The sequence below is a fragment of the Methylobacterium sp. NPDC097929 genome (assembly GCF_049543375.1).
Classification (GTDB): domain Bacteria; phylum Pseudomonadota; class Alphaproteobacteria; order Rhizobiales; family Beijerinckiaceae; genus Methylobacterium.
Genome location: NZ_JBMVEP010000016.1, coordinates 1 through 54,053 on the forward strand (window position 1 = coordinate 1; position 54,053 = coordinate 54,053).

55 protein-coding genes (1 of these 55 running past the window's edge) are annotated in these 54,053 nt (G+C 68.8%); 21 read left to right on the plus strand and 34 right to left on the minus strand.

Features of this window, described 5'->3' with window-relative positions; translation table 11 throughout:
* Positions 1-249 precede the first annotated feature (249 nt).
* Entirely contained in the window at positions 250-1,527 is a 1,278-nt protein-coding gene (locus ACPCJR_RS23440) for an aminotransferase class I/II-fold pyridoxal phosphate-dependent enzyme (protein ID WP_391515413.1), read from the plus strand.
* Positions 1,528-1,541: 14 nt separating this feature from the next.
* On the opposite strand, the gene ACPCJR_RS23445 is transcribed toward ACPCJR_RS23440, so the two are convergent.
* The 9 genes from ACPCJR_RS23445 to ACPCJR_RS23485 form a co-directional block, all read right to left on the minus strand.
* Positions 1,542-2,645, minus strand: a complete 1,104-nt coding sequence (locus tag ACPCJR_RS23445; protein WP_391515411.1) for a Fic family protein — start codon at positions 2,643-2,645, stop codon at positions 1,542-1,544.
* A 183-nt stretch (positions 2,646-2,828) separates the two neighbouring features.
* Positions 2,829-3,926, minus strand: coding sequence for an ATP-dependent DNA helicase (locus ACPCJR_RS23450; RefSeq protein ID WP_391515410.1), 1,098 nt, complete (start codon positions 3,924-3,926; stop codon positions 2,829-2,831).
* Positions 3,927-3,955: 29 nt separating this feature from the next.
* Positions 3,956-4,774 carry a trypsin-like peptidase domain-containing protein gene (locus ACPCJR_RS23455; protein WP_391515408.1) on the minus strand — a complete coding sequence of 273 codons (819 nt, stop codon included), beginning with the start codon at positions 4,772-4,774 and terminating at the stop codon, positions 3,956-3,958.
* Between the two features lie 40 nt (positions 4,775-4,814).
* A complete protein-coding gene (gene hemF, locus ACPCJR_RS23460) occupies positions 4,815-5,762 on the minus strand; it encodes an oxygen-dependent coproporphyrinogen oxidase (protein ID WP_391515406.1) in 948 nt (315 codons plus the stop codon).
* Between the two features lie 62 nt (positions 5,763-5,824).
* A complete protein-coding gene (locus ACPCJR_RS23465) occupies positions 5,825-7,549 on the minus strand; it encodes a flotillin family protein (protein WP_391515404.1) in 1,725 nt (574 codons plus the stop codon).
* A 36-nt stretch (positions 7,550-7,585) separates the two neighbouring features.
* Positions 7,586-8,239, minus strand: coding sequence for an OB-fold-containig protein (locus ACPCJR_RS23470; protein WP_391515402.1), 654 nt, complete (start codon positions 8,237-8,239; stop codon positions 7,586-7,588).
* Positions 8,236-9,375, minus strand: coding sequence for a PspA/IM30 family protein (locus ACPCJR_RS23475; protein WP_391515400.1), 1,140 nt, complete (start codon positions 9,373-9,375; stop codon positions 8,236-8,238). The genes ACPCJR_RS23470 and ACPCJR_RS23475 overlap by 4 nt, the downstream gene beginning before the upstream one ends.
* A gap of 207 nt (positions 9,376-9,582) precedes the next feature.
* Complete coding sequence (locus ACPCJR_RS23480; protein WP_391515398.1) at positions 9,583-11,280, minus strand: methyl-accepting chemotaxis protein; 1,698 nt, start codon at positions 11,278-11,280, stop codon at positions 9,583-9,585.
* 118 nt (positions 11,281-11,398) lie between these two features.
* Positions 11,399-11,848, minus strand: a complete 450-nt coding sequence (locus ACPCJR_RS23485; RefSeq protein WP_391515396.1) for a tRNA (cytidine(34)-2'-O)-methyltransferase — start codon at positions 11,846-11,848, stop codon at positions 11,399-11,401.
* A 118-nt stretch (positions 11,849-11,966) separates the two neighbouring features.
* Here ACPCJR_RS23485 and ACPCJR_RS23490 point away from each other — a divergent pair, with 118 nt between their 5' ends.
* The 3 genes from ACPCJR_RS23490 to ACPCJR_RS23500 are packed head-to-tail and all read left to right on the plus strand — an operon-like array spanning position 11,967 to position 15,670.
* Complete coding sequence (locus ACPCJR_RS23490) at positions 11,967-13,823, plus strand: ABC transporter ATP-binding protein (RefSeq protein WP_391515394.1); 1,857 nt, start codon at positions 11,967-11,969, stop codon at positions 13,821-13,823.
* A 21-nt stretch (positions 13,824-13,844) separates the two neighbouring features.
* Positions 13,845-15,263 (plus strand): MATE family efflux transporter, encoded by a 1,419-nt coding sequence (locus ACPCJR_RS23495; RefSeq protein ID WP_391515392.1) that lies wholly within the window; start codon positions 13,845-13,847, stop codon positions 15,261-15,263.
* Positions 15,264-15,322: 59 nt separating this feature from the next.
* Positions 15,323-15,670 (plus strand): DUF3140 domain-containing protein, encoded by a 348-nt coding sequence (locus tag ACPCJR_RS23500; RefSeq protein WP_391515390.1) that lies wholly within the window; start codon positions 15,323-15,325, stop codon positions 15,668-15,670.
* 34 nt (positions 15,671-15,704) lie between these two features.
* On the opposite strand, the gene mtnA is transcribed toward ACPCJR_RS23500, so the two are convergent.
* Positions 15,705-16,802 (minus strand): S-methyl-5-thioribose-1-phosphate isomerase, encoded by a 1,098-nt coding sequence (gene mtnA / locus ACPCJR_RS23505; RefSeq protein WP_391515389.1) that lies wholly within the window; start codon positions 16,800-16,802, stop codon positions 15,705-15,707.
* A gap of 328 nt (positions 16,803-17,130) precedes the next feature.
* Here mtnA and ACPCJR_RS23510 point away from each other — a divergent pair, with 328 nt between their 5' ends.
* Positions 17,131-18,207 (plus strand): TadE/TadG family type IV pilus assembly protein, encoded by a 1,077-nt coding sequence (locus ACPCJR_RS23510; RefSeq protein WP_391515388.1) that lies wholly within the window; start codon positions 17,131-17,133, stop codon positions 18,205-18,207.
* Between the two features lie 60 nt (positions 18,208-18,267).
* Here the strand turns inward: ACPCJR_RS23510 and ACPCJR_RS23515 are convergent, their stop codons facing one another.
* The 5 genes from ACPCJR_RS23515 to ACPCJR_RS23535 form a co-directional block, all read right to left on the minus strand.
* On the minus strand, positions 18,268-18,471 hold the full coding sequence (locus ACPCJR_RS23515; RefSeq protein ID WP_331288485.1) for a DUF1902 domain-containing protein: 204 nt from the start codon (positions 18,469-18,471) through the stop codon (positions 18,268-18,270).
* Between the two features lie 85 nt (positions 18,472-18,556).
* The gene (gene serA, locus ACPCJR_RS23520; RefSeq protein WP_391515386.1) at positions 18,557-20,164 is read right to left on the minus strand and encodes a phosphoglycerate dehydrogenase; all 1,608 of its coding nucleotides are present in this window, start codon (positions 20,162-20,164) and stop codon (positions 18,557-18,559) included.
* Between the two features lie 163 nt (positions 20,165-20,327).
* Positions 20,328-21,503, minus strand: a complete 1,176-nt coding sequence (locus ACPCJR_RS23525; RefSeq protein ID WP_391515384.1) for a phosphoserine transaminase — start codon at positions 21,501-21,503, stop codon at positions 20,328-20,330.
* Positions 21,504-21,675: 172 nt separating this feature from the next.
* Positions 21,676-22,383, minus strand: coding sequence for a tRNA (guanosine(37)-N1)-methyltransferase TrmD (trmD, locus tag ACPCJR_RS23530; RefSeq protein ID WP_391515383.1), 708 nt, complete (start codon positions 22,381-22,383; stop codon positions 21,676-21,678).
* A gap of 72 nt (positions 22,384-22,455) precedes the next feature.
* Positions 22,456-22,734, minus strand: coding sequence for a hypothetical protein (locus ACPCJR_RS23535; RefSeq protein ID WP_391515382.1), 279 nt, complete (start codon positions 22,732-22,734; stop codon positions 22,456-22,458).
* Between the two features lie 156 nt (positions 22,735-22,890).
* Between ACPCJR_RS23535 and ACPCJR_RS23540 the strand changes: the two genes are divergently transcribed.
* Positions 22,891-23,670 (plus strand): class I SAM-dependent methyltransferase, encoded by a 780-nt coding sequence (locus tag ACPCJR_RS23540; RefSeq protein ID WP_391515381.1) that lies wholly within the window; start codon positions 22,891-22,893, stop codon positions 23,668-23,670.
* Positions 23,671-23,737: 67 nt separating this feature from the next.
* Entirely contained in the window at positions 23,738-24,532 is a 795-nt protein-coding gene (locus tag ACPCJR_RS23545) for a hypothetical protein (protein ID WP_391515380.1), read from the plus strand.
* A gap of 12 nt (positions 24,533-24,544) precedes the next feature.
* Here the strand turns inward: ACPCJR_RS23545 and rimM are convergent, their stop codons facing one another.
* The 4 genes from rimM to ACPCJR_RS23565 form a co-directional block, all read right to left on the minus strand.
* On the minus strand, positions 24,545-25,216 hold the full coding sequence (rimM, locus tag ACPCJR_RS23550; RefSeq protein ID WP_391515378.1) for a ribosome maturation factor RimM: 672 nt from the start codon (positions 25,214-25,216) through the stop codon (positions 24,545-24,547).
* A 150-nt stretch (positions 25,217-25,366) separates the two neighbouring features.
* The gene (gene rpsP / locus ACPCJR_RS23555; protein ID WP_110350710.1) at positions 25,367-25,729 is read right to left on the minus strand and encodes a 30S ribosomal protein S16; all 363 of its coding nucleotides are present in this window, start codon (positions 25,727-25,729) and stop codon (positions 25,367-25,369) included.
* Between the two features lie 105 nt (positions 25,730-25,834).
* Positions 25,835-27,406, minus strand: a complete 1,572-nt coding sequence (gene ffh / locus ACPCJR_RS23560) for a signal recognition particle protein (protein ID WP_391515376.1) — start codon at positions 27,404-27,406, stop codon at positions 25,835-25,837.
* A gap of 18 nt (positions 27,407-27,424) precedes the next feature.
* The gene (locus tag ACPCJR_RS23565) at positions 27,425-27,646 is read right to left on the minus strand and encodes a glutathione S-transferase (RefSeq protein WP_331288491.1); all 222 of its coding nucleotides are present in this window, start codon (positions 27,644-27,646) and stop codon (positions 27,425-27,427) included.
* Between the two features lie 302 nt (positions 27,647-27,948).
* Here ACPCJR_RS23565 and ACPCJR_RS23570 point away from each other — a divergent pair, with 302 nt between their 5' ends.
* The 5 genes from ACPCJR_RS23570 (at position 27,949) to ACPCJR_RS23590 (ending at position 32,171) form a co-directional block, all read left to right on the plus strand.
* The gene (locus tag ACPCJR_RS23570; RefSeq protein WP_391515374.1) at positions 27,949-28,413 is read left to right on the plus strand and encodes a hypothetical protein; all 465 of its coding nucleotides are present in this window, start codon (positions 27,949-27,951) and stop codon (positions 28,411-28,413) included.
* A gap of 352 nt (positions 28,414-28,765) precedes the next feature.
* The gene (locus tag ACPCJR_RS23575) at positions 28,766-29,854 is read left to right on the plus strand and encodes a Rieske 2Fe-2S domain-containing protein (RefSeq protein ID WP_391515373.1); all 1,089 of its coding nucleotides are present in this window, start codon (positions 28,766-28,768) and stop codon (positions 29,852-29,854) included.
* 76 nt (positions 29,855-29,930) lie between these two features.
* On the plus strand, positions 29,931-30,992 hold the full coding sequence (locus ACPCJR_RS23580) for an MBL fold metallo-hydrolase (protein ID WP_391515371.1): 1,062 nt from the start codon (positions 29,931-29,933) through the stop codon (positions 30,990-30,992).
* A gap of 85 nt (positions 30,993-31,077) precedes the next feature.
* Positions 31,078-31,512 carry a RusA family crossover junction endodeoxyribonuclease gene (locus tag ACPCJR_RS23585; RefSeq protein WP_391515369.1) on the plus strand — a complete coding sequence of 145 codons (435 nt, stop codon included), beginning with the start codon at positions 31,078-31,080 and terminating at the stop codon, positions 31,510-31,512.
* A complete protein-coding gene (locus ACPCJR_RS23590) occupies positions 31,509-32,171 on the plus strand; it encodes a hypothetical protein (protein ID WP_391515368.1) in 663 nt (220 codons plus the stop codon). The genes ACPCJR_RS23585 and ACPCJR_RS23590 overlap by 4 nt, the downstream gene beginning before the upstream one ends.
* A 6-nt stretch (positions 32,172-32,177) precedes the next feature.
* Here ACPCJR_RS23590 and ACPCJR_RS23595 read toward each other — a convergent pair whose 3' ends face one another.
* The 3 genes from ACPCJR_RS23595 to hslV all read right to left on the minus strand — a co-directional run bounded on the left by ACPCJR_RS23595 (position 32,178) and on the right by hslV (position 35,039).
* Positions 32,178-32,990, minus strand: coding sequence for an EamA family transporter (locus ACPCJR_RS23595; protein ID WP_391515366.1), 813 nt, complete (start codon positions 32,988-32,990; stop codon positions 32,178-32,180).
* 62 nt (positions 32,991-33,052) lie between these two features.
* On the minus strand, positions 33,053-34,366 hold the full coding sequence (hslU, locus tag ACPCJR_RS23600) for an ATP-dependent protease ATPase subunit HslU (RefSeq protein ID WP_391515364.1): 1,314 nt from the start codon (positions 34,364-34,366) through the stop codon (positions 33,053-33,055).
* A 112-nt stretch (positions 34,367-34,478) separates the two neighbouring features.
* Complete coding sequence (hslV, locus tag ACPCJR_RS23605; protein ID WP_391515362.1) at positions 34,479-35,039, minus strand: ATP-dependent protease subunit HslV; 561 nt, start codon at positions 35,037-35,039, stop codon at positions 34,479-34,481.
* A 305-nt stretch (positions 35,040-35,344) separates the two neighbouring features.
* Here hslV and motA point away from each other — a divergent pair, with 305 nt between their 5' ends.
* The 3 genes from motA to ACPCJR_RS23620 are packed head-to-tail and all read left to right on the plus strand — an operon-like array spanning position 35,345 to position 37,512.
* Positions 35,345-36,220, plus strand: a complete 876-nt coding sequence (motA, locus tag ACPCJR_RS23610) for a flagellar motor stator protein MotA (protein ID WP_391515361.1) — start codon at positions 35,345-35,347, stop codon at positions 36,218-36,220.
* A gap of 13 nt (positions 36,221-36,233) precedes the next feature.
* Positions 36,234-37,232, plus strand: a complete 999-nt coding sequence (locus tag ACPCJR_RS23615; RefSeq protein ID WP_391515359.1) for a flagellar motor switch protein FliM — start codon at positions 36,234-36,236, stop codon at positions 37,230-37,232.
* Complete coding sequence (locus ACPCJR_RS23620; RefSeq protein ID WP_391515358.1) at positions 37,216-37,512, plus strand: hypothetical protein; 297 nt, start codon at positions 37,216-37,218, stop codon at positions 37,510-37,512. Before ACPCJR_RS23615 ends, ACPCJR_RS23620 begins: the two co-directional genes overlap by 17 nt.
* A 114-nt stretch (positions 37,513-37,626) precedes the next feature.
* Here ACPCJR_RS23620 and ACPCJR_RS23625 read toward each other — a convergent pair whose 3' ends face one another.
* On the minus strand, positions 37,627-38,391 hold the full coding sequence (locus tag ACPCJR_RS23625; RefSeq protein WP_391515356.1) for a hypothetical protein: 765 nt from the start codon (positions 38,389-38,391) through the stop codon (positions 37,627-37,629).
* Between the two features lie 430 nt (positions 38,392-38,821).
* Here ACPCJR_RS23625 and fliN point away from each other — a divergent pair, with 430 nt between their 5' ends.
* The 5 genes from fliN (at position 38,822) to ACPCJR_RS23650 (ending at position 42,692) form a co-directional block, all read left to right on the plus strand.
* Positions 38,822-39,148 (plus strand): flagellar motor switch protein FliN, encoded by a 327-nt coding sequence (fliN, locus tag ACPCJR_RS23630; protein WP_391515354.1) that lies wholly within the window; start codon positions 38,822-38,824, stop codon positions 39,146-39,148.
* Positions 39,149-39,170: 22 nt separating this feature from the next.
* A complete protein-coding gene (locus ACPCJR_RS23635; protein ID WP_391515352.1) occupies positions 39,171-40,232 on the plus strand; it encodes a flagellar motor switch protein FliG in 1,062 nt (353 codons plus the stop codon).
* 37 nt (positions 40,233-40,269) lie between these two features.
* Positions 40,270-41,334: a flagellar biosynthesis protein FlhB gene (gene flhB / locus ACPCJR_RS23640; protein ID WP_391515350.1), complete on the plus strand. Its 1,065-nt coding sequence runs from the start codon at positions 40,270-40,272 to the stop codon at positions 41,332-41,334.
* Positions 41,331-41,777, plus strand: coding sequence for a hypothetical protein (locus ACPCJR_RS23645; protein WP_391515349.1), 447 nt, complete (start codon positions 41,331-41,333; stop codon positions 41,775-41,777). The genes flhB and ACPCJR_RS23645 overlap by 4 nt, the downstream gene beginning before the upstream one ends.
* A gap of 198 nt (positions 41,778-41,975) precedes the next feature.
* Complete coding sequence (locus tag ACPCJR_RS23650; protein ID WP_391515347.1) at positions 41,976-42,692, plus strand: response regulator transcription factor; 717 nt, start codon at positions 41,976-41,978, stop codon at positions 42,690-42,692.
* A 6-nt stretch (positions 42,693-42,698) separates the two neighbouring features.
* Here the strand turns inward: ACPCJR_RS23650 and ACPCJR_RS23655 are convergent, their stop codons facing one another.
* Genes ACPCJR_RS23655 through fliF form a run of 6 tightly spaced genes read right to left on the minus strand, consistent with a single transcriptional unit; the run spans position 42,699 to position 50,443 of the window.
* Positions 42,699-43,355 carry a transglycosylase SLT domain-containing protein gene (locus ACPCJR_RS23655; protein WP_391515345.1) on the minus strand — a complete coding sequence of 219 codons (657 nt, stop codon included), beginning with the start codon at positions 43,353-43,355 and terminating at the stop codon, positions 42,699-42,701.
* Positions 43,309-45,156: a flagellar hook-length control protein FliK gene (locus tag ACPCJR_RS23660; RefSeq protein ID WP_391515343.1), complete on the minus strand. Its 1,848-nt coding sequence runs from the start codon at positions 45,154-45,156 to the stop codon at positions 43,309-43,311. The genes ACPCJR_RS23655 and ACPCJR_RS23660 overlap by 47 nt, the downstream gene beginning before the upstream one ends.
* A 38-nt stretch (positions 45,157-45,194) precedes the next feature.
* Complete coding sequence (locus ACPCJR_RS23665) at positions 45,195-46,634, minus strand: chemotaxis protein (RefSeq protein WP_391515342.1); 1,440 nt, start codon at positions 46,632-46,634, stop codon at positions 45,195-45,197.
* Positions 46,631-48,019, minus strand: a complete 1,389-nt coding sequence (locus ACPCJR_RS23670; RefSeq protein ID WP_391515340.1) for a MotB family protein — start codon at positions 48,017-48,019, stop codon at positions 46,631-46,633. Before ACPCJR_RS23670 ends, ACPCJR_RS23665 begins: the two co-directional genes overlap by 4 nt.
* A 1-nt stretch (position 48,020) precedes the next feature.
* Complete coding sequence (locus tag ACPCJR_RS23675) at positions 48,021-48,743, minus strand: hypothetical protein (protein WP_391515338.1); 723 nt, start codon at positions 48,741-48,743, stop codon at positions 48,021-48,023.
* Positions 48,743-50,443 carry a flagellar basal-body MS-ring/collar protein FliF gene (gene fliF / locus ACPCJR_RS23680; RefSeq protein WP_391515336.1) on the minus strand — a complete coding sequence of 567 codons (1,701 nt, stop codon included), beginning with the start codon at positions 50,441-50,443 and terminating at the stop codon, positions 48,743-48,745. Before fliF ends, ACPCJR_RS23675 begins: the two co-directional genes overlap by 1 nt.
* 120 nt (positions 50,444-50,563) lie before the next feature.
* Here fliF and ACPCJR_RS23685 point away from each other — a divergent pair, with 120 nt between their 5' ends.
* Positions 50,564-51,199, plus strand: a complete 636-nt coding sequence (locus tag ACPCJR_RS23685; RefSeq protein ID WP_391515334.1) for a hypothetical protein — start codon at positions 50,564-50,566, stop codon at positions 51,197-51,199.
* Between the two features lie 81 nt (positions 51,200-51,280).
* Here the strand turns inward: ACPCJR_RS23685 and fliP are convergent, their stop codons facing one another.
* The 5 genes in view from fliP to flgI are tightly spaced (at most 11 nt apart) and all read right to left on the minus strand, a layout consistent with a single transcriptional unit that may run on beyond the window.
* Entirely contained in the window at positions 51,281-52,048 is a 768-nt protein-coding gene (gene fliP, locus ACPCJR_RS23690) for a flagellar type III secretion system pore protein FliP (RefSeq protein ID WP_391515332.1), read from the minus strand.
* An 8-nt stretch (positions 52,049-52,056) separates the two neighbouring features.
* Complete coding sequence (locus ACPCJR_RS23695; protein WP_391515330.1) at positions 52,057-52,539, minus strand: flagellar basal body-associated FliL family protein; 483 nt, start codon at positions 52,537-52,539, stop codon at positions 52,057-52,059.
* Positions 52,540-52,550: 11 nt separating this feature from the next.
* Positions 52,551-53,261 carry a flagellar basal body L-ring protein FlgH gene (gene flgH / locus ACPCJR_RS23700; RefSeq protein ID WP_391515329.1) on the minus strand — a complete coding sequence of 237 codons (711 nt, stop codon included), beginning with the start codon at positions 53,259-53,261 and terminating at the stop codon, positions 52,551-52,553.
* Positions 53,261-53,845, minus strand: a complete 585-nt coding sequence (locus tag ACPCJR_RS23705) for a MotE family protein (protein WP_391515327.1) — start codon at positions 53,843-53,845, stop codon at positions 53,261-53,263. Before ACPCJR_RS23705 ends, flgH begins: the two co-directional genes overlap by 1 nt.
* A protein-coding gene (gene flgI, locus ACPCJR_RS23710; RefSeq protein ID WP_110350682.1) for a flagellar basal body P-ring protein FlgI crosses the window boundary here: on the minus strand, positions 53,845-54,053 show its final stretch. It continues 919 nt past the right edge of the window; 209 of the gene's 1,128 nt are visible here — the last part of the coding sequence; its start codon lies off the right edge, out of view; the stop codon is at positions 53,845-53,847. Before flgI ends, ACPCJR_RS23705 begins: the two co-directional genes overlap by 1 nt.

A 54,053-nucleotide genomic window follows, 5' to 3' on the forward strand; every position in this document is an offset into this window, starting at 1 on the left:
GATGTCGCGACCGGCCGTCTTGCCTGCGTCGCCTGCCTCATGGCCGCCAACGCCCTCAACAATCCAGCCTGAGGTTTCGTCCTCAAACAGGCTCTTAGGAACTGGTCTCTTCGCACCTGCACACGTGACGAAAGCGCCACACTGTGACCGGACCGTCCCGGTGCGGCCCACCTGTTTCCGCCGGGATGGTCTTGACCAAGCCCGCGCCGCGGGCTCGAACGCAGGCTCGGCACCGCCACGAGGAATCCCATGCCGTCGCTGACCACCCTGTCGTCCGAAGCTCTCGCGGAGCTGCGCTCCGGCCTGCGCGGCGAGTACGAGGCCCTGAAAGCGCAGGGGCTCAAGCTCGACATGACCCGCGGCAAGCCCGCTTCCGATCAGCTCGATCTCGCCGCCGAGATGCTGGCGCTGCCGGGCAACCGCGACACCACGGCCGAGGACGGCACGGATGCGCGCAATTACGGCAACCTCCAGGGCCTGCCCGAAACCCGCGCGCTGTTCTCGCCCGTGCTCGGTGCCAGCCCCGATCAGATCGTGATCGCCAACAATTCGAGCCTCGCGCTGATGCACGACGTGCTCGTCTACGCCCTTCTGAAGGGTGTCCCGGGCGGCACCGCGCCCTGGTCGAAGCAGGAGCCGATCACGATCCTCTGCCCCGTCCCGGGCTACGACCGCCACTTCTTCCTCTGCGAGGGCTTCGGCATCCGCATGATCCCGATCCCGATGACGGGGGAGGGGCCGGACATGGACGCCGTCGAGCGCGAGGTCGCCGATTCGTCGGTGAAGGGCATCTGGTGCGTGCCGCAATACTCGAATCCGAGCGGCGAGACCTATTCCGACGAGACCGTCCGGCGGTTGGCCTCGCTCAAGGCCGCCGCAACCGATTTCCGCATCCTGTGGGACAACGCCTACGCGGTGCATCACCTCACCGAGGCGCGGCCCTCGCTTCCCAACATCCTGGAGGCCTGCGCCGAGGCCGGAAATCCGGATCGTCCGATCGTGTTCGCCTCGACCTCGAAGGTGACGCTGGCCGGTGCCGGTCTGGCCATGCTGGCCGCCTCGCCCGCCAACGTGAAGTGGTATCTCGCCCAGGCCGGGCGCCGCAGCATCGGGCCGGACAAGCTCAACCAGCTCCGCCACGTCCGCTTCCTGCGCGACGCCGCCGGCATCGCCGCGCATATGGAGCGCCACCGCGCCCTGATTGCCCCGAAATTCGCGGCGGTGGACGAGGCGTTCGCCGCCCGTCTCGACGGCTGGGAGGTCGCACGCTGGAGCCGGCCGCTCGGCGGCTACTTCGTCACGCTCGATGTCGCCGACGGCACCGCCTCGCAGGTGGTGCGGCTTGCGGGCGAGGCCGGCATCGCGCTGACGCCCGCCGGCGCGACGCATCCCTACGGCAAGGACCCGCACGACCGGACCCTGCGGATTGCGCCGACCTTTCCGGGTCTCGATGCCGTGCGCAAGGCGGCCGAGGCGGTGGCGCTCTGCACGCTGCTCGCGGCGGTGGAGGCGCGGGCGGCGGCGTGAGGCGTTGCGTCGGTCTATAGGGCGAGTGCGTAGCTCGTGCTGCGCCCGCCGCCGGGCTCCTTCACGAAAACACCCGCCGTGATCAGCCCTTCAATGTCACGAAGGGCTGTGTCCTGCGAACATTTCGCGATCTGAGCCCATTTCGAGGTCGTCAGCTTGCCTTGAAAGCCATTGAGGACGCGGCTGATCATCAGGCGCTGGCGGTCGTTGAGCGCCTTCGTCGCCAGGATCTCCCACACCTTTGCCTTGCGGATCACGTCTGCGAGCGCCGTTTCGGCATCGTGCAGCGCTTGGTCGAGCACGTCGAGGAACCATGCCAAGCGAATGGTGATGTCGAGCTCGCCCTTCTGGATCGCCTCGAGTGTCGCGTAGTAGCTGCTTCGTTCGACCCGCAGCCGCGACGACATGCTGTAGAAGCGCTGGCCCGTTCCCTCGGAGCGGGCCAGTGCAAGATCGGCGATGGCACGGGCAATCCGACCATTGCCGTCATCGAACGGATGGATCGTCACGAACCAGATGTGGGCCACAGCCGCCTTCAGCACCGGATCGATCCTTATGCCGGGCTCCTCGAACCAAGTCAGGAAGGCATCCATCTCCGCCGTGATCCGTTCGGCGGGCGGTGCGCGGAAATGGACGCGCTCGCGGCCGACCGGGCCGGAGACGACCTGCATCGATCCGAGCTCGTCCGTCCGCCAGCCGCCGACCGTGAAAGCCTTGCGCCCCTGGCCCCCGTCCGGGAACAGGCCCGCATGCCAGCGGAACAGCCGTTCCACCGTCAGAGGCGCAGCATGTCCCTGCGTCGCGTCAAGCAGCATCGCGACCAGTCCCTCGACCGGGCGTTCCACCGGCATCATGCCGGCCCGGTCGAGGCCGAGCCGCCGTGCCACCGACGAGCGGACCTGTTCGCGGTCGAGACTCTCTCCTTCGATCTCGCTTGTTTTCAGAGCATCCTGAACGAGGGTCTGAAAGACCGCCTCGGTCTCGAGTTCGAAGCCCAGTGCTTCCATGCGGCCGAGCAACCGTCCCTGATGATGGCGGACTTCGGCCAAACGCGTCGCAAGCGCCGCCTCGTCCCATCGGAAGTGCGGCCATTCGGGGCGATCGTAGATGTAACTCATATTCTCCGCGTATCATGCGGAGAATATGAATCCTAATCTCCGCATGGCACGTGGGGGTGATCGTTCAACGAGGTCTGTCCGTCGAACAAGCCACCCATCGTCATCGCGATGTGATCCAGGGCGCCGACCTAGCCTGGGACGTCGCGCCGCCACCGCCCGCGATGACAGGCCGTGAAACGATTCTCACACCACGACGGTGATCGCCTGCGCGGCCCGGGTCAGACCCGTGTAGAGCCAGCGTGCGCGGTGCTCGCGGAAGGCGTAGGATTCGTCGAACAGCACCACCTTGTCCCACTGCGACCCTTGCGCCTTGTGGACGGTGAGGGCGTAGCCGTAGGTGAACTCGTCGGTCTCGCGGCGCAGGAAGAGCGGGATCTCCTCCTCCGAACCCTCGATCACCTGCCGCAGCACCTTGATGTCCACGGCCCGGCGGCGCACGGCCGGATCGTCCTCGGGCACCACGTCGAGCCGGACCGTGTCCGGGCGGGGTGGCGCGCGCAGGGCCTGCACCGTCCAGGTCGAGCCGTTGAGCAGGCCCTTGGTGCGGTCGTTCCGGAGACAGACCAGCTTCTCGCCGACCGACGGCATCGGGTCGGTGTGGCCGGCCAACTCCCGCAGGCGGTTGTTGTAGAGGCGGCGGGTGCGGTTGAGGCCGACCAGGACCTGATCGCAGTCGAGCACCTGGGCCGGGTCGATGTCGCGGCGGCGCACCACCCGGCTCTGTCCGTACTCGCCGACCTCCAGCCGTCCGCCCTCGCGGATCGTCATCGCCATGCGCACGATCGGGTCGTCGGCCGCCTGCCGGTGCACGTCGGTCAGCATCACGTCGGGCTCGGCCTCGGTGAAGAAGCCGCCCCCGCGCACGGGCGGCAACTGGGCAGGATCGCCCAGCACCAGAACCGGCTTGTCGAAGGACAGGAGATCGTGGCCGAGATCGGAATCGACCATCGAGCACTCGTCGATGACGATGAGGTCGGCCTTGGCCGCCGGGCCGGAGCGGTTGAGGCTGAAGGTCGGGCCGCCCTCGTCGCCCTCCTTGGTGCGGTAGATCAGCGAGTGGATCGTCGCCGCGTCGTGACAGCCCTTCTGGCGCATGACCGAGGCCGCCTTGCCGGTGAAGGCGCCGTAGACGACGGGGCCGTCGATATCGTCGGCGATGCGGCGGGCGAGCGTGGTCTTGCCGGTGCCGGCATAGCCGAACAGCCGGAAGACTTGATCGCCGCCGTCGCGTCGCCACTCGGCAATGGCCTTGAGCGCTGCATCTTGTTGTGGAGAAAACATCTTCTGTGTCACAGGGCTAAGAATACTTATTAATCTCTCGTCCCTTGGGCTGGGTTTTGCATTATATCAAGCATCAGATTCCGTGACCATCCGATGCCGATAGTCAGTTGCTCTCCCATATCCGACAGATGACCAGAGTATATGCCGATGAAATCTGTTGTCATTACGCTCTTGAGATTAGTGGTAAGTGTATTATCGGACTCAACAATTGTTGCGGGTCCAAAGACCCTACGAAAAATGGGCGATCCTGACATTCCTGATCTTGAAGCTGCGTCAATAAGAAATGCAGGCTTCCCGTGCCACTCAAGGAGTGGTTCAGAAGCCAACGCTCCCCTTTTCCAGATTGGCGGCATATCATTTTCGTAATCTTTGTTAGGATAACCAACAATGAATACATCTGTACCGACGTGGTTGAACAGATGCTCATATCCAAACTCATTCAGGCAAACGGCGCCAACGACTACGCTCTCGTCGAGTTTTATTGCCGAAATATCGATTTTTAGCTCATTAAAGTTTTTGTGTTGAAACCAGAAAGGATCACAATAATTTTCGTACAATTGAATGTCGACTGTTGACCGTTTTCTACAAATGTTAGTGCTTCCGGGAACTCGTTTAGCTAAGTGAATGCGTATGGTATCTGGAACCGCCCCGCCGACGCTCAGAAAATCGCCAGTAAGTGGGTTTTTTCCAGTTAAATTATGCCAATTCGTAATAAAAAAGGGTTTTGAGTTGTACCGCCATACAAATCCTGTTCCATGGGCAATGATTTGATTTCTAAACAACATTTCTACTGGACAAGACGCAAACGATATTAGATCGATGTTTTTAACATCAATAGTATTAGACATTATTCCTCCCTTGTCGATTCAAAAAAGAGACTTGCAACATTCAAGGCCAGCGCACGGTCGGCGGCAGCGAGGACAGGATCGAGGCGACGTTGCCGCCGGTCTTCAGGCCGAAGATGGTGCCGCGATCGTAGAGCAGGTTGAACTCCACGTAGCGCCCGCGCCGGACCTGTTGCTCCTCTCGGTCGGCCTCGGTCCAGCCCTGAGCGAGGTTGCGCCAGACGATCTCGGGATACGCCTTCAGGAAGGCCTCGCCGACATCGCGGGTATAGGCCAGATCCGCCTGTGGATTTCCGGTCCAGTGATAGTCGTAGAAGATGCCGCCGATGCCGCGGGGTTCGTTGCGGTGCTTGAGGTGGAAATACTCGTCGCACCACGCCTTGTACTTCTCGTAGTTCGCGGCCGGTGCGTGCCGTTCGCAGGCCTCGCGCAGGCAGGCGTGGAAGAACTGCGTGTCGGGATCATCCTGGGTGCGCCGCCGGTCGAGAACGGGGGTGAGATCGGCCCCACCGCCGAACCACGCCTTCGTCGTGACGACGAAGCGGGTGTTCATGTGCACCGTCGGAACGTTCGGGTTCCAGGGGTGGACGATGAGCGAGATGCCGGTGGCGAAGAAGCGCGGGTCCTCGGCCGCGCCGGGCATCTGCGCGCGGAATTCCGGCGCGAACTCGCCGTGGACGGTGGAGACGTGGACGCCCGCCTTCTCGAACACGCGGCCCTTCAGCATCGCCATGACGCCGCCCCCGCCCGGTGCGCCGCTATGGTCGGTGCGCTGCCAGGGCGTCTTCTCGAACGTGCCGGCCTCCTCGGGCGCGTCCGGGTGGAACGGGCCGGCGGCCTGATCCTCCAGGGTCTCGAGCGCCGTCACGATCCGGTCGCGCAGGGTCGCGAACCACGCCTGCGCCTCGCTCTTCAGCGCGGCGAGGTCGTCGGGTGAGGGCAGGGGTGCCGGTTCGGGGGCGGGGGTCGGGGCAGCCGTCGCGTCGCTCATGACCTCAGGCTTTCCCACCCGCGCCCCGATCCGTCAATTCGGGGCACGGTCGCGAGGGCCCCTCATGCCGCGCCCCCGGCGTGCCCCTCGGTGTGCCCCTCGGCATGTCCGTCGACGGTCGGCTCGATCGCCGTGCCGTTCCGCAGCCCGCCGACTAGCGCATCAAGGCTGCCCTTGCCCTCGGCGAAGCCCGCCTCGTTCAGGATCGCCCCGAGGATGGGGCTGTTGTACTGGTAGCGCAGCAGGTGACCCGACAGGCTGTCGCCGAAGCTCGCGGAGGCGCCGTTCCCGCCGCCGCCCATCATGCCGCCCGCGTCGAAGATGCGGATCGAGTCGATCTTTTCCACCGCCCGCATGCTCTCGCGCAGGGCATCCGGGATGATGCCGAGGCGCTTCAGCCCGGTCTCGTAGCTGCGCGCTTCCGCCGAGAGGGCGTTGCGGGCCTCATTCATCACCCGCTCGCGCTCGGCCTCCGCCTGGCCGAGCTTGGTGATGGCTTCCGCCTTCGAGGCGGCGGCGGTCGCCTCGGCCTCGGCGAGCGTGGTGATGGCGTTGGCCCGGTCCTCGGCCGCGCGCCGCTCGGCCTCCGCCGTCACGGTCACCCCGGTGGCCTCCCGCTCCGCCTCCCGCTTGGCGGCGATGACCGCGATCTCGCGCTCGCGCTCGGCGATCTCCTTGGCCTTGGCGGTGGCGACGCGCTCCTCGGCCGCCACCGCCAGAGCCTCGGCGTCCTTGGCGGCGGCCCGCGCCTCCGATTCCCGCTGCGAGCGCTCGGCGATCTTGATGGCGTTGTCCTGCAGCACGAGCTGGCGCTCGCGCTCGGCCTCCGCGTTGCGCTGGGCGATGGCCAGATCCGCCTCGATCCGGGCGCCCTCCGAGTTCTTGCGCGCCTCGGCCTCGCGCAGGCGCACCGCCTGCTCGCGCTCGATCCGGGCGGTCTCCTCGCTCTGCTGGGCGCGCTGCTCGGCCTGGGCGGTCTCGGCCCGGGTCTCGGCGGTCTTGTTGGCGATGTCGCGCTCCTGGGCGAGCTCCGCCTCTCGGGTGGTGCGCTTGATCTCGAGCTGCTTGAGCGCGGTCTCGCGGTCCTTCTCGGCCACGGCCACCTCGGCGTTCCGCTCGGTGGCGTTGCGCTCCTTGCGGCGCTGCTCGGTGATCTCCTTGAGGCGCGCCAGACCTTCCGCGTCGAATGAGTTGTCGGGGTTGAAGTGTTCGATCGAGGTCTGGTCGAGGCGCGTCAGAGAGGCGGATTCGAGTTCGAGGCCGTTGTGGCGCAGATCGCCCGAGACCGCCTCCTGCACGCCCTTCACGAAGGCGGCGCGCTTCTCCTGAAGGTCGGGCAGGGTCATGCCGGCGGCCACCGCCCGCAGGGCATCGACGAACTTGGCCTCGATCAGCTCGCGCAGCAGCATGGCGTCGTTGGTGCGGTCGCCGAGCGTCTGCGCGGCGAGCGCGATCGATTCCTCCCGGGGCTCGACCCGCACGTAGAACTCGACCGTGATGTCGGCCCGCAGGCGGTCCTTGGTGATGAGCGACTCGTTGCCCGAGCGCTTCACTTCGAGCCGCAGGGTGTTGAGGTTCACCATGGCGATGGAGTGGAAGACCGGCAGCAGCACCGCGCCGCCATCGACCACGACCTTGCGCCCGCCCAGACCGGTGCGGACGAAGGCGGTGTCCCGCGTCGTGCGCCGGTAGAGCCGGCTGAAGACGAAGCCGATTCCGAGGAGCGCCACGACGATGATGCCGGCGATCACCAGCAGGTTGACGATGCCGGAACTGACCATGTCCATCGTGAGCGGCCCTTTCAGTCGTGGGGGAGTGAGCGATCAGAGATCCGGCGCGGCGGGCACCGCGACGTAGACGGCGTCGGCCCGGTCCACGATCAGCACGCGGGCGCCGGATTCCATGGCGGGCGCGCCGGGGGCGGCCCGGGCGCGCAGGAAGTGGGTGTTGCCGTGGCGGTCGACCGTTCGGACCTGTCCCGGAAGTCCCTGGTCGAGCGGCCCGAGGGTGACCTCGGCGGTCGCCCCGATCAGATCCTCGGCGCTGACCACGTAGCTCTCGTCGCGCGGGATCAGGCGGGCGACGGTCCGGGTCGAGAGACGCAGGGCCGGCAGCGTCGCCGCGCCGGCGAGCACCACGGCCAGGGCGGCCGGCAGGGGCGCCACGAGGGCGGCGGCGAGCGTCTGCACGATGAAGCCGGCCAGCGCGAAGGCGGCGAGCGCGAGGATCAGCAGGATCAGGAAGGGCACGCGGCCGCGATTGATCCACGACATCAGCGCGGCGGGCGAGAACGCCCCATCCGCATCCGCTGCCGTCGTCAGGTCGCCGCCACCGGCCTCGTGGCCGAGGGCGCCGTCCACGAGCCCCGAGAGGGATTGCCCGAGCAGGAGGGAGAGCGCCTCCACCAGGACGAGGCCCGCCATCACCGCCGCCGCCAGGGTGAAGGGGAACAGGGCGGGCCCTGCCAGCGCCGTCATGAAGGTCGGCCCTGCTTCAGCGCCGCGAGCCGCCGCTCGATGGCGTCGTCGCGGTGCAGCCGGTCGAGTTCCTCGACCGAGGGGTCGGCCGCCGCGGAGGCCGTGCCGGTGAGCCGGTCGATCGCACGCAGCGATCGTTCGAGCTGGCGCGCGCGCTCGGCATCCTCGCCGCCGTAGCCGGTGAGCGGGTCGGTCGCCTTCGCAGGGGGATTGCGCAGCAGCGCGATCCGGTGCTCGGCGTCCCGCCGGGCCGCGGTGGCCGCCTGCATCGCCTTGGAGGCCGCCCCGTGGCGCTCGGCCACCTCGGCGAGGCTCGAATCGATCGCCTCGATCTGGCTCTCCAGGTCGAGCTGGCGCGCGATGCCGGCCCGCGCCAGATCCTCGCGCCCGCCCGAGAGGGCGACCGACAGCTTCTCGGGAAGCGCGGCCAGTTCGCCGTCGAGCTGACCCCGGCGGGCGGTGAGGCGGTGCTCCTCCGCCTTGATCTTGCCGAGGTCGAGCCGGGCCTCGTGGATCACCGCGTCGATCTCGCGCAACGCCTGCTCGGCCACCGCGAGGCCGTTGCGGTCCTCCACGGCTTCGAGGGCGGCGTTGGACAGGCCGCCGATGATCCGGCCGACGCGGGTCAGGATGTTCTCGGGCATGCGGGTCTCCTCCTTCGGTGCCGTGACGGAGACGCCCACCTGGATGGTGAGCGCGTCGCCCGCGAGGGTGAGGCGGGCGCTGGAGAGTTCGCGCCAGGGGCCGTCATAGCCCTCGACGCGGTAGGGCATGGTGCGCCGGCCGCAGAGCGTGGACAGGGCGATCTCCGAGGCGCTCTTCACGCTGAACAGCTTGTCGTCGAGCGGAATCGACGTGACGGCCTGCGGGTCGAGACCCGCCGCCTGCTGCGCGAAATCGCGGATGCCGAGTGTGACGAGGCGGGCCGGCAGGCCGGTCTCGTCGCGCACGCGCCCGTAGCCGTGCTCGATCAGGGCGACGACGTTGGCCCGCAAGCCATGCTCTCTGCGGATCTCCCCGAGGATGACGAGCATCCGCCGGTAGGCCGCGAGCAGGGTCCGAACCGCATCGAGATCCGCCGGCTCGGGCAGCAGCCGGTAGGTGAGGCGAGAGGGAAGGGCGCCCGAGCGAGTCACGAATCGAGGCTAAAACACCGCTTCGGTGTTTTCAAGGATCGCGCAAGCATCGGCTGTGACGCGCGGCTGCCGACATTCACTCCGAGTGTGCGGGAGCACATCGATCCTGTCGGGCGGGTCGACTTCGTCCGCGGTGGCACCTTGGCGACAAAAAAACCCCGCCCGGGATGGGCGGGGTCTGTATCATCCAAATGTTGAGGGGTGGGGTCAGGCGGCCCGGACGGTCGAGAGGAAGCGCTGCACCTCGGCCGACAGGTGCTCGGATTGCCGGGACAGCTCCGCGGCCGAGGTGAGCACCTGACCGGCCGCCGCGCCGGTCTCCTCCGAGGCCTGCGCCACGCCCGAGATGTTGCGCGTCACCTCGGAGGTGCCGCTGGAGGCCTGCGAGACGTTGCGCACGATCTCCTGGGTGGCCGCGCCCTGCTGCTCGACCGCGGCGGCGATCCCGGCCGCCACGTTGTTGATCTCGCGGATACGGCTGGTGATCGCGCCGATCGCCGCGACGGCCTGATCCGTCACACCCTGGATCGCGCCGATCTGACCCGAGATCTCCTCGGTGGCGCGCGCCGTCTGGCCGGCAAGCTCCTTGACCTCCGTGGCCACCACCGCGAAGCCGCGACCGGCCTCGCCGGCGCGGGCCGCCTCGATCGTGGCGTTGAGCGCGAGCAGGTTGGTCTGGGAGGCGATGTTGGAGATCAGCCCGACCATGTCGCCGATCCGGGCCGAGGTCGTCTTCAGCACCTGGACGAGTTGCGTGGTCTGGTCGGCCTCGTCCACGGCGGCCTGGGCCAGCCCGGCCGAGCCCTGCACCTGACGACCGATCTCCTGGACGGATACCCCCAGCTCCTCGGCGGCCGCGGCCACCGTGCCGACGTTGGAGGCGGCTTCCTCGGCCGCGGCGGCCACGGTCGTGGATTGCGAGGCCGTCTCGGTGGCGGTCGCGGTCATCTGCTGGGCGGTGGCCTGCAGCTCGGTCGCCGAGGACGAGACCATGCCGACGATGCCGCCGACCGCCGCCTCGAAGCCGTCGGCCAGTTCGACCATCGTGCGCTTGCGCTCGGCCGCTGCGGCTTCGTCCGCGCGCCGACGCACCTCCGCCTCCTCGGCAGCCTTGCGCGCCACCATGGCCTTGATGCCCTCGACGGCTTGGGCGACCGCACCGATCTCGTCGCCGCGCGCGGCCTCCTTGATCTCGGCCTCGATCTCGCCGCGCGCCATCCTCCGGAGGACGCCCACGAGGCTTCCGAGCGGGCGGGTCACCGCGAACACGACGATCGAGCCGGCCAGCGCCATCGCACCCAGAAGGCCGACGACGGCGAAGCCGATGAGCATGTAGGTGCCGCGATCGGCGTCCGCGGTCGCCTTCGCCTTTGCCGCGGCGAGTTCGTTGGCCAGCACCGTGGATCGATTCTGCATCCACTCGTTCAGCTTGAGCCGCGCAGGAATGCCGACATCCCGCGCGATCCGGAAGGCTTCGTCGCCCTGCTGACGCATGCCCAGATCGTAGACGCGATCGAGCGTGGCGAAGAAGCTCTCGATGTCCCGCCGCATGACCTCGTTGGCGGTCCGCCGCTCCGGCGTATCGGACAGGTTGAGGAGTCGGTCGGCGCCCTCCCGGGCCTCGGTCATGCCGGCCTGCTGGCGCGTGCGGAAGCGACCCTTGTTCTGCGGATCGCTGTCGAGCAACATGTTGCGGTCCATCACGGCGGCCTCGGTGATGCCGCCGCGCATATGCATCAGCGCATCCAGGCGTACGGCCTGGACATCGACGATCCTGGCCGTCTGATCCGAGAGACCCCGCATCACGTCGCGGGCATAGACGATCAGACCGGCACTGATGACGAGTGTCAGGGCGAATGGTAACGCGATCTTAACGATCAGCTTGGCGTTGCTGAAGAAATTCATCGACGTACCTAAAAATCGAGCAGAGTGCCTCCGACCTATCGAGCGATTTTCCCGTAAAATCCGAGTTAACATTTGCAATAATGCCGGCCCCTTTGGGGGTGAGCAGCCCACTCGCGCGTCACCCCACCTGCCGGATCGCCTCGCCCAGGATCATCGCGGCGCAGACGGCGACGTTGAGGGAGCGCAGGCCCGGGCGGATCGGCACGACGACCCGAGCGTCGGCCGCCGCGTGGACCGCCTCCGGCAGGCCGGCCGATTCACGCCCCATCAGCAGGCAGTCTCCGTCGCGGAAGGCATGCTGCGTGTAGGGCACCGAGCCGGTCGTCGTGGCGAGCACGAGGCGGAGACCGGCCTCCTGCCGCCACGCCTGAAAGGCGTCCCAGGAGCGGTGCCGGGTGATCGCCACGTGGTCGAGATAGTCGAGCCCCGAGCGGCGTAGGTGACGGTCCGAGGTGTCGAAGCCCGCCGGCTCGATGATCTCCACCGCCACGCCGAGGCAGGCGGCCATGCGCAGCATCGTGCCCGCGTTCTGCGGGATGTCGGGCTGGTAGAGGGCGAGGCGCAGCATCGCGGATTCGGGCAGTGCAAGGCGGGGCAGGGTCCTGCCTGCGGCATGGGCGCAGGGTTGGCCTTCCGTCAAGGAGGCTTACCTGAGGCTCTCGTTCCTCGCGCGGTCCCTTGAAAACATGTTCCTCGATTGGCTCGAGCGCCGCATCGACCCGTTCGCGCCCTTCGACGATCGGCGTATGCCGCCCAAGAACGTGCTGGGCTTCGCCGGCTTCTACCTGCGTCCGATCCGCGCCGCGCTCGTCGTGCTATTCGTCATCGCGGTGGTGGCCGGCGGCATCGAGGCCTCGCTCTACCTGCTGATGCGCTGGTTCATCGATCTGATGAGCGTGGCCGACCGCGCCACCGTCATCAGCGACAACGCGACCCCGCTGACGCTCGCCGCGCTGTTGCTGCTGGTGGTGCGCCCCTTCACGATCTGGCTGCACGAGGTCGCCTCGAACCAGCTCGTGGTGCCGCAATCCACCAACCAGATCCGCTGGCGCACGCATCTCTACACGCTCGGCCACTCGCTCTCGTACTTCCAGGCGGATTTCGCCGGGCGGCTCGCCAACCGCACCGTGCAGGTGGGGCCGGCGGTGCGCGAACTCGCCGTCGTGTTCATCGACACGCTGCTCTACGTCGCGATCTACGCCGTCACCGCGATCGGCCTGTTCTCCTCGATCTCCGCCTGGCTCGCCCTGCCGGTCGTGATCTGGGTCGCGGCCTATGCGGGCCTGACGGCGTGGTTCGTGCCCCGCGCCCGCACCCGCTCGCACCTCACCGCGGAGACCCGCTCGACCCTGATCGGCCGGGTGGTGGACAGCTACACCAACATCCTCACCGTGAAGCTCTTCGCCCGCGACCGCGAGGAGCGCGCCGCCGTGCGCGACGCGGTCGATACGCATACGAGGGCCTATCTCCACCAGTTCCGGCTGACCACGCTGACGACGAGCCTCCTCGGCGGGCTCAACAGCCTGCTCCTGTTCGCCACGGCCTATGTCTGCTTCGCCCTGTGGCAGCGCGGCGCGATGACGACCGGCGAGGCCTCGGCCGGCCTCGCGCTCATCCTGCGGCTGATGGCGATGTCGGGCTGGGTGATGCAGACCGTGCGCGGCGTGTTCGAGAATGTCGGCGTGATCCAGGAGAGCATGCAGACCATCGCCCGGCCGCACGCCCTCACCGACGCGCCCGACGCGAAGACGCTCCACGTCACCGGTGGCGACATCCGCTTCGAGCACGTGGATTTCCACTACGGCCGGGGCGATGCCAGCATCATCGAGGATCTGTCGTTCCACATCCGTCCGGGTGAGAAGGTCGGCCTCGTCGGCGTCAGCGGCGCGGGCAAGAGCACCATCACCGCGCTGCTGCTGCGCCTGCACGATGTCGAGGGTGGGCGCATCCTGATCGACGGGCAGGACATCGCCGGCGTGACGCAGGATTCCCTGCGCGGTGCCATCGCCATGGTCAGCCAGGACACCTCGCTCCTGCATCGCTCGATCCGCGACAACATCGGTTACGGCCGTCCCGATGCGAGCGACGCGGAGATCGAGCGGGCCGCGCGGCTGGCGCACGCCCACGACTTCATCCTCGACCTCGTGGACCACAAGGGCCGGCGCGGCTACGACGCCCATGTCGGCGAGCGCGGGGTGAAGCTCTCGGGCGGCCAGCGCCAGCGCATCGCCATCGCCCGCGTCATCCTCAAGGATGCGCCGATCCTGATCCTCGACGAGGCGACGAGCGCCCTCGACAGCCAGGTCGAGGCGGCGATCCAGGAGGCGCTCGACACGCTGATGGGCGACAAGACCGTGCTCGCCATCGCCCACCGGCTCTCGACCATCGCCGCGCTCGACCGGCTGATCGTGATCGACCGCGGCCGGATCGTCGAGGAGGGCACCCATGCCGAACTGATCCGCCGGGGCAGCCTCTACGCCGACCTGTGGCGGCGCCAGTCCGGCGGCTTCCTGGGAGACCGCGCCTCGGCGCCGGCCTCGTAGAGCGAAAAAGAGACGGGTTTCGTGACCACTGCACCGAGCCTCGCGGCGACCGGCTTCGAGCGGCCGCCCGCTGCCCCGTGGCGGGACGAGCTGCGGGCGACCCTGCGCCTGTCGGCGCCGCTCGTCCTCATCAACCTCGCCCAGCACGGGCTGGTGGCCTCCAACGCGGTGCTGCTCGGGCGGCTCGGCGCCGAGCCCATCGCCGCGGGCGCGCTCGCCACCAGCCTCTACCTGCTGCTGTTCATCGGCGGCATCGGCCTCACCTCCTCGGTGGCGCCGCTCGTCGCCGAGGCCGTCGGCCGGGCGGGCACCGGGACGCGGGGCGGCGAGGTCCGACGCATCGTCCGGGCCGGGCTCTGGGTCGGCCTCCTCGTCACGCTCGCGCTGATGCCGCTGCTCTGGTTCACCGAGAGCCTGCTGCTGCGGCTCGGCCAGGAGCCGGCGGTGGCGCGGGAGGCCGGCGCCTACATGCGGGTGCTACAATGGTGGATGTTCCCGGCGCTCGCCTTCATGGTGCTGAAGGGCGCGCTCGCCGCGCTCCAGCGTCCGGGGCCGCCGCTCGCGGTGAGTCTCGTGGCGCTTCCGCTCAATCTCGGGCTCGGCGCCCTCCTCGCCTTCGGTCCCCCGAATCTCGGCATCGTCGGCGTGGCGCTCGGCACGGTGGTGACCGAGTTCCTGGCCTTCGCCGCGCTGGTGCTGGTGATCCGCCTCGACCGGGACCTGCGGCGCCACGGGATGTTCGAACGCCTCTGGCGCCTCGATACCGCGCGCCTCGCCCGCGTCGTGCAGGTGGGCCTGCCCATGGGCGTGGCCGGCGTCGCCGAGGCCGGATTGTTCGAGGCGGCGACGGTGGCGATGGGCACCTTCGGCACGGTGCCGCTCGCCGCCCACGCGATCACGCTCCAGATCGCGGCGACCTGCTTCATGGTGCCCAACGGCATCGGACAGGCGGCGACGGTGCGGGTCGGCCGCGCCCTCGGGGCCGGGGACACGGCCGGCCTGCGCCGCGCCGGGGCCGTCGCGCTCTGGCTCGGCTTCGGCTTCATGGTGCTCTGCGCGTTGGGCCAACTCGCGGCGCCGCAAGTCCTGATCGGGCTGTTCCTTGATGCGGGTGCGCCGGGCGCGGCGGACGTGTATCCCGTGGCCGCCGGCTTCCTGATCTTCTCGGCCCTGTTCGCGATCTCGGACGGGGTGCAGTCGGTGGCGCTCGGCTGCCTGCGCGGGCTGCAGGACACCAAGGTGCCGATGCTGATCGCGCTCGCCGGCTACTGGGGCCTCGGCGTTCCGCTCGGGGCGACCCTGGCCTGGGGCTTCGGCATGGGCGGGCGCGGCATCTGGGCCGGCTTCTGCGCCGGGCTGCTCGCGGTCTCGATCCTGCTCGTGGCGCGCTGGCTGCGCCTCAGCGCGGGGCCGCGCGTCCCATCGGCGCAGGCCGCTTAGAGGAACCGCGCCCGAACGCCCGGGTTTGCGTTCCCGAACGAGGCGGCAGGAGCGATCCGATGGCGGACAAGGACGATCACGAGACGATCTGGCGGGACTTCAAGTCCGCCGTGAACATGACCGCCGCGGCGCTCGAGAAGTTTCTGGAGACCGACGAGAGCCAGTCGGTCGGGCAGAAGAAGGACGGGGGCGAGGCCACCGGCCACAAGGAGGGCCGGCGCATCGTCGCGATCCTCAACACCAAGAAGGCCGACCTCAGCGACGACGACTACGCCCACATGAAGAAGGTCGTCGGCTACGTCCACCGCCACCTCAAGCAGGGCGGCCCGGCCGACAAGGACAAGATGAAGGACTCGCCCTGGCGCCTGTCGCTGATGAACTGGGGCCACGATCCGCTGAAGGATTAGAAGAGATCCGCGAAAGTTGTCCGGCCCGGCCGGCCTACGCCGCCTTGCGCCGCTCCGGGTAGAGGCCCGCCAGACCCTCTTCCGTCGCGGCGCAGACGCCGCGCTCGGTAATGAGGCCGGTGACGAGGCGCGCGGGCGTCACGTCGAAGGCAGGGTTGGCCACCGGGCTTCCCGGCGAGACGACCGCGATGGTGGCGAAGTCGCCAGCATCCGTGCGGCCGGTGAGATGCGTGACCTCGCGGGCGTCGCGCTCCTCGATCGGGATGTCGCGCACGCCGTCCGACAGCGTCCAGTCGATCGTCGAGAAGGGGAGCGCCGCGTAGAACGGCACGCGGTTGTCGCTCGCCGCCAGCGCCTTCAGATAGGTGCCGATCTTGTTGCACACGTCGCCCGCCGCGGTGGTGCGGTCCGAGCCGACGATGCAGATGTCCACCTGCCCGTGCTGCATCAGGTGGCCGCCGGCATTGTCGGCGATCACCGTGTGGGGCACGCCGTGCGCGTTCAGCTCGAAGGCGGTGAGCGCCGCGCCCTGGTTGCGCGGCCGGGTCTCGTCCACGAAGACGTGGACCGGCACGCCGGCATCGTGCGCCACGTAGATCGGCGCGAGCGCGGTGCCCCAGTCGACGGTGGCGAGCCAGCCGGCGTTGCAATGGGTCAGCACGTTGACGGGCCCGCCCTTGCGCGCGGCGGTCTCGGCCAGGATCTTGGCGCCGTGCTCGCCGATGGCGCGGCAACTCGCGACATCCTCGTCGGCGATCCGCGCCGCTTCCGTGAAGGCGCGGCTCTCGCGCTCGGCCGCGGGCACGGGGCGCAGCACCGCCACCATGCGGTCGAGCGCCCAGCGCAGGTTGATCGCGGTCGGCCGCGTGGCGGCGAGCGTCGCGCTGGCCCGCTCGATTCCGGCCTCGCTCGCATCCTCCCGCATCGCCAGGGCGAGCCCGTAGGCGGCGGTGACGCCGATCAGCGGCGCGCCGCGCACCACCATGGTGCGGATCGCGACCGCCGCGTCGTCGAGGCTGGTCAGCCGTTTCACCTCGAAGGCGAAGGGCAACCGTGTCTGGTCGATGACCGCGACGGAGCGCCCGTCGGCATCGGGGAAGATGGTGCGGTAGGGGCGTCCGTCGATCTTCATAAGGTCCGTTTCGCACGAAGAGCCCGCTCGCGCCAATCCCGTGGAGCCAAGACCGTCCGCGAGGGCGATCAGCGGACGGCCGCCGCATCGCTGCCGCGACTTCGAGCGTATTATCATATGATGTTCGCGTCGATCTCGCAGCGGGAGCGTTCGTTGGAGAACAGAGCGCGAAACGGATCGTTCGTAGAGCCAGTGGAGTCGTAGGGTTAATCCATCAAGACTTCGATGATTGTCGATAAAATCCGACGACTGTTTCAGGGAATCGCAACGGACGGCGTGCATGTCTGTCGCATCGGGGCGGTGAGGCCGCCTGCCGCGATCCGGGCGGATGGACGACACGATGGTGCGATCGACTCAGCGATTGGCGGCCGACGAGGGTGGCGCCATCGTCGTGATCTTCTGCCTTATGCTGCCGCTGATGGTCGGGGTGACCGGCATGGCGGTGGATTTCGGAGGCGCGCTGCGTGTCCGCACCGTCGAGCGCCGGGTCGCCGATGCGGCGGCCCTGCTGATCGCCAATGCCGAGACGCCCGACGCCGCCACGCAGGCGATCGCGCTGGCCAAGGCCGATCTCACGGCCCAACTCGGTGCGCGCAGCGATACGGGGGGCTACACCGTCGAGGGTCAGTGGCTGGACAGCGCCAATTACCGCCTCACGATTTCGGTCCGGGTCAAAACCAGCCTGATCAATCTCGTGCCCGGAATGCCCAAGGAACTGGTCGTCAGTACCGCGACCACCGTCAACCGCATTGCGCCGCAATACGAAACCGTTCCGCCGACCATGTCCCAGCTGTCCCCGGAGGCGGCCGACTACAACCGGGTGTATTTCTACTGCTACTCGACCGATCCGGCGCGCCAGAAGAGTGCCGACGGCGGGCGCAGGGAGATCACCCCGATCGCCGACAACGCCGATCCACCGAGCGTCTACGACCTGAAGAAGATGCCGAAATGTCAGGCGAGCGAGGTGCCCAGCTACATGCTGCGCAACGTGCGCGACGCGAGGACTCAGTCGCGGCGATGGGACGAAGTGGGCAACAACACGTACGAGTACTACACGGACGTGACGATCGACCCGACCACGCGGGTGCAGACCTTCAATCTGAAGGGCTACAATCTCGGAAAGAAGTCGACGGTCGATCTGACCAACACCCCCATCCTGGAGACGATCATCTGCGATACGGAGGTCAAGTGCCGCACCGCGAAGTCGAAGGGCGGCGACATCCCCGATCGGAAGACCAACCGGAACCCGCTGACCGCGACGACCAGCTGCCTTGAGGGCAAGTACATGTATTACGGCTGGGAGGATCGTCCCGGCGGCGACCGGGACTACGACGACATCCGGCTGGTGATCAGCTGTCCCAAGCAGATCAAGGTCGTCGACAAGCAGGTGCGTATCGTCGAGTGAGGCGCGGCTGCGCCGGAGCGTTCAATCCGCTCCGGCGCAGCCGCAATCGGGACGAGCCCGTCAGCGCGGCACCCGCTCGACATAGATGTCGATATAGGCGCCGTCCTCCAGGCCGAGCAGCTCCCGGATCATGCCGGGGAGCTTGCACAGCAGGGCGGGCATGGTCGGCGCCTCGGTGGTGAGCCCCGGGATCGGGGAATCGTGCACGAAGAAGACGCCGGCTGACGCGTCCCAGGCGCAGCGGACGGTGACTTTGCAACCCATCTTGCGGTCCAATTCGTCGGAGGGGAGGGGGGACGGTGCGGAAGTCCGCGCGTCGTCGCCGTCGAGGGGGCGGCCGGGCGCGGCCTCAGAAACGGACGGGCCGGACACGCTTCACCTGCGGGATCTCCTCGATCGCCCGGAGCACGTCCGGGGACACCTCGGCATCCACCGAGACGAAGGCGATGGCCGCGCCGCCCTTCGACTCGCGGCCCATGGCGAAAGTCCCGAGATTGACGCCGGCCTCGCCGAGCACCGAGCCGAAGCGGCCGACGAAGCCGGGCTTGTCGTGGTTGCGCACGTAGAGCATCAGCGGCGCGAAGGGCGCGTCGATGTTGATGCCGCGGATCTCGATGACGCGCGGCTTGCCGTCGTTGAAGACGGTGCCGGCGGCGTCGCGCGGCATGTCCTCGTCCTCGACCGTGATGCGCACCACGGACTCGTAGTCGCTCGCGCCGCCCTCACGCTTGATCTCGTCCACGACGATCCCGCGATCGCGCGCGATCACCGGGGCCGAGACCATGTTCACGTCCTGCAGGATCGGGCGGAGCACGCCGGTCACCGCGGCGGAGGTGAGCGCCCGGGTGTTCATGCCGGCCACCGCTCCCTCGTAGGTGATGCGGATACCCTTGATCGGCGCCTCGGTGAGCTGGCCCAGGAACGAGCCGAGCTTCTCGGCGAGCACCACGAAGGGCTTGAGGCGGGGGGCTTCCTCGGCCGAGATCGAGGGGAAGTTGATCGCGTTGGTGATCGCACCGCTGAGCAGGTAGTCGGCCATCTGCTCGGCCACCTGGAGCGCGACGTTCTCCTGCGCCTCGGAGGTCGCGGCGCCGAGATGGGGCGTGCAGATCACGTTGGGATGGCCGAAGAGGGGGTTCTCGATCGCCGGCTCGGTCACGAAGACGTCGAGGGCCGCGCCCGCCACGTGGCCGGAATCGAGGGCGGTGCGCAGGGCCACCTCGTCCACGAGGCCGCCGCGGGCGCAGTTGACGATGCGCACGCCGCGCTTGGTCCTGGCGAGGTTCTCGGCCGAGAGGATGTTACGGGTCTTGTCCGTCATCGGCACGTGCAGGGTGATGATGTCGGCGCGCGCCAGCAACTCGTCGAGCTCGACCTTCTCCACGCCGATCTCGACGGCACGCTCCGGCGTCAGGAAGGGATCGTAGGCGACGACCTTCAGCTTGAGACCGATCGCCCGGTCGGCGACCACGGCGCCGATATTGCCGCAGCCGATCACGCCGAGCGTCTTGGCCGTCAGCTCGACGCCCATGAAGCGGTTCTTCTCCCACTTGCCGGCCTGGGTGGAGGCGTCCGCCGCCGGGATCTGGCGGGCCAGCGCGAACATCATGGCGATGGCGTGCTCGGCGGTGGTGATCGAGTTGCCGAAGGGCGTGTTCATCACGATCACGCCCTTGGCGGTGGCGGCCGGCACGTCGACGTTGTCGACGCCGATGCCGGCGCGGCCGACCACCTTGAGGCGGGTGGCCTCGGCGAGCAGCTTGCCCGTCACCTTGGTGGCGGAGCGGATGGCGAGGCCGTCATACTGGCCGATGACGGCGGCGAGCGCCTCTTTGTCCTTGCCGAGACCCGGCTGGAAGTCGACCTCAATGCCACGATCCCGAAAGATCTGGACCGCAGCGTCGGAGAGGGCGTCGGAGATCAGGACCCTGGGTTTGGCCGGGGTGAATTGGGGCATGAGAAGCACCTCACGTCGTGCAGGCGCGCAGGATCGCTCGCTCGTTGGCGAGGCTTGGCCGGCCGGCGCGTCGTCGCGCGGAACACGAGACCGGCGGATCGCTGGAGCGCGGTGATAAGCAAATGGCCGGTCTCGCGACCGGCCATCGTGACGTCTCGGACCCTCAGGCCGCCGCGGCGGCGAGCGCCGCCTTTTCCTGGGCGAAGGCCCAATCGAGCCAAGGCGTGAGCGCTTCGATGTCGGAGGCCTCGACGGTGGCTCCGCACCAGATGCGCAGGCCTGCCGGCGCGTCGCGGTAGGCGCCGAAGTCGAAGGCGACCCCTTCAGCCTCCAGCCGCTTCACGATCCCGGCGGCGACCTGCTTCACCACGGCGTCGCCCTTGGCGAGCACGTCCGGGTCGGTGATCACAAGGCACACGCCCGTGTTCGAGTAGGTGGCCGGGTCCACCGCGAGGTGGCCGATCCAGGGCGTGCGCGCCACCCACGCGTGGACCGCCCGCGCATTGGCATCCGCCCGCGCGTGCAGCGCGTCGAGGCCGCCGATGCTCTGCGCCCATTTCAGGGTGTCGAGGTAGTCCTCGACCGCGAGCATGGAGGGCGTGTTGATGGTCTCGCCCTTGAAGATGCCCTCGATCAGCCGGCCGCCCTTGGTCAGGCGGAACACCTTCGGGATCGGCCAAGCCGGCGTATGGCTCTCCAGGCGCGCCACCGCGCGCGGCGAGAGGATCAGCATACCGTGCGCGGCCTCGCCGCCCATCACCTTCTGCCAGGAATAGGTGACGACATCGAGCTTGTCCCAGGGCAGCGGCATCGCGAAGGCGGCCGAGGTCGCGTCGCAGATCGTGACGCCCTCGCGGTCGTCGGCGATCCAGTCGGCATGCGGAACCTTCACGCCGGCGGTGGTGCCGTTCCAAGTGAAGACGACGTCGTTGTTCTTGGTGTCGATCGCGTCGAGCTTGGGCAGGATGCCGTGCTCGCCGACATGCACGACCGGCTCGATCTTGAGTTCCTTCAGGGCGTCGGTGACCCACTCGGCGCCGAAGGAATCCCAGGCCATGACCTCGACGGTCTTCGGGCCGAGCATCGACCACATCGCCATCTCGACGGCGCCGGTATCGGAGCCGGGGACGATGCCGATGCGGTAGTCGGCGGGAACGCGCAGAACCTTGCGGGTGAGTTCGATCGCCTCGACGAGCTTGGCCTTGCCGGCGGCCGAGCGGTGCGAGCGGCCGAGTGCGGCGCCGGAGAGGGCATCGAGGGTCCAGCCGGGACGCTTCGTCGTGGGGCCGGACGAGAAATAGGGCACGCGCGGGCGCGCGGCGGGAGCCGTGGTCGTCATATCTGCCATCCTTCCAGATGAGCGCCTCCCGTTGGGGGGAGGTGTCCCGCTGCCGGAGATGACGGATTCCGCCTCACAAGGCAAGGGGCTTTTCCAGCATTCACGCGGGTGCGCGCGAGAGTTGACGGAACAATAATTCAGTCTTCGACAGACTAATCGAGAGAAGATCGATCTAAGGTTTCTCGGCCGCGAGAAGGTCGGGCCGGCGCGCCCGCGTCAGTGCGCGGCTCTGCTCCGCCCTCCAGCGGGCGATGGCCGCGTGGTTGCCGCCCATCAGCACGTCGGGAATCGTGCGACCCTCCCATTCCCGGGGGCGGGTGTAGTGCGGGTATTCCAGCAGCCCGCCCTCGAAGCTCTCCTCGACGCCCGAGGCGTGCTTGCCCATCACGCCGGGCAAAAGGCGCACGCAGGCGTCGACCAGCACCAGGGCCGCGATCTCGCCGCCCGAGAGCACGTAATCGCCGATGGAGACTTCCTCCAAGTCGCGCGCCCGGATCACCCGCTCGTCCACCCCCTCGAAACGCCCGCAGACGATGACGGCGCCCGGCCCCTCCGCCAGCGCCCGCACCCGCGCCTGCGTCAGCGGTCTTCCGCGCGGCGACATCAGGAGCCTGGGGCGGGGATCGTCGGCCGTCGCCGCGGCGTCGATGGCCGCGCCGAGCACGTCGCAGCGCAGCACCATGCCGGCCCCGCCGCCTGCCGGGGTGTCGTCCACGCTCCGGTGGCGGCCGAGGCCGTGCTCGCGGATCTGCCGGGCCTCGAGGCTCCAGGCCCCGCGGGCAAGCGCGTCGCCGGACAGCGAGTGGCCCAGCGGCCCGGGAAACATCTCCGGATAGAGCGTCAGCACCGTGGCCCGCCAGGGGGCAGCATTCTCGTTCATACCGCTTGATGGCGGTGCCGGCCGGGGCGGTCAACGCAAGAGCCGGCTCCTCGCTTTGCCGGTATGCCGCCCTCAGCGCCGGGCGGTCGGAGCGTGCCGCTTCGGTGCGGAATGCCGCTGGCCCTTCAGCCGCCGCTGCGACCGCGGAGCAAGGCGGCGCTGCGCGGGCTCGACGTTCCGGCCGGCCAACGGCTCGGCGTCTGCGGGGCGGTTCACCGTCGAAAGGCCGAAGGTGTCGGGCGAGCCCATGGGGAGCCCCACAGTGTCGCCGGGCCCGAAAGCCCGGGCAGGCCCCGCACCGGGCAGCATCAGTGCCATGGCGGCAAGACCGAGGAGCAGGGGTACGTGCATGGCGTCTCTCTTTCGCGTCCTGGTTGGAAGGGGCCTCTATTGAACGAAGCCCGCCGCGAATGGTTCGGGACCGGTACTTCCGGCCTGTCGTTTCGACCAAGGCCGCGGACAACCCGCCGCGGGCACGTTCGGCCCCGCGGCGGGTTGTCCGCGGGCATGACCCATTCCCTCAAGCGTTCTCTTGCCCTCAAGCTTTCTCTTGCGCGCTCCCTCTCCGCCGGCGCTCTTCTCGTGCTGTCGCTGCCGGCCCATGCGGCCGAGCCGCTCGCTCCGCCCGGCGCCCCGGCGGAGCGCTTCCCAACGCCGGACCGGCCGGTCGCCGAGATCGTGGCTCCGCAATGGGCGCACGAGCGTCAGCGGGACAAGGCGGACGAGGTCGGGCAGGTGGCGCGCCTGATGCGGATCAGGCCCGGCGAGACCGTGGCGGATATCGGCGCGGGAAGCGGCTACTACGTCTTCCGCCTGAGCCCGCGCGTCGGTCCGCAGGGGCGCATCCTCGCGCAGGACATCACGCCGGACTACCTCGCGGATCTGGAGCGCCGGGTGGCGGAGGCGGGGCTCGCCAACGTCACCGTGGTGCGGGGCGAGGCGCACGATCCGCGGCTGCCGCCGGCTTCCGTCGATGCCGCGCTGCTCGTCCACATGTATCACGAGATCGCCCAGCCCTTCGGCCTGCTCTGGAACCTCGCCGCCGCGATGAAGCCCGGCGGGCGCGTCGGCATCGTCGACGCCGACGCGATCCCCTCGCAGCACGGAACGCCGCCGAAGCTCCTGCGCTGCGAGTTGGCGGCTCTCGGCTATCGCGAGGTCTCGATGACCACGCTCAAGGGCGGCGTCGGCTACCTCGCGGTGTTCGAGGCGCCGGCCGCCGAGCGGCGGCCCGATCCTGCCTCGATCCGGCCCTGCCGGGACGAGGCCACGCGCCGCCGGGGCTGATCGCCTTTACCGAATCGGAGCAATTGCCCGGCCACCTGAACGGCCGACGGCTCCTTCGGTTCGCGCGATGATTCTCAGCCTCTGGCTCGACCAACCGGTCTGGGCGATGTTCGCCCTTCTGGCCGCGGGCTTCCTGGCGGTCTGCGGCCTCCTGAGCCTGCTCACCAACCTTCCCTGGACGCGGCCGGCCTTGCGCGCGCTCGCGGCGGGCATCGTGCCGCCCTATATCGGCGCCGTCGCGGTACTGCTCTCGCTGTTGACCGGCTTCGTCGCCAACGATGCCTGGGAGCGTCAGCGCCAGGCCGGGCGCGTGGTGCAGGCGGAACGCGCCCACGCCCTGGCGATCCACGATCTGAGCATCGCCTCGGCGCCCGACATGAGCGGCCTGCGCGGCGCGCTTTTCGCCTATCTCGACGCCGTGGTGCGGGAGGAATGGCCGTCCATGGCCGAGACCGGCGCCGCCGCGCCGGCCGCGGGACAGGCCCTGGGCCGCCTGCTCCAGGCGGCGGCGGACCCGCGCACCGCTTCGGAGGCCGGCGAGGCCACGCACGCGGCTCTCCTGGGCGCGGTGATGCAGCTGCGCTCGGCCCGCAGCGAACGCCTCGCGCTCAGCGCCGCCCGCAGCGACGAGAGCAAGTGGCTCACGCTGCTCGTGCTGGCGGCGCTGACGCTGACCGCGATCGCCCTTGTCCATTGCGAGCGTCCGCTGGCGCAGGCCACGACGCTCGGCCTGTTCTCGATCGCGATGGTGACGACGCTCGGCGTGATCGCGATGCACGAGCGCCCCTTCGACGGGCCGCTGGCCCTGACGCCCGACCCGATCCGCCTCGCCCACGCCGCGATGATGTCGGGCCAGCGCTGACGGGAAGGGGGTTCAGCCCGGATCGTCGGCGGGCTTCGGGCCCGGCGGGGCGAACAGATCCTCCGGCGGATCGGCCACGACCCGGCCGCCGGCGATGTCGAGGCTCGGCACGAAGGCTTTCGTGAAGGGCAGGAGCGCGGTCGGGCCGCCGGCCGCCGGACGGATCTCGAGGAGGTCGCCCCCGCCGTAATTCGGCACCGCGACGATAGTGCCGATCGCGGTGCCGGCGCCGTCCTCGACGCGCAGCCCGATCAGGTCCGTCAGAAAGAACTCGTCCTCCTCGGCCGTCTCGCCGAGCCGCTGGCGGGGGATCGAGAGGGTGACGCGGTTGAGCGCCTCGGCGCCGGTCCGGCCGTCCACGCCCTTCACCCGCACGATCAGCAGGTCGGGTGAGCCGCCGGGCGCGGTGCGGGCATCGGTGATTTCGAGGTCGCGCCCGTCGGAGGCACGCAGGGCGCCGTAGCCCGCGATGGCGAGGGGCTCGCCGGTGTGGGACTTCAGCCGCACCTCGCCGTGCAGCCCGTGCGGCCGGCCGAACTCGCCGAGCACCACGAGGCTCGGATCGGAGGAGGCGGGCGGTGCCGATTGAGGCGCCGGCGGCTTGCGGGCGGAGGTGACGGCGCGCGCTCCGAGCGGCTCGGGCCGCGCGGGTCCGCGCGAGGAGGATCCGGGGCGGCGGGCCATGCAGGGAGCTCGTGGGCAGCGGGTCTCGACGGCCTCTCCTCCCCGCGCGGGGAGAAGGGGGATGAAGGCTTGAGAGGACGCGTCACGGAGCCTTCCGCGCCGCTCCACCCCAACCCCTCCCCCGCGCTGGGGGAGGGGAGACACTATGCCTTAGGCGGCAGCGTCCTCGGCCGGGGCGGCGGCCTTCTCGGCGCGCTTGGCGGCGCGCTCCTTGGACTTCTCGCCCGGCTCGGCCTTCTGCGGGTTGTTGCGGGCCGGGCGCTTGGCGAGGCCGGCGGCGTCGAGGAAGCGCAGGACGCGGTCGGTCGGCTGGGCGCCCTTGGCGAGCCAGGACTGAACCTTCTCGGTGTCGAGCACGATGCGGGCCGGATCGTCCTTGGCCTTCATCGGATCGTAGGCGCCGACCTTCTCGATGAAGCGGCCGTCGCGCGGGGCGCGGGCGTCGGCGACGACGATGCGGTAGTAGGGGCGCTTCTTGGCGCCGCCGCGGGTGAGACGGATCTTGAGGGACACTGGTAAACTCCTGAGTTCCGATTGATGCGAACGAAGAGCGAGAAGTGAGGAGCGAATAGGATCCGAGGGATCGATCTATTCGCTACGCCCTGCTCGCCACCCGCCCTATTTCTTCTTCCCGAACGGGAAACCGCCGAGACCGGGAAGGCCCGGCCCCTTCGGTCCACCGAGGCCCGGAAGGCCCGGCATCTTTCCGCCGCCCGGACCCCCGAGGCCCGGCGGCATCGGCGGCAGCTTGCCGCCGAACTGCTTCTCGATCTGCGCGATCTGCTCCGGCGTCGGCTCGGGCATGCCCGGCGGCATCTGCGGCATGCCCCCCGGCATCCCACCCCCGAGACCGAACATGTTGCCGAGCGCCTGCCCGATCCCGCCGCGCTTGCCCGAACTCATGGACTTCATCATGTCGGCCATGGTCCGGTGCATCTTGAGAAGCTTGTTGATCTCCTCGACCTTCACGCCGGCACCGGCCGCGATGCGCTTCTTGCGGCTGTTCTTGAGCAGATCGGGGTTCTTGCGCTCCCCCGGGGTCATCGAGGAGATGATGGCGCGCTGGCGCTTGAACATCTTCTCGTCGAGGTTGGCGCCCTCGACCTGCTTCTTCATCTGCCCCATGCCGGGCAGCATCCCCATCAGACCGCCGATGCCGCCCATCTTCTCCATCTGGGCGAGCTGCATCGACAGGTCTTCGAGGTCGAACTTGCCCTTCCGCATCTTCTCGGCGGTGCGCAGGGCCTGCTCGTGGTCGATGGTCTCGGCCGCCTTCTCGACGAGCGAGACGATGTCGCCCATGCCGAGGATGCGGTTGGCCACCCGCTGCGGGTGGAATTCCTCCAGCGCGTCGACCTTCTCGCCGACGCCGACGAGCTTGATCGGCTTGCCGGTGACGGCGCGCATGGAGAGCGCCGCGCCGCCGCGGGAATCGCCGTCCATGCGGGTCAGCACGATGCCGGTGACGCCGAGGCGGGTGTCGAAGGCGCGCGCGGTGTTGACCGCGTCCTGGCCGGTGAGCGCGTCGGCCACCAGCAGCACTTCGTGGGGCTTGGTCGCCGCCTTCACCTCGGCGGCCTCGGCCATCAGGCCCTCGTCGACCGTGGTGCGGCCGGCGGTGTCGAGCATCACCACGTCGAAGCCGCCCAGCCGCGCGGCCTCCATGGCACGCTTGGCGATCTGCACCGCCGACTGACCGGCGACGATCGGCAGGCTCTCGACCTCGACCTGCTTGGCCAGGACCGCGAGCTGCTCCATCGCCGCGGGACGCCGCGTGTCGAGGGAGGCGAGCAGCACGCGGCGCTTGTCGCGCTGGTTCAGCCGGCGGGCGATCTTGGCGGTGGTGGTCGTCTTGCCCGAGCCCTGAAGGCCGACCATCAGGATGGCGACGGGGGCCGGGGCGTTGAGATCGACGACGCTGGCCTCGGTGCCGAGCATCGCGATGAGCTCGTCGTTGACGATCTTCACGACCATCTGGCCGGGCGTCACCGACTTCAGCACGACGGCGCCCACCGCCTTCTCGCGCACCTTGTCCGTGAACGAGCGCACCACCTCCAAAGCCACGTCCGCTTCCAGCAGGGCGCGGCGCACCTCGCGGAGAGCCGCGGTGACGTCGGCTTCCGTCAGCGCGCCGCGGCGCGTCAGCCCGGAGAGGATGCCGGAAAGGCGGTCGGAAAGGCCTTCGAACATATGTCTCGTCAGCCCGGGTTACTGGTGGAGGCCGGCATTGGCCACGCGGCGGGCCTGCAGCGCGTCCTCGAAGGCGGCGACCGCGCGGGCGAACTTGTCCCGGCAGGCCGCATCGCAGAAGCCGACCACGGCGCCGCTGTAGAGGGTCAGCGCCTCGGGCACGATCGGCTTGCCCGACCAGGGGCAGAGATCGTTGATCGCATCCTCGATGCGCAGGGCAGAATCGTTCGCGGGCGCCATGGCGAGGCTCGGATTGCGGCTTCGGCGAAACTCCGGCAACGACAAGGGCGCCCGAGGGCGCGGACGCGCTGTCGGACGTTGACCTCCGGCCTCTCGGGCCGGGCGGCGGCTCATCGTGACGATCGTTTCGTCGAAATGGAGCCGGGCGGATAGGCCCTGCGCTCCGGCAAGTCAATCCCGAGCCCGCGCGGCGTGTCTTCCTGCAGGCTGGTAACCGGGAGGTTAAGCTTTACCCTTCGTTAAGTATGTTGGGCTCTGATGAGCGCCGACGCACCGCTGGAGGTGCCCGAAGGACGACCCCGATGTCGGAACCCGCGCGACAGGCCCCGCACTCCGAAGCCGGCATCCGCACCCCCGCCGGCGGCGCGCCGCTGCGTGACTGGCTCGCCGCCATGCGGGTCGCGGCGACCGAGAACCGGGTGACCGAGCCGAGCGAGCCGGCCGCCCCGATCGAGGAGCCGCAGCCCGAGACGCGCGGCGCCGGCTGGGCGCCCCGCCTCGTCACCGCCGCGGCCAAGCCGGCCGAATCGGCCGACGAGGACATCGCCGAGATCATGGCCGAGAACATGATGCTCAAGGCGCGCCTTCGGCTCGAGGCCGAACGGCGCGACGAGCTTCAGCTCATCCTGGCCCAGGAAATCCGCGAGCTGCGCGCCCACATCGCCGAGGAGGTCGGCAAGATGGAGGATCTGCGGGCCGAGCGCGACCTCTGGCGCGCCCGCTGCGAGGCCCTGGCCGCCCCGCTGTTCCAGGCCCAGCCGCGCTGAGCCTTCCCGAGACCCTGAACATGCGAAGGGCCGCCCGATGGGGCGGCCCTTCCATTGTCGAACCGGTCAGTCCGACGAAACCTGCCGTGATCCCGCGAATGCGTCAGGCGCACACGCCGGAGGCAACGGTCCAGGTCTTGGTCGTCGGCGACGGCTGATGACAATGAGACACTGGATCACCTCCTTTCGTTCGTTGCGGATGAGCCCAAGGTAGGGACGTTTTCCGGCCGGCGAAAGGCCCGCCGCTGCGTTGTCTCGCCGCGGTGCACAAGGGGTCGCCGGCCACGCGTCTGGCCGGCGCGGGGCGAGGCGCCTAAAGAGGGCGCTCGTCAGCATCGGTCGCCCCAGCCACATGTCCTCCTCCGCCGCACCGCGCGCTTCAACCGCCGACGACGTCCTCGATCCGCGCGCCATGCGCGAACCGCTGCCCAATGCCTGGTACTGCGTCGGCCCGGCCTCCGCGGTGGCGGGCGGCAAGATGCGGGCGATGGCGCTGAACGGCGAGCAGGTCGTGCTCGGCCGGGGCAAGGACGGCGCCCTGTTCGCCCTGCGCGACCGCTGCCCCCATCGCGGCATGGCGCTGTCCAAGGGCAAGTTCGACGGCGACACCCTGATGTGCCCGTTCCACGGCTGGCGCTTCGGCACCGACGGACGCTGCCGCGACGTGCCGACGCTCTCCGAGCACGATGCCTCCGACTTCTCCCGCATCGCGGTCCAGCGCTTCCCCATCGTCGAGAGTGCGGGCTTCCTCTGGGTCAACCCGCATCTCGGTCCCGCCGACCCAAAGGCGGTGCCGGCCGTGCCCGCCCTCGATTTCGAGCCGGCGGGCAGCCTCGTGCTCGAACTGGAGGTCGAGGCCTCGTTCGACCTGACCACGCTGAGCCTCGTCGATCCCGGCCACGTCGCCTTCGTCCACGACACCTGGTGGTTCCGGCCCTCCAAGGAGCTGCGGGAGAAGGTGAAGACCTTCCAGCCCGTGCCGCACGGCTTCGTCATGACGAGCCACGCCACCACCACGAGTTCGCCGGTCTATCGCCTGCTCGGCGGCGCGCCGGAGGTCGAGATCGAGTTCCGCCTGCCCGGCGTGCGGCTGGAGCGGATCAGGGCCGGCGCCAAGCACGTGGCGAACTATACCTTCGCGACCCCGATGGGGCCCAACCGGACGATGCTGACCAACGCACTCTACTGGAGCATGCCGGCGCTCAACCTGCTGAAGCCGGTGGCCCGGCCGCTGATGCGCCAGTTCCTGACCCAGGATCAGCAGGTGCTCCAGCACGCCCAGGCCGGGCTTGATCGCAAGCCGACCATGGTGCTGCTGGGCCAGGGCGACCTGCCCTCGCAATGGTATTTCCGCCTCAAGCGGGAGGCCCTGGAGGCCGCCCGCGAGGGAAGGCCCTTTGCCAACCCGCTCACCCGCCAGGAACTGCGCTGGCGCTCCTAACATTGAGGCTTGCCGCATCCCGCGGCATCGGGTCCGCGCCGCTTGAACGGCGCCGGGGCCGGGCCATCTTGGCCGTATGAAGAAGCGTGGCCTGCTCACGGTCGCCAGCGCGGCCACGGTGATGACGCTGGGCGGGGTCGGCTACGCCGCCCGTCGGCGCAACAAGAATCCGTATTACCGCGGCCCCAAGAGCGATCATTTCGACGGCCTGCGCTTCCACGCCCCGAACCAGCCGCCGGACAAGTCGCTCGGCGATCTCGCCCGCTGGCGCAGGACCGGCAAGCCCGAGGCGTGGCCCGGCAGCTTTCCGAGTCCCTTCCCGGCGGACACGCCGCCGGAGCGGGTGGAGGGCCTGCGCGTCGTGCTGATCGGCCATGCCAGCTACCTGTTCCAAGTGGCGGGCCGCAACATCCTGGTCGATCCGGTCTTTTCCAAGCGCGCGAGCCCGTTCCGCTTCGCCGGCCCCAAGCGGGTCAACCCGCCGGGCATCGCCTATGCCGACCTGCCGCCCATCGATGCGGTGCTGATCACCCACAACCACTACGACCATCTCGACGGCCCGACCGTCGCCCGGCTCTGGCAGGACCATCAGCCGCTGATCGTGGCACCGCTCGGCAACGACGCGATCCTGCGCGGCTACGACGACACCCTGCACGTCGAGACCCGCGACTGGGGCGAGTCGGTCGATCTCGGCGCCGGCATCACCGCCCATCTCACCCCCGCCAACCACTGGTCGGCCCGCGGCCTCAACGACCGGCGCATGGCCCTGTGGTGCGCCTTCCTGCTCACCACGCCGCGGGGCGTGCACTACCATGTCGGCGATACCGGCCTCGGCGACGGCGCGATTTTTCGCGAGATCCGCACCCGGTTCGGCCCGCCGCGGCTCGCCACCCTGCCCATCGGCGCCTACGAGCCGCGCTGGTTCATGCAGCCCCAGCACATGAACCCGGCCGATGCGGTGGAGGCCCTGACCCTGCTCGGCGCCGACCAGGCGCTCGGCCACCACTGGGGCACGTTCAAGCTCACCGACGAGGGCATCGAACGCCCGGTGGAGGCCTTGGGGGAAGCGCTCGCGGCGGCCGAACTGCCGCCGGAGCGTTTTCTGGCTTTGCGGCCGGGGCAGGTTTGGAAGGGGTAGACCGCCCTCACTGCGCTTTTGAGTTGTGGTGTCCGCGATTGGGTGCGAATCTGGTTGAACGGCGGTGCGCGCCGCGAAGGCCAGCGTGACCTTGACCGATCAGGATACGATTTATCCGCTCGAGTTCTTCGTCGCCTCCACGCCGGTCTCGCTCCAAGCGAGTGGGCGGTCCAAGGAGCGCTGGAAGTCGGAGGTCAGGCAAGCGGCGCGTGAGCGGATTCACGAGACCGATCCGCTGGGTTTCCTCGATCGCCGCCCACTCAGTCTAACGATCTACTACTTCTCGGCTTTGCGGATGGAAGGCGACATCGACAACATCGTCAAGCCGATCATGGATGCGCTGATTCATGTGGCTTGTATGACCGATAACGATGTCGAGCGCGTCCTTGTCCAGAAGTTCGAGGCCGATGTGGAGTGGAGTTTCTCCGATCCGAGCGCGCAACTGGCTGCAGCCCTGGATGTCCCGCGGCCAACGGTCTACGTCAGGATCGATGACGACCTGAGTTGGAGGCTCCTGTGACGGAACAGGTTCGATCGCTTCGCCCGGATGCCGAGCGACAGTTCATCGACACCTTGCGCCGGCGCTTCGAGGAGGAAGGCTTCGCCTTCACGGCGGAGCCCGATCCGAAGCAGTTGCCCAGCTTCCTCGGATCCTACGTTCCGGACGCGCTTGCCCAGAAAGCAGGCAGCAATATCGTCATCGAAGTTAAGCAACAGCCGAGCCTGACCTCGCAGCAAGCGTTGTCGGACATCAAGCGTCGCTTCGATGGACAGCCGGACTGGCAATTTCGCGTGTTCTATAGGGGAGCGGACCCGCACTCGGCCGACACGATCGCGCCGGTTGCGCCGGATGTCGTTCGGCGAGCGGTCGAAGACGTACGAAGGCTCACGACGCACGGCGATCGTCGCGCGGCCTTCATCATGGGTTGGTCTCTTTTGGAGGCCGCACTCCGTGCGCGTCGGGACGGAGCGGAAAGCCGAGCCCGCATGCCGGGCACCGTCGTCCAGACCCTGGCAATGGACGGCATGATCGAGCCCGAGACGGAGCGGCGTCTCCGCCATCTGGTCCCTCTCAGAAACCGCCTCGTCCACGGCGACTTGGCCACTGAGCCCACAGAGAGGGATGTCGAGACGATCCTCACGACCGTCGAAGAGGTTCTGAACGCCGATCTCTCCTGAAAGCCGTCAGCGGTTGCCGTCGGCGCGCCGCCTGCCCGCAACCGTGATCCCCGCCGAGGCCGCCACGATGCAGCCGATCGCGCCCCATTGCACCAGCGTCAGCCGCTCGCCGAGAAGGGCGAGGGCGGCCAACGAGGCGACGGCCGGCTCCAGGCTCATCAGTACGCCGAAGGCCGGACGGGGCAGGCGGGTGAGGGCGAACATCTCAAGCGAGTAGGGCAGGGCGCTCGACAGCACGGCGATGACGAAGCCGGTCGCCAGGAACGACGGCGTGAACAGCTCCGTTCCGGCTTGCCCGAGACCAACAGGCGCGACCACGAGGGCGGCGACCAGCATGCCGAGGGAAACTGCCCGCCCGCCGCCGGCCCGACCGGCGCGCTGGCCGAACACGATGTAGCCGGCCCAGCACAAGCCCGCACCGAGGGCGAGCGCCGCGCCGGTCGGATCGAGGGTCGTGGTGTCGCCGAGCGGCAGCAGCAGGCCGAGCCCAAGGACGGCGAGGCCGATCCAGGCGAAGTCGAGCGCCCGGCGCGAGCCCGCCAGCGCCACGGCGAGCGGACCTGTGAACTCGATGGCCACCGCGATCCCGAGCGGGATCGTGCGGAGCGACAGGTAGAACAGCAGGTTCATCAGCCCGAGTGCCGCGCCGTAGAGCACGTTCACCCCGATTCCTCCCCGCTCCAAGCTACGCCGCCACGGCCGCCAGATCGCGAGCAGGATCAGCGCGGAGAAGCCGACGCGCAGCGCCGTGACGCCCGTCGCGCCGATGACCGGAAACAGGCTCTTGGCGAGCGCCGCACCGCTCGTGATCGAGATCATCCCCGCGACCAGAGCGAGGATGGGCAGGACGACGTCGGACGCCTCGGACCGTCCCCGCCCGGTCACAGGATGAAGCGGCTGAGATCCGTGTTGGCGGCGAGATCCGCCACCCGCTCCCGCACGTAGGCCGCGTCGATCGGCACCGTCTCGCCGGAGCGGTCGGTCGCCGTGAACGAGATCTCGTCGATCACCCGCTCCAGCACGGTCTGCAGGCGGCGGGCGCCGATATTTTCCACCGTGCCGTTCACCTCGACCGCCACGCGGGCCAGCGCGTCGATGGCGTCCTCGGTGAAGGCGAGGGTGACGCCCTCGGTCTGCATCAGCGCGACCGTCTGTTTGATCAGGCTCGCTTCCGTCGCGGTGAGGATCTGCTTGAAATCCTCGACCGTGAGCGGCTGCAACTCGACCCGGATCGGCAGGCGGCCCTGCAACTCGGGCAGGAGGTCGGAGGGCTTGGAGACGTGGAAGGCGCCCGAGGCGATGAACAGGATGTGGTCGGTCTTCACCGGCCCGTGCTTGGTCGCCACCGTGGTGCCCTCGATCAGGGGCAGCAGGTCGCGCTGCACGCCCTCGCGGGAGACATCGGCGCCGGAGCGGCCTTCCCGGGCGCAGATCTTGTCGATCTCGTCGAGGAAGACGATGCCGTTGTCCTCGACCTCACGGATCGCTTCGCGGGTCAGGGCGTCGTCGTCCACGAGCTTGTCGCTCTCCTCGGCGATCAGGGGTGCGTGGGCATCCGCCACCGTGATGCGGCGCGGCTTGCCGCGCTGACCGCCGAGCGCCTTGCCGAGCATGTCGGAGAGGTTGATCGCGCCCATGGAGGCGCCGGGCATGCCGGGGATCTCGAACATCGGCAGGCCCTGCGATCCGCCGGCCGCGAGTTCGAGTTCGACCTCCTTGTCGTCGAGTTCGCCGGCCCGCAGCTTCTTGCGGAAGCTCTCGCGGGTCGCCTGGCTCGCGGTGGGGCCGACCAGCGCGTCGAGGATGCGGGACTCGGCCGCCGCTTCCGCCTTGGCCTTGACCGACTTGCGTTTTTCGTCCCGCGTCAGGCCGATGCCGACCTCCACGAGGTCGCGCACGATCTGCTCCACGTCGCGGCCGACATAGCCGACCTCGGTGAACTTCGTGGCCTCGATCTTGAGGAAGGGCGCGCCGGCGAGCCGGGCCAGCCGCCGGGCGATCTCGGTCTTGCCGCAGCCCGTCGGCCCGATCATCAGGATGTTCTTGGGCGCGACTTCGTCCCGTAGCGGGCCCTGCAGCTGCTGCCGGCGCCAGCGGTTGCGCAAGGCGATGGCGACGGCACGCTTGGCATCCTTCTGGCCGACGATGAAGCGGTCGAGCTCGGAGACGATCTCGCGGGGAGAGAAGGTGGTCATCGGGCTCCTGCGGCCGTTTTTTGGATTGTCCGGGGTTGCGCGACCGGCGCGACGCCTTCCCCGATAAGTCGATCTAAGTGGGCATGGCCCGCCTTTCCAGGGCGCCTGCGCCTCAGGCCGCGTCGAGCGTTTCGATCACGAGGTTGCCGTTGGTGTAGACGCAGATCTCGGCAGCGATCTTCATCGAGCGGCGCACGATCGCCTCGGCGTCGAGGTCGCCGTCCTCCAGGGCGCGGGCGGCGGAGAGGGCGTAGTTGCCTCCCGAGCCGATCGCCATGACGCCGGTCTCGGGCTCCAGCACGTCGCCGGAGCCGGACAGGAGCAGGCTCACCTCCTTGTCGGCCACCAGCATCATCGCCTCCAGCCGACGCAGGTAGCGGTCCGTGCGCCAGTCCTTGGTGAGTTCGACGCAGGCGCGGGTGAGCTGGCCGGGATACTGCTCCAGCTTGGCCTCCAGCCGCTCGAACAGGGTGAAGGCGTCGGCGGTCGCCCCCGCGAACCCGCCGATCACGCTGCCCTTGGCCAGCCGCCGGACCTTGCGGGCATTGCCCTTCACGATGGTCTGGCCGAGGCTCACCTGACCGTCGCCGCCGATCACCACCCGGCCCCCCTTCCGGACCATCAGGATCGTGGTGGCGTGCATCTGCGGCGGGCGATCGTCGGTCTGGGCCAAGGAAGGGCTCCGGTTCGTTCGAAACACGTTGAATGTCAGCCGGCGATGAGTGCTTGTCATCGCCGGCTGCCCTCGCGAATGCGAGGCGGCGGGCATCCGCCGGACGCGATGCTCCCGACCATCGGTCGGGAGCATCGCCACGGGTCATGCGCCTCAGTTATGCGCTCGCGGGCCCGCCTCCAAGCCGGGGCGCCGCATCGCCCCAAAAAGCTCCGCGCAAGCCACCGCGCCTATTCGCTGCGGCTCGAAGGGGCATCGCCTGCCGACGCCCGTCCCCGCAAACGGTTGTCTCCGGAGCCTTCGTCATGGGCATCCTCGTCGGCCTCGTCATCGCGATCGGCTGCATGCTCGGCGGCTTCGTCGCCATGGGCGGGCACCTGATCGTGATCTGGCAGCCCTGGGAGTTCGTCATCATCTTCGGCATGGCGGCGGGCACCTTCGTCATCGCCAACCCGATGAAGACCGTGGTCGATTCCGGCAAGGCGACGATGGAGGCCTTCACCAACAAGGGCCCCAAGCGCCAGGACTTCCTCTCGCTGCTCGGGCTGCTGCACGCCCTGATGCGCGAGCTCAAGACCAAGCCGCGCAACGAGGTCGAGACGCATTTCGACGATCCGGCCAATTCCGAGATCTTCAAGAACTATCCCGAGGTGACCAAGGACCAGGATCTGGTCCTGTTCATCTGCGACTATTGCCGCCTGATCCTCATCGGCAACGCCCGCTCGCACGAGATCGAGGCGCTGATGGAGGAGGAGATCGGCACGCACAAGAAGTACAAGCTCAAGCCCTATGCCGCGATCAACACCGTGGCGGAGGCGCTGCCGGCGCTCGGCATCGTCGCGGCGGTGCTCGGCATCGTGAAGGCGATGGGCGCGCTGGACCAGTCGCCGCAGATCCTCGGCGGCCTGATCGGCGCCGCGCTGGTCGGCACCTTCATCGGCGTGTTCGCCTCCTACGGGATGCTCGCCCCGCTCGCCGTGAAGATCAAGGGCGTGCGCGAGAAGCAGTGCAGCGTCTACACCATCGTGAAGCAGAGCCTGATCGCCTACATGAACGGCGCACTGCCCCAAGTCGCGATCGAGCACGGCCGCAAGGGCATCGCCGGGGCCGACCGCCCGACCATCGACGAGGTCGAGAGCGCCACCGTGCTGGGCGCCCGCGCCGAGCCGGCCGCGGCCTGAGGGTTTTTTCCAGATGGACGAGACCCGGACCTCCGACCACGCCTTCAACGCGGCGCCCGAGGCCGCGCCCGCGCTCCCGCCCTTCGTGACCGCGACCAAGCCCGCGGCCGACATCCGCGCCCGCATCCAGGAAGCCGGCGGCCTGTCGCTCGACCGGCTGCCGATGCTCCACGTGGTGTTCGATCGCCTCGCCACCGCCTGCAGCGACGCGGCCAAGCACCTGGCCGCCTCCCCGACCTTCTACTCGCTCAGCGGCGTCGAGAGCGGGCGCTTCGGCGAGTTCCTCGATGCCTACGACGCCAACGCGGTGGTCGGCATCTTCCAGGCGCCCGACTGGGATGGGCACGTGCTGGTCGGGCTCGACCGCGACTTCATCTACACCATGGTCGAAGTGCTGTTCGGCTCCGACGGCTCCGAGCCGCCGGTGGAGGACGAGCGCACCTTCTCGGCCATCGAGCTGCGCATCGCGCAGATGGTGTTCGAGCAGGTCGGCAAGGCGCTCGAATCCTCCTTCGGCCTCGTTTCGCGGACGGCCTTCCGGCTGGAGCGGACGGAGACGCGGATGGAATTCGCGGTGATCGGCCGGCGCTCCAACAAGGCGGTGCAGGCCAAGTTCCTGCTCCAGGCGCTCAACCGCGGCGGCGAGATGTTCCTCATCATTCCGCAGACGGTGCTGAACCCGCTGCGCCCGGCGCTGGGCAAGGTGCTGACCGGCGAATCCGCTGCCCGCGATCCGCGTTGGGCCGAGCAGATCGCGGCGGAGGTGCAGAAGACCACCGTGCGCCTGCGCGCGGTGCTCGAGGAGCGCCACCTGACGCTCGGCGAGATCGCCGGGCTGAAGGTCGGGCAGGTGATCGGCCTGGACGCGACGCCCGCCACGCGGATCAAGCTCGAAGGCAACGACCGGCCGCTGTTCTGGTGCCGGGCCGGGCAGTCGCAGGGCGCCTACGTCCTGCGGGTGGAGGACGCGATCAATCCCGAGAAGGAGGGCGGCCATGGGCTCGCTGGTTGACGGCATACTCCTCGTCGCGCTCGTCGCCACGAGCGCCTGCGTGGTGCCGATGTACCTGAAGCTCAAGCGCCTCGACCGGACTCAAGCCGAGTACGGCGCGGCGGTGGCCGCCTCCGGCGTGGCCCTGACCCAGGCCGGCGAGGCGGTTCGCTCCTTCAAGGAGGAGGGCCGCGAGGTTCTGGAGGCCCTGAGCCACAAGATCGAGGAGGCGCGGGCGGTGCTCGACGCGCTGGAGGCGTCGCGCGCGGCCCTCGTCGCGGCGCGCTCCGACAACCACTGACACTTTAACTCCTGATTATTTACATGCTCAGCGGAATGGAATCCACATATCGCAGTATTGTACTGTTATTTTTGAATAGCTAGCGAACATCGTCTTTGCGTTGATATAAATTCATCATGAGATTTCAGCGTCAAGGGTATAGCTCAATATGTGTTTTCGCAAATCATCTATTTTATTTTTGCCTCCCTTATCGAATATCCAAAATCGTACCTTGTGGTTAATTTCATTTTTGCTTGTGAATGGTATCATCTCTGCTTTAAGATCTGGACGGTTGAATCTTACAGCAAAATGTGGCGATCGAGCCATTGGAGTTTGCGCAAATACGACATATGCTCCGCCTGGCTCACGATAAATCTGCGGCACATCCGGGTTTATAGACTTGTAAAAATCGAGTTCTGCTTGCGTTTTGTCGATTTGTCTGGTCTGAAATTCTCCTACGCGTGGCATGCCGCATATGAAATATTCCGACTGCTCACGTGGGATTGCAAGAGGTAATTTCGCTGGAATAACAATCAACCTGTAAATTTCATAATTTATTTCGATGTATTCTTTGTTGCTGAGTTGTGCGATTTTCGGGCCGATACTCATAGTGAATGTCAATCGCGTATTTTCTTCTGAGCCGACGTCTATCAATGCTGAAACGTCACTTTGATGCCTGCTCTCATCGTAATCATCCAGCTTCCCGACCTTGGGTATGGAAATGAATGCTATTTGATGGAATTTAGATAATCTATACAGGGGTTCTATGTATGTTGTCGCAGACCGACTGCCTCTTGCGTAACGATGAACTTCACCGGTCGTGTGAATGCTGTATCTAGCGCTTGGGAGTTTCTCCGCATAATTCTGTTCCACTGAATTAAATTGATGGCCTTCATACATGTACGCTGGTCCCGTGCTAAGACGGGGGTCTCGGTCCAGAAAAATCAGTAATGATCCATCTAGAGATTGCTCAATTTTCAAAAATCTATGTTTTTTATTGTTTTGTCGAATCAAAATACGCGTTATCGGCATTGCGGTCTCAAATCTGTTGATGCGGCTGGCTATGTGAGCGTGGAGGGTCGAAAACAATTTAAGTGGCAGTATTTTTTCCAAAATTCCTCGTCATGAGGAAGATAGGGCAGAAGTTTGTTGTTTGACAAATCAGCCGAACGTCGCGGCACAGGTGCTACTCAGAGGCGACCTCAAAACGGAGGCGAGAACGTGCTTATGCACGTGGCCTGAGGAGGTCGAGAATTCTCGGCGACAGCCTCGCGTCAGCCAGACCCGCTAGACCGTCCCCGAGGCCAAGCCGACCCCACGAGCCCGAGCGATGAGCAGCAGCCCCTTCCCCGAGACCGATCTCGCCGGCACCGAGCCCCGCGTCGGCGACGGGCGCAACCTCGATTCGATCCTGCGCATCCCGGTGCTGATGCAGGTCGTGCTGGGCTCTGCGACCATGCCGGTGGCCGACCTGATGAAGCTCGGGCGCGGGGCCGTCGTGCCCCTCGACCACCGGGTCGGCGAGCCCGTGGACGTGATGGTCAACGGCCGCGTCATCGCCCGGGGCGAGATCGTCATCGTCGAGGAAGACAATTCCCGCTTCGGCGTGTCGCTGACCGAGGTGGTCGGCCCCTCCGCCGCCGACCCGAACGCTTGAGTCTCGGGGCAAGCGCGCCGCCATGGCATCGAGCCCCATTCCAGCGGACGCCCTCCCTCCGGGCGCCCTCGCCACCCGCGCGAAGGCCCGGCGGCTCGACCCCGTCGATCAGGTGGCGGCGCTCCTGCTCGCCATGGGCAAGCCCGCGGCCGGGCGGCTCATCAAGTATTTCGAGCCGGACGAGCTCAAGCGCATCACCCGCTCGGCCTCCAATCTCGGCGCGGTCAGCCCCGAGCAGCTCGACACGGTGGTGGAGACCTTTTCCGCCGAGTTCTCCGCCGGCAACAGCCTGATCGGCACCGCGGGCGAGGTCGAGAAGCTGCTCAGCGGCCTGCTGCCGGCCGATCAGATCGCGGACATCCTCGCCGACCTGCGCGGCGGCGCCACCCGCTCGATCTGGGAGCGGCTCGGCACGGTGCAGGAGAGCGTGCTGGCGAGCTACCTCGTCAAGGAGCATCCCCAGACCGCGGCGCTCATCCTCTCGAAGGTCAAGCCCGCCACCGCCGCCAAGGTGATGGGACACCTGCCGGCCCCCTTACGCAACACGGTGATGCGGCGGATGCTGAGCGTCAAGCCGATCGTCGACGACGTGCTGCAGGCCATCGAGAAGACCCTGCACGAGGACTTCATGATCAACGGCGCGCGCAATTCGGGCGCCGACACGCACGCCAAGATGGCCGACATCATCAACAAGATGGAGCGCCAGCAGATGGACGACGTGCTGACCAGCCTCGGCGAGACGCGCCCGAAATCGGTGGAGATCCTGAAAGGTCTGCTCTTCACCTTCGACGACATCGTCAAGCTGGCGCCGCGCGCGCGCACGACCCTGTTCGATGCCGTGCCCAACGACCGGCTGGTGCTCGCGCTCAAGGGCACGGACGCGGAGTTCCGCACCACCGTCCTCGGCGCCCTCTCGGCCCGGGTGCGCCGCATGGTCGAGCACGAGCTGAACGGCGGCGAGCCGGCGGCGCAGCGCGACGTGCTCGAGGCGCGCCGCTCCATCACCGATCTGGCCATGGAGATGGCCGGGCGCGGGGAGATCGAGATCAATCCGGGAGGCGAGGATGAGGCGCTCATCCGCTGACCCGCGCCGCCGTCGCGCTCGCCTGCGGGGCTGAGGCGTGGCGGACGGCGAGGACAAGGAGAGCAAGACCGAAGCCGCCACGGAGCGGCGGGTGCGGGAGGCGATCGATAAGGGCGACATTCCGTTCTCGCGCGAGGCGCCGGTCTTCGCCTCGACGCTGGGCCTGCTGATCGCTCTGGCGCTGTTCGCCCGCGGTCAGGCGGCGCAGCTCGCGCAGGATTTCGCGCCGCTCCTCGACGATCCGCGCGGCTTCTCCCTGGAGACGGGCGGGGATGCCATGCTGCTCCTCAGCCGGGTGGCGCTGGCGGCGGGCACCTTCCTTCTGCCGATCCTGCTGATCCTGGCGGTCTGCAGCCTCGCCGCCTCGCTGCTCCAGAACCTGCCGCGCCTCGTCCTCGACCGGATCACGCCGAAATGGTCGCGGGTCTCGCCGATGGCGGGCTTCGCACGAATCTTCGGGACCTCGGGTCAGGTCGAGTTCCTGAAATCCCTCGTTAAATTCCTGTCGGTCAGTGTCGTTGCCCTTCTGCTCCTTCGCTCGGAGCGGACAAGAGCCGTGAACGCCATGTTCGTCGATCCGAGCCAGCTGCCCGAACTGATCCTGACGGTCTCGATCCGGCTCGTGTCGGCGGTGGCCATCGCCACCATCGTCATCGTGGCGGGCGACCTCGTCTGGGCGCGGCTGCGCTGGCAGCGCTCGCTCCGGATGTCGCGCCAGGACATCAAGGACGAGCACAAGCAGACCGAGGGCGATCCCTTCATCAAGGCGCGGCTGCGCTCGCTCGCCCAGGACCGCGCCCGCAACCGGATGCTCGCCAACGTCGACCGGGCGACCGTGGTGATCGCCAACCCGACCCACTTCGCGGTGGCCCTGCGCTACGAGCCGGCCGAGAACCCGGCCCCGCTCGTGCTCGCCAAGGGCCAGGATCTCATCGCGCTGAGAATCCGCGCCATCGCCGAGGAAAAAGGCATCGCGGTGATCGAGGACAAGCCTCTCGCAAGGTCGCTGTACGATGCTGTGCAGGTCGATCAGACGATTCCCGCCGAATTTTACCGCGCCGTGGCGCAGATCCTTTTCTTCCTTTTCGCGAGAGCCCGATGACCCCCCAGGTTCACCGTTTCGCGCCAGCCTTGCCGATGCCGCCCAACGCCTTCGCGGCGGCCGAGGAACTCTTCGCCCAGGCGCTGCGCGGCTTCATCGCCGAGCTGTGCCTGCTCGACGGCGGCGTGCTGATCGGCTGGATCCGCGGGCAGCGGCACGGCAACATCGCCGACCTCGTCGCCTCCTCCGCGGAGCTGTTCTTCAAGGATTCGGTCCTGACCTATGCCGACGGGGCCGACGTGAGCCTCGACTGGGGCCATTCCATCCAGGTCGTCCTCGACCTGGAATTCGCGACCGAGCCCGTGACGGTGTTCTTCAAGCTGGTGCTCGACGACCTGTTCGCGGGCGTCGCGATCCAGCGCATCGTCGCCGAGAACACCGCCGCGATCGGGCTGGACGGCTTCGCCAGCGCCCTCGACCAGGCGCGGGTGGGAAACGCCTGAGTTGTGCCCGAATGCAACGCGCGCAACGGGAATGCGGGCGGCTTCGTGGCGATCACGCGCGCGTGATTGACCCCCTCGCCGCGCTACGACATGGATACCCCGCTGCGGCGACTCGGCGTCCGAGAGAGGCGACTCGGCCCGACGCGCTGCGACACCGCTCGGTTCACGGAGCGGGCCGGATCAGGGGGATGGTCGCCGATGTATTTTCTGGTCGATCCGCGCGACACGGTGAAGGCGGGTTACAAGGCCAGCTTCGAGCGTGAGGGGATCTCCTCGTTCGCGCTCATGCCCGACGAATTCCTGAGCTGGCTGAGGGCGGCCTCGAGCAGCGACGTCGAGGCGATCCAGGGCTTCCTCCTCGGCGATTTCGAGGAGCGGGCGAAATGCGCGGGCGTCATCCGCAAGCAGTCCCGTGCGCCGATCATCGCCCTGGCCGACCTGCGCTCGCTCGAGCAGACCGTCGAACTCCTGGAAGCCGGCATCGACGACGTGCTGCCCAAGCCCGTCCATGTCCGCGAGATCCTGGCCCGGTCCGAGGCGATCTGGCGCCGGGTCAACGCCGCGCAAGGGGCGGCTCAGGCTCCGGCGGGCGAGGCGGAGGCCGGGACGGGCGGCGAGGCCGGACCCGTCGAGCGGCTCAAGGTCTTCCACGACGGGCGCGACCCCGAGATCGACGGCGTCCCGCTCTCCCTGCCGCGGCGGGAGCGCCACATCCTCGAATACCTCGTGCGCAACCGCGGGCGCCGGCTCACCAAGACCCAGGTCTTCAACGTGGTCTACGGCGTCTACAGCAACGGCGTCGAGGAGAGCGTGATCGAGGGCCACGTGAGCAAGCTGCGCAAGAAGCTCGCCGAGCGTCTCGGCCACGATCCGATCGAGGCCAAGCGCTACATGGGCTACACCTATGTCGGGTGAGCCCGGCTACTGGCAGAACGCCTTCGCTCCCGGCGTCCAGTTGCCGAAGCCGGTCGCGACCATGTTGGTGATGACGCGGCAGACGTAGAGCTTCTGCGCCGGGTTGTTGTTGGGCCCTGCATGGTAGCGCGCCACGGCCAGCGTCCAGCTGCCCTCGCGCTCCTTCAGCTCCTTCAGGAAGCGGGTGGCGTATTCCACGTTCTGGGCCGGATCGATCATCGCCTCCAGGGAGGCGAACTTCGCCCGGTGATAGTGGTGGTTGATCTGCATGCAGCCGAGATCGACCAGGCGCACGCCCTCGCGCTGCGCCTGCGTGAGACGCTGCACCACGTCGCCGGCGCTGGTGCCGAAATAGGCCTTGCCCTGGATGTTCATGGCGTAGGGCTGGAGCGAGCCGCGCTTGCCGCTCTCCGTCAGCCCGACCGCGTAGAGCATGCCGAGCGGCACCCCGTACTTGGCGGCGGCCTGCGCCATCTGGCGCTCGCAGATTCGGGAGGCCGCTCCGGCCTCGCCGCGGGCGGGACCAGCGACCATGCCGTCGCCGGCCGTGCTCGCGTGAGCCGAACCCGCCTGCCGATCGACGGAATGTGCGGTCGCCGCGTCCGTCCCGACGGCGCTAGAGATACAGACTGCCGCGATCGCGCCCGCCAGAATCCGTCTCATGCTCCTGCTCCTCTCTGGGCTTGGCGGCCTCGTCCGCACGGGGGGACGGGCGTCGGCCCGAATGATCTTGCGTCGCCGCGCCCGGCTGTCTGTCGTGCTGGCCGCCATGCGACTCCGCGAAGGCGCCGAAGCCCTGGCTGCGCGGGCCGGACTCGCCCGCTCCGCTGCCGCCGCCCTGGATCGTCACTGCCTCGGGCTCGTACCCGGCCTCGCGCAGCAGGCCCGAGAGCAGATCGCCCTCCTTGCGCAGGCGCTCGGCGGTCTCCTCGTGGCTGGTGCGCAGGCTCATCTCCAGGCGCCCGTCCTGCAGGCGCATCCGCACCAGCACCGAGCCGAGTTCGGCCGGATGGAGCTGGAGCGTGAGGATCTTCAGCGGCCCGGCCTCGCTCGGGACTGGGATCGGGCGGGCCTGGGCGGCGGGTGCCGCGGGCAACTGGACCGAGATCGCGTCGACGATCTGGCGCAGCGGCGAGGCCGGCGCCGGAGCCGGTGCGGTCGCGGTCTCGTGCGCTATCGATTCGACGAATGGGGCCTCCGGGCGCGGCGCTTCGGCGCCGGGCAGATCGATCGCGTCAGCCGCGCTTGCCTGACCTCGCCGAGGCGCAACCTCCGTGCCCGGCGCCGATGGGGCCGCCCGCTCCGCAATCGGTTCGAGGGGAGCGCCGCCGGCCGGATGCGTCCTCTGCGGTTCGGGATCGCGCTCGGCCGGTGGCGTCGCGCCGGGTTGGAGCAGGGGAGACGGCTCCGAGGCCTCGGCCGCCGCCGGTTCGACGGACCCGGAGAGGGTCGTCGCATCGGTCGTGCCGGTGGGTCGGATGCTGCGCCCGCTTCCCGACAAGCTTCGAGGGGACGCGGGCATCGCAGCCTGCGCCGGAGCGGCTTCGACCGCTGCCGGCCCGGCTGGAGAGGCTTGTTCCAATTCCGGTTGTGCGGGCTGTGGCGGCGCGCCGAGCGGCGGCGAGGCGGCGCGGATCTCGAAACTTCGTGCGGCGTCGGACATCGTCGGACGAGGCGTTGCCGGCTGTGGCGGTACGAGGCCGGCCGCCTCATCGGTCCGGGCATCGCGTCCGAGCTCGAACGTGCCCACCGGGATCGGCGGCGCGTCGAAGGCCGATGATCCCCCCGCGGGGGAGCGGTCTTCCGGCAATCGCTGCTCCCGCACCGAAACCGGCCGATCGGCGGGCACGCCCGGCGTCGCATTCGCATCGGACGCATCCCGTGGAATCGAGGCGAGGCGCGCCCCCGGCTCTGCGGCCGGGATTTCCGGTGCGGCACCGGTGTCGATGGGCGCCGGGACGACGGCCGGTGCGGAGCGTTCGCCCGCCACCTGCCCGAACCCCGGGGCGTCCGACGGCGAAGGCGCCGGTCCGCGCGGCCGAACGGGCGCGAAATGCGTCTCCAGGCCGACCACCGAAACCGGTCCCATCGTCTCCGCCGATCGCAGGTCGGCTCGTGAGCCGGACCGGGCCGCGGCGCGCTGCACCATGGCCTCGACCCCGGTGGAGGGGGCGGGAGCGACGATGGGTGCGGCGGGGCCGGCGAGCGCCATCAGTGCCTGAAGGGCGCAGCCGGTCTCGGTGCCGGGGGCGAGGGGTGCGTCGGTCGGGGAGGCGGCGGGCTTGTCCGCTCCGGCCTCGGGTTCGCCCGTCGTAGCCTCGCCGCGCTGTGGCGCACCGCTCTCGAAGGCGCCGAGCATCGCCTCGAAGCCGGCGGCAGCGCCCGCGCCCGCCTCCTCGCCGACGGGGGCGCGGCCGGCCTCGGGCTTGGACCGCAGCGGGATGAGGGTGTCGAGAGACCGCATCACGGCTCGATCGTCCGGTGGTTGGAGAGTGGATGGGTTCAGGGGGTGCCGGTGGCGGCACCCATGGCGCGCTCGGCCCGGGCCAGCGCCTCCTGCGCCCGAAGGAGCGAGCCGGATTCGGGGATCGGGCGGCTGGCCGAGGCCGCCGGAGCGGCGGCCGTCTCGGTGGCCGGGGTCGGCGTGCGGATCTGCTGGGCCGTCGAGAGCGCGGCATCGAGCAACTCCGCGTCGGGCGGCGCGAAATCGGTGCGGTCGAGGCCGCGCAGAGCCTCGTAGCCCTCCTCGAAGCGTCCGTCGGCCACGATCAGCGCCGCGCCGCGATAGAGTCGCGCCTGTGCCGCCGGCCGCGATTCCGGTGCGGCGAGCCCCATCGCCCGCTCGGCGGCGAAGAGGGCCGTTTCCCGGCGGCCCTGCTCCAGCCCCGCCCGTGCCACGAGCAGGTAGAGGTCGCGGCGGCTCTCCGGCTCGATCTCGTCGAGCATCCGCTCCAGGCTGGCGATGCGGGTGCGGTCGCTGTCGAAATCGAGGCGGGTGAGCGCCCCGGCGAAGCGCTGTCGGAAATTGCCGGCGTAGACCGAGCGGCGGAACCGGCGCAGGTATTGGATCGACAGCGCCTCGAAGCGCCGCGCGTCGCCACCCTGCGCCACGACGAAGATCTGGCGGCGCAACGCGCCCTCTTCCACCAGGGTGCCGGGCGCCAGGAGCCGGGCGAGATCGAGTAGTTCGAGCGATTTGGCGGGGGCCTCGCGCACCATCAGCGCCGATTGCGTCAGCGCGAGCTGTCCCGCGAGCCCGGCGGGCATCGTGCGCGGGTCGATGCCCGCGAGCTTGGCCCGGGCGTCCCGTTCGCGCCCTTCGAGATAGGCGAGGGCGCCGAGCGCCAGGGGCTGCTCCGCCTCCGGCGCCTTGCCGGATGCGAGCAGCACCCGCAGCACCGCCGGCCCGCCCCCCGCGAGCGCGAAGGTGACGGCGGCCCGCACGTTTTCCGCCTCCGCCCAGGTCTCGGGGACGAGGGCGGTCAGCCGCTGCTCGATATGGCCGAGGAGCTGGCGCTGCGCGAGGTGCGCCTGGGTCGAGCCGCGGGCGATGCGGTCCTGCAGCAGCTGGAGGGTGCGCGTCAGCTCGACGGGCAGGCCGTGCGCCGTCACCGGCAGCGGTTCGACGGGCTTTGCCGGCGCGCCGTGGCCGCCATGGCTGTCGGCTGCGGGCGCGTCGCCGTGATCGGCGGCGCTGGCCGGAACGGCGACCAGGACGAGCGCGAGGAGGACGGCGGCGCAGTGCCCGAGCCATGATGCGGGTCGGGCCAGCACGCCCGCTGTCGTCGCGGCGCGGCGCCTCCCGGTCCTGCTCGCCGCTTGTCGCGTCCACCCGGACCCTCCGGGCGTGCCGCACTGCTGAAGCGCTTGGCCGGGCCGCGCGATACCGGCCCTACGAAGACGCCGAGCTGTCGGGCGGGCCGAAAAGATCGAGACGATCATTCCGGCAGACCCCGCAGCAGGATCTCGATGCGGCGGTTCTCGGCGGCCTTCGGGTCGGCGGCGATGCGGGGCTGGCGGTCGGCATAGCCCTCGATACGCTCGATGCGCGCCTCGTCGAGGCCGCCGCGCACGAGCATGTAGGAGGCCATCTGCGCCCGGGCCGAGGAGAGGCGCCAGTTGTCGTAGCTCTCCGAGCGGAACGGCCGGCCATCGGTATGGCCGCGCACGACGATGCGGCCGGGGCGTGCGTTGAGGATCTTGGCGATGCGCTCCAGCGCCTTGACCACCTTCGGCGTCGGCTCGGCCGAGCCGATCCCGAACATGCTGAAGTTGATCTCGTCGGTGATGCTGATGAGCACGCCCTCGCCGGTGCGGCGCACCTCGACATGCGGCGCGGGCGCGCCGTTGGGCAAAGCCGGCACGGCCCGGGCGATCTCGGCCTTCAGGGCGGACAAAGCCGCGGTCTCGGCCGCTTTCGCCGCGTGATCGGCCGCGGCAGGCGGCTCCTTGAGGGCGGGCACGTCCGCCCTGGCCATGCGCTTGGGCTCGGGCTGCGCCGGCTTGACCTCGGATGCGGTCGGCTCCGGCGCGTCTTCGGGCGCGGGCTTGGCGATCTCGGCGGGCTTGGGGTCGGGCAGATCGAGCGGCATCGGTTCGGCGGACGCGAGCTTCACCCCGGCCTGCCGCATGGCCTCGCGCAGGCTCTGCCGCGCAATGTCCTTGGCATTGTCCTTGGCATTGTCCTTCGACGCGTCCTTCTTCCCGGCGGTGGCCGCTGCGGCGCGCGCGTCGATGCGGGCCTCGGCCGGCGCCGCGGCGACGGTGTCGAGGGCGCCGGGATGATCGGTGCGCTGGCGCGGCAGGGCGGCGACCTGCCAGTAGAGCGGGTCGAAGGGGTCGCGCCCTGTCTCGCCGCCGGCCACGCCCGGCTGACCGGCGTCGAGCGCGCTCGCATCCGCGCTCGCGGCGTCCGCTCCGGCGGCCTCGGCCTCCGCGGCGAGCCGGGCGAGGACGGCGTACGGGTCTTGGAACAGGGCGGATTCGCGGGCGCGGCTGCCCGGCGCGCCGGCCTTGCCGTCACCCTCGGCGCTGCCGCCGTCACCCTTGCCCTTGCCGGTCGGGGCGGGGTCGTTGGGGGTGTCCTGCGGGTCGTTCACGCCTTTGCGGTCGTGGGTGACCTCGGCGAGCTTCACCGGGTTGAAATACTCGGCGATGGTCTGCTTCTGCTCCTTGCTGGTGGAGTTGATCAGCCACATCACCAGGAACAGGGCCATCATCGCCGTCATGAAGTCGGCGAGCGCGATCTTCCAGGCGCCGCCGTGATGGCCGTCCTCGTGGTCGCCGTGGCGCTTGATGATGATGATCTCGTGAGGGCGTTCCGACATCTCACGCCTCCGCGACCGCCGCGGCGATCAGGCGGCTCCAGGCCGCGAGTTCGGTCTCGATCACGGTCTCGCCGGCACTCACGCTCACCTCCGGCCCCGCATCCGCCTCGAAGGCGATGCCGGCCGAAAGCCCGCCGAGCCGCGCTTCGAGCGCCGCGATCAGATCTTCCGGGCCGCGCACCCGCACGGCCGGCCGCTGCGGCTCGGCCAGGATGTGCCTGAGGGCGGCGCCGAGTTCGTCGAGCGCCCGACGCTGCAGCGCTTGGCCGAGCACCGGCGCCATCAGCCGGGCGACGCGATCCGACAAGGCGGCGTCGAGCGCCTGCATCGCCGCTTCGAAGCCGACGGCCAAGGTTTCGCTCTGTGCCGCGCTCCAGTCCCGGCGGGCCTGTGCCACCTGCTCCTCGAACCGAGCCCGCTGCGCCGCGCGCTCTTGCGCGGACTGCGCCTGTGCCTCGGCCAGCGCCTCCGCCCGGCCCTGCGCGCGCCCCCGCGCCTCGGCGGCGGCGATCAGCGCCTCGCGATCCTCGGCCGGACGCGCCACGGCGGCACGAGGCAGGAACGGTTCGATCTCGGGCCCGGCAGGGGCCGGGGCGGCGACCGGGACCGGCGCGGCCGCCGGAGCACGGAACCACGCCGAGGAAAAATCCGGCTCCTCGGCCACCGCCGCGGGCGGCGGCGGCGCGGAAAAGTCCGGCAGGTAGCGGGCGAGCACCGCGTCCATCACGCCGGCTCCTCACGCATGAGCCAGCGCTTGAGGACGGCCGCGACCTGCTCCTCGTCGATGTCGATGAGCTGCTCCAGCCGCTTCTGCGGCGAGCGGGCCATCTTGTCCTCCAGCTCCTCCAGCAGCCCGGCCACGCCCGGCGCGGGAAGCTTGGCCGGCTCGTCCCGGCCGGTGGCGCCGGGAAGCGCGGCAGCGGACGCGGAGAGAGCCAAGGGGCCCTCGGCAGCGAGGCTTCCGGCGAGTGCCGGCGCGCTCTCGGGGCCGGCGAGTGCCGTGGTTTCGAGCCCGGCGGTGTCCGGCGTCGCCAGGATCGCGCGCAGGGCCGGGCGCAGGCCGAACCAGATCAACAGGCCGGCCACGACGAGGATCGTCGCCGCGTTGATGAGCGTGCCGGACTGCTTCATCATCACGTCGGTGAGCGAGAGCGGCGGCACCGGTTCCAGCGGCTGGCCGTCGTTGACGAAGCCGACCGCCGCCACCTTGATCGTGTCGCCGCGCTCCCGGCTGAAGCCCGCGGCCGAGCCGACCAACTCCTCGATCTCCGAGATCTGCTTGTCGAGGCCCGCCTTGTCGTCCGGGCCGGCAAGCGCGGTCAGCCGCGAGCGGTTGACCAGCACCGCGACCGAGAGCCGGCGGATCGCGTAGCCGTCGCTCACCGTCTGGATCGTCTTCTGGGAGATCTCGTAGTTGGTGAGATCCTCCTTCTTCGAACTCTCGTTGCTCGACTGGTCGTTGCCGTCCGAGCGGGTGCGCTGGTCGGGCAGGTTCTCCTGGGCGCTGGTGGGGCGCTGGCTGTTGCGGTTCTGGCTGTTCTCGTTCTCGCGCATCGAGCGCACCGAGCGCTCGACCCGCTGGTCGGGGTTGTAAATCGTCTCGTTGGTCGAGGTCTTGTCCGTGTTGAGCTGCGTCGCGACGCTGACCTCGAAATTGCCGACCCCGAGATAGGGGCTGAGCGTGCGGCGGATGTTGTCCTGCATCTCGCGGCTGACCGATTTTTCCAGCGTCGCCATCTTGCCGGTCGGCGCCGTGCCGGCGTCGTCGCCCGCGAGCAGCACCGTGCCTTCCGAGCCGATCACGGTGACGCGGTCGGGCTTCATGCCGGGAATGGCCGAGGCGACGAGCTGACGGATGGCCTGAGCGCCGGACACGTCGTCGGCGGGCTCGGTGCGCACCACCACGGAGGCCGAGGCCGGCTGCTGGTCGCGGCGGAACGAGCCGCGGTCGGGCAGGACGAGGTGGACGCGGGCGGCGCGCACGCCCTTCATGCCCTGGATGGTGCGGGCGATCTCGCCCTCCAGCGCCCGCACCCGGGTCACCTCCTGCATGAAGGAGGTCATGCCCAGCGAGCCCAGGTCGTTGAACAGCTCGTAGCCGGATTTGGAGCTCTGCGGCAGGCCCTTCTCGGCGAGCAGCATCCGCGCCTGCGCGGTGTGGCCGAAGGAGACGAGCACCGCCGTGCCGTCGGACGACACGTCGAAGGGGATGCCGCTGTCCTTGAGGACGCCGCCGATGCGCGCCACGTCCTCGCGCGACAGCCCGGTATAGAGCGTCTCCTGCGCCGGACGGCTGAGATAATAGGCGCCGATTCCGACGCCGAGAAACACCAGCAGGCCGACCAGCCCGAGGGCGATCAGCCGCCTCGCGCCGAGATCGACGATGTTGCTCCACAATCTCTCGGCTTGCTCGCGACCGAACATCCCCGAACCAACCCTGCTGGCGACCTGACATGCGTCGGTCGTCTGTTTGGGAGGTCAGCCTTGCGCGGGGGTTGCGGCTCGGTGTCCGTTCTGCGTCCGGGGTAAGGGGGAGGACAAGCGATGATGTTCGATATGCCCGACGAGGCCCGGATGGCGCGGGCCCGGCCGCTCGGCCCATTTCTCTGCGATGCCGTCTTCGGAATCGCCGCCAGCCTCTACACTGGACCGGAGAACGGCTTCAGCCAGCAGGAATGGGAATCCTCGCGGGTTTTTCTCGACCCTCCGGAGTTGCCGCCGCGCCTGTACGGCTTCGTGCCGACGGTCGACTTGATCGGCCGGGAGGCGGCTCTGATCGCCTTCTACGAGAGGCTGATCACCACCGCCGAAAAACACGGCAAGCGCGATGCCATCGCGAAGCCGTTCCCATATTTTCGCGTCACGCCCACCATCCTGGAAGCAGATCAACCCGTCCTGTCCTTCCCCTGGACCGACGATGTGAGGGAGACCGCCGCCATCCTGACGGCCCTGGCCGGTGCAGGTTCTGACGGCTTGGTCTGGGACGACATCGACCAAGGTTGGTTCGTTCAGATTGCGTGCCGTGACGGAACGCTCTTCATGATGGAGGGCGACCCTGACGAGGATGAGCCGGACATCGCATTGCGTGCCGATGCGAGCGCGGCTCTGATGCGCTTGAACGCGCTTCACGGACGTATGATGCAGGCCTTCGGCCAGGATTTCTGGACGGTCGTACGCTGAGCGGGCGGCGGCGCCCACGCTTGCCGCTCTCCGCGAAGGCGGCCGGGTGGAGGCCTCGCGACGCGCGCGCACGGCCCCGCGTCAGAAGAACGACCGCACCAGTCCGCTCACCAACAGATTCCAGCCGTCGATCAGGATGAAGAACAGCACCTTGAACGGCAGCGAGATCACGGTCGGCGGCAGCATCATCATGCCCATCGACATCACGATGGTGGAGACGATGATGTCGATCACGAGGAAGGGCAGCACGATCAGGAAGCCGATCTCGAAGCCCCGGCGCAGCTCCGAGATCATGAAGGCCGGGATCAGGATGCGCAGGTCGATCTTGTCCCCGGCCTCCGCCTTGGGGAAGTTGCGGCTCGCCAGATCCGTGAAGGTCTGAAGGTCCTTCGGGCGCACGTGCTGGGTCATGAACTCCCTGAACGGCTCGACGATCTTACCGAGAGCCTCCTCCTCGCCGATGCGGTTCTCCTGCAGCGGCTTCACGCCCTCGTTCCAGGCACGGTCGAAGGTCGGCGCCATGACGTAGAAGGTCATGAACAGGGCCAGCGAGACGAGGAACAGGTTGGCCGGCGTGCTCTGAAGCCCCAGCCCCGAGCGCAGGAACGAGAAGGCGACGGCAAAGCGGGTGAAGCTCGTCACCATCACGAGCAGACCCGGCGCCAGCGACAGCACGGTGAGCAGCGCGACGAGCTGGATGATGCGCCCGGACGCCGCCCCGTTGCCGGGCGGCAGCAGCGCGTCAAGGCCGGGCACGCCGGTGACGCCGCCGGGGGAGGCGCCCTGCGCCAGGGCGGCGGTGGCGGTGAGACCCAGAACAAAGCCGGCCAGCGCGAGGCGTCGAACCATCCGCCCGCTCATTGCACCACCAGCGATTCGACGATGAGTTCGCGCACCGCCCCCTTGGTGCGGATCGCGACGCGTTCGTTGAGATCCTCGCGCAGGTGCTGAAGGCCGCTCGCGCCCTCGATCTGCGCCATGGAGAGCGTGCGCAGGTAGGCGAGCGCGTCGGCGCGGATCTCGGCCAAGGTCACGTCGGGGTTCGGCAGCGACCCGGTCTTGAAGACGATCGAGGATTCGATCCGCACCCAGGAATCCGTCGGCTCGGCGAGGTTGGCCACCACGGAGCCGATGCTGCGCAGGCTCAGATCGCCCGTGTAGTTCAGCACCTTCACCGCCTTGTCGGCTTCCTCGCGCTTCTTGAGGTCCACCGACTTCTCGACGCTGCCCAGCAGATAGACGCCGAGCCCGCCCCCGGTGCCGACGGCGACGAGCGTGACCAGGGCGAGCGCCCCGATCCAGCCCCTGCCGCCCTTCTTGGTATCCTTGGCGTCCGTCATGTTCGCCCCCGTCAGAACGGCGCCACGGTCTCGAAGACCTGCTGGCCCAGCGTCGGGTTCTGCACGTCGGTGAGGCGCCCGCGCCCGCCGTAGGAGATGCGCGCCTCGGCGATCTTGTCGTAGTCGATGGTGTTCTTGCGCGAGATGTCCCGCGGGCGGACGATGCCGGCGACGTTGAGCACGCGCACTTCGTTGTTGACCCTCACCTCCTGGGAGCCCGAGATCACCACGTTGCCGTTGGGCAGCACTTCGGTGACGACCGCCGCGACCGAGAGGCTGAGCGATTCCTTGCGGTCGATCGAGCCCTGGCCCTTGGTCTCGGTGCCGGAGCGGATGCCGGTGTCGGCGGTGGCGGAATCCTTCAGCCCCGAGACGCCGTAGCCGAAATCGAAGCCCAGGAAGCTCTTCTGGCTGCGCTCACGCTCGGTGGCGTTGTCGAACTGCGCCTTGTCGTTGATGGCGATGCTGACCGTGATAACGTCGCCGACATCGCGGGCACGGGGATCCTGGTAGAGCGCCGCGCTCGCCGGGCTCCAGGTCGAGTGGTAGCTGCGGCGTCCGCCGAGCGCCCCGAAGGAGGTCGGCAGCGGCTCGCGGGGCGCGTTGAGCCCCGTGCCGATCGGCGTCAGCACGGGCGGACGGCCGAGGCGGTCGAGATCGCTCTGGCAGGCGCCGAGCGAGAGGGCCAGCAGGGCCGTGGCGAAGGGGAGAGCAGGGCGCATCACGACCTCTGGTTCTTTTTCTGAGCCGGCGCGGTCGCGTCCTTGCGGCCGGACTCCGACATCGCACGGGCAAGCCCGGCGGCGCGGGCCGCCTCCATCTCGGAGAGGATGGCGCTCGCGGTGCGGGCGTTGAGCTTGGTCAGCAGGGCGGCCGCCGCCTCGTCGGGCATGTTGGCGAGCTGGAGTGCGGCCGCGTCGGGCCGCATCTTGGCATAGACCGCGACCACGCTCTCGTCGGCCTTGGCCAGGAACTCGTTGCGGCGCTTGAGCCAAGCCTCGTACTCGGCGCGCTTCTCTTCGAGGAGCTTGATGCGCTCCTCGACCTGCCGCTCCATCGCCGCGAGCTCTTCCTTCTGCCACGCGAAGCGGGCATCGGCCGCGGCGTCGGCAATGGTGGCGCAGTAGCCTGTCTTGGCCGGCTCCTTGGCGACGAAGTCCTGGGCCGAGACGTCTTTCGGCGCGTTGCGGGCCGCGAGTGCCCGCAGGGCGGCGTCCTTGGCCGGGTCGGCATGGTCGCCTCCGGCCGCGAGGACGGTCCCGGACAGGGCGAGCCAGCACAGGGCGATGCGCAGCGTTGCTCTCATCACTGCACCACGAGTTCGGCCTGAAGAGCGCCGGCGGTCTTCACCGCCTGCAGGATCGCGATGATGTCGGTGGGCTTCAGCCCGACCTGATTGAGGCCGCGCACCAGCGTCTGGAGGTCCGAGCCGCCGAGGATGGCGAGCTTGCCGCGCTCCTCCCGCGCCGCCACCTCGGTCCGGGGCACCACGACGGTCTGGCCGTTGGAGAAGG

Excerpts from the sequence above, each read along its gene's own strand:
- mtnA (WP_391515389.1), bottom strand. The coding sequence starts at position 16,802 with ATGAAGATCGACGGACGCCCCTACCGCACCATCTTCCCCGATGCCGAC.
- ACPCJR_RS23450 (WP_391515410.1), bottom strand. The coding sequence starts at position 3,926 with ATGTTTTCTCCACAACAAGATGCAGCGCTCAAGGCCATTGCCGAGTGG.
- ACPCJR_RS23545 (WP_391515380.1), top strand. The coding sequence starts at position 23,738 with ATGATTCTCAGCCTCTGGCTCGACCAACCGGTCTGGGCGATGTTCGCC.
- ACPCJR_RS23445 (WP_391515411.1), bottom strand. The coding sequence starts at position 2,645 with ATGAGTTACATCTACGATCGCCCCGAATGGCCGCACTTCCGATGGGAC.
- ACPCJR_RS23515 (WP_331288485.1), bottom strand. The coding sequence starts at position 18,471 with ATGGGTTGCAAAGTCACCGTCCGCTGCGCCTGGGACGCGTCAGCCGGC.
- ACPCJR_RS23575 (WP_391515373.1), top strand. The coding sequence starts at position 28,766 with ATGTCCTCCTCCGCCGCACCGCGCGCTTCAACCGCCGACGACGTCCTC.
- ACPCJR_RS23540 (WP_391515381.1), top strand. The coding sequence starts at position 22,891 with ATGACCCATTCCCTCAAGCGTTCTCTTGCCCTCAAGCTTTCTCTTGCG.
- rimM (WP_391515378.1), bottom strand. The coding sequence starts at position 25,216 with ATGGCCCGCCGCCCCGGATCCTCCTCGCGCGGACCCGCGCGGCCCGAG.
- ACPCJR_RS23660 (WP_391515343.1), bottom strand. The coding sequence starts at position 45,156 with ATGCGGTCTCTCGACACCCTCATCCCGCTGCGGTCCAAGCCCGAGGCC.
- ACPCJR_RS23665 (WP_391515342.1), bottom strand. The coding sequence starts at position 46,634 with ATGATCGTCTCGATCTTTTCGGCCCGCCCGACAGCTCGGCGTCTTCGT.
- ACPCJR_RS23500 (WP_391515390.1), top strand. The coding sequence starts at position 15,323 with ATGGCGGACAAGGACGATCACGAGACGATCTGGCGGGACTTCAAGTCC.
- fliP (WP_391515332.1), bottom strand. The coding sequence starts at position 52,048 with ATGGTTCGACGCCTCGCGCTGGCCGGCTTTGTTCTGGGTCTCACCGCC.
- ffh (WP_391515376.1), bottom strand. The coding sequence starts at position 27,406 with ATGTTCGAAGGCCTTTCCGACCGCCTTTCCGGCATCCTCTCCGGGCTG.
- trmD (WP_391515383.1), bottom strand. The coding sequence starts at position 22,383 with ATGAACGAGAATGCTGCCCCCTGGCGGGCCACGGTGCTGACGCTCTAT.
- ACPCJR_RS23650 (WP_391515347.1), top strand. The coding sequence starts at position 41,976 with ATGTATTTTCTGGTCGATCCGCGCGACACGGTGAAGGCGGGTTACAAG.
- ACPCJR_RS23670 (WP_391515340.1), bottom strand. The coding sequence starts at position 48,019 with ATGTCGGAACGCCCTCACGAGATCATCATCATCAAGCGCCACGGCGAC.
- ACPCJR_RS23615 (WP_391515359.1), top strand. The coding sequence starts at position 36,234 with ATGGACGAGACCCGGACCTCCGACCACGCCTTCAACGCGGCGCCCGAG.
- hslU (WP_391515364.1), bottom strand. The coding sequence starts at position 34,366 with ATGACCACCTTCTCTCCCCGCGAGATCGTCTCCGAGCTCGACCGCTTC.
- ACPCJR_RS23570 (WP_391515374.1), top strand. The coding sequence starts at position 27,949 with ATGTCGGAACCCGCGCGACAGGCCCCGCACTCCGAAGCCGGCATCCGC.
- ACPCJR_RS23485 (WP_391515396.1), bottom strand. The coding sequence starts at position 11,848 with ATGCTGCGCCTCGCCCTCTACCAGCCCGACATCCCGCAGAACGCGGGC.
- ACPCJR_RS23645 (WP_391515349.1), top strand. The coding sequence starts at position 41,331 with ATGACCCCCCAGGTTCACCGTTTCGCGCCAGCCTTGCCGATGCCGCCC.
- ACPCJR_RS23695 (WP_391515330.1), bottom strand. The coding sequence starts at position 52,539 with ATGACGGACGCCAAGGATACCAAGAAGGGCGGCAGGGGCTGGATCGGG.
- motA (WP_391515361.1), top strand. The coding sequence starts at position 35,345 with ATGGGCATCCTCGTCGGCCTCGTCATCGCGATCGGCTGCATGCTCGGC.
- ACPCJR_RS23490 (WP_391515394.1), top strand. The coding sequence starts at position 11,967 with ATGTTCCTCGATTGGCTCGAGCGCCGCATCGACCCGTTCGCGCCCTTC.
- ACPCJR_RS23685 (WP_391515334.1), top strand. The coding sequence starts at position 50,564 with ATGATGTTCGATATGCCCGACGAGGCCCGGATGGCGCGGGCCCGGCCG.
- ACPCJR_RS23440 (WP_391515413.1), top strand. The coding sequence starts at position 250 with ATGCCGTCGCTGACCACCCTGTCGTCCGAAGCTCTCGCGGAGCTGCGC.
- ACPCJR_RS23455 (WP_391515408.1), bottom strand. The coding sequence starts at position 4,774 with ATGTCTAATACTATTGATGTTAAAAACATCGATCTAATATCGTTTGCG.
- ACPCJR_RS23470 (WP_391515402.1), bottom strand. The coding sequence starts at position 8,239 with ATGACGGCGCTGGCAGGGCCCGCCCTGTTCCCCTTCACCCTGGCGGCG.
- flgH (WP_391515329.1), bottom strand. The coding sequence starts at position 53,261 with ATGCGCCCTGCTCTCCCCTTCGCCACGGCCCTGCTGGCCCTCTCGCTC.
- ACPCJR_RS23625 (WP_391515356.1), bottom strand. The coding sequence starts at position 38,391 with ATGTATGAAGGCCATCAATTTAATTCAGTGGAACAGAATTATGCGGAG.
- fliN (WP_391515354.1), top strand. The coding sequence starts at position 38,822 with ATGAGCAGCAGCCCCTTCCCCGAGACCGATCTCGCCGGCACCGAGCCC.
- serA (WP_391515386.1), bottom strand. The coding sequence starts at position 20,164 with ATGCCCCAATTCACCCCGGCCAAACCCAGGGTCCTGATCTCCGACGCC.
- ACPCJR_RS23510 (WP_391515388.1), top strand. The coding sequence starts at position 17,131 with ATGGACGACACGATGGTGCGATCGACTCAGCGATTGGCGGCCGACGAG.
- ACPCJR_RS23595 (WP_391515366.1), bottom strand. The coding sequence starts at position 32,990 with ATGATCTCGATCACGAGCGGTGCGGCGCTCGCCAAGAGCCTGTTTCCG.
- ACPCJR_RS23465 (WP_391515404.1), bottom strand. The coding sequence starts at position 7,549 with ATGGACATGGTCAGTTCCGGCATCGTCAACCTGCTGGTGATCGCCGGC.
- ACPCJR_RS23535 (WP_391515382.1), bottom strand. The coding sequence starts at position 22,734 with ATGCACGTACCCCTGCTCCTCGGTCTTGCCGCCATGGCACTGATGCTG.
- ACPCJR_RS23705 (WP_391515327.1), bottom strand. The coding sequence starts at position 53,845 with ATGAGAGCAACGCTGCGCATCGCCCTGTGCTGGCTCGCCCTGTCCGGG.
- ACPCJR_RS23655 (WP_391515345.1), bottom strand. The coding sequence starts at position 43,355 with ATGAGACGGATTCTGGCGGGCGCGATCGCGGCAGTCTGTATCTCTAGC.
- ACPCJR_RS23480 (WP_391515398.1), bottom strand. The coding sequence starts at position 11,280 with ATGAATTTCTTCAGCAACGCCAAGCTGATCGTTAAGATCGCGTTACCA.
- ACPCJR_RS23565 (WP_331288491.1), bottom strand. The coding sequence starts at position 27,646 with ATGGCGCCCGCGAACGATTCTGCCCTGCGCATCGAGGATGCGATCAAC.
- ACPCJR_RS23620 (WP_391515358.1), top strand. The coding sequence starts at position 37,216 with ATGGGCTCGCTGGTTGACGGCATACTCCTCGTCGCGCTCGTCGCCACG.
- ACPCJR_RS23675 (WP_391515338.1), bottom strand. The coding sequence starts at position 48,743 with ATGGACGCGGTGCTCGCCCGCTACCTGCCGGACTTTTCCGCGCCGCCG.
- fliF (WP_391515336.1), bottom strand. The coding sequence starts at position 50,443 with ATGTTCGGTCGCGAGCAAGCCGAGAGATTGTGGAGCAACATCGTCGAT.
- ACPCJR_RS23580 (WP_391515371.1), top strand. The coding sequence starts at position 29,931 with ATGAAGAAGCGTGGCCTGCTCACGGTCGCCAGCGCGGCCACGGTGATG.
- ACPCJR_RS23525 (WP_391515384.1), bottom strand. The coding sequence starts at position 21,503 with ATGACGACCACGGCTCCCGCCGCGCGCCCGCGCGTGCCCTATTTCTCG.
- ACPCJR_RS23635 (WP_391515352.1), top strand. The coding sequence starts at position 39,171 with ATGGCATCGAGCCCCATTCCAGCGGACGCCCTCCCTCCGGGCGCCCTC.
- hemF (WP_391515406.1), bottom strand. The coding sequence starts at position 5,762 with ATGAGCGACGCGACGGCTGCCCCGACCCCCGCCCCCGAACCGGCACCC.